General features: G+C 63.5%; 54 protein-coding genes, 1 other RNA gene and 2 pseudogenes (1 of these 57 running past the window's edge). 23 read left to right on the top strand and 34 right to left on the bottom strand.

Translation table 11 applies throughout. From position 1 onward, the window contains the following. Positions 1–226, bottom strand: the 5' portion of a protein-coding gene (locus tag NX05_RS03475) for a hypothetical protein (RefSeq protein WP_010373249.1). The gene continues 2 nt to the left of window position 1, outside the view; only the first 226 of its 228 coding nucleotides appear in the window; the start codon lies at positions 224–226; only part of the stop codon is in view: it crosses the left edge, with 1 base visible at position 1. Positions 227–416: 190 nt separating this feature from the next. Between NX05_RS03475 and NX05_RS03470 the strand changes: the two genes are divergently transcribed. Beyond that, positions 417–1628: an NAD(P)/FAD-dependent oxidoreductase gene (locus NX05_RS03470; protein ID WP_039434874.1), complete on the top strand. Its 1212-nt coding sequence runs from the start codon at positions 417–419 to the stop codon at positions 1626–1628. Here NX05_RS03470 and NX05_RS03465 read toward each other — a convergent pair. The 5 genes from NX05_RS03465 to NX05_RS03445 all read right to left on the bottom strand — a co-directional run bounded on the left by NX05_RS03465 (position 1586) and on the right by NX05_RS03445 (position 5352). Further along, positions 1586–2074, bottom strand: coding sequence for a hypothetical protein (locus tag NX05_RS03465; RefSeq protein WP_039434870.1), 489 nt, complete (start codon positions 2072–2074; stop codon positions 1586–1588). The two genes, NX05_RS03470 and NX05_RS03465, sit on opposite strands and share 43 nt — an antisense overlap. Next, positions 2071–2268 (bottom strand): PspC domain-containing protein, encoded by a 198-nt coding sequence (locus NX05_RS03460; protein WP_039434867.1) that lies wholly within the window; start codon positions 2266–2268, stop codon positions 2071–2073. The genes NX05_RS03465 and NX05_RS03460 overlap by 4 nt, the downstream gene beginning before the upstream one ends. 114 nt (positions 2269–2382) lie before the next feature. Next, positions 2383–3459 (bottom strand): class III poly(R)-hydroxyalkanoic acid synthase subunit PhaC, encoded by a 1077-nt coding sequence (locus tag NX05_RS03455; protein WP_010373238.1) that lies wholly within the window; start codon positions 3457–3459, stop codon positions 2383–2385. Further along, the gene (phaE, locus tag NX05_RS03450) at positions 3456–4682 is read right to left on the bottom strand and encodes a class III poly(R)-hydroxyalkanoic acid synthase subunit PhaE (protein ID WP_039434864.1); all 1227 of its coding nucleotides are present in this window, start codon (positions 4680–4682) and stop codon (positions 3456–3458) included. The genes NX05_RS03455 and phaE overlap by 4 nt, the downstream gene beginning before the upstream one ends. 55 nt (positions 4683–4737) lie before the next feature. Then, positions 4738–5352, bottom strand: a complete 615-nt coding sequence (locus NX05_RS03445) for a CDP-alcohol phosphatidyltransferase family protein (protein ID WP_010373231.1) — start codon at positions 5350–5352, stop codon at positions 4738–4740. A gap of 132 nt (positions 5353–5484) precedes the next feature. On the opposite strand from NX05_RS03445, the gene NX05_RS03440 reads away from it, so the two are divergent. After that, positions 5485–6243: a 3-hydroxybutyrate dehydrogenase gene (locus tag NX05_RS03440; RefSeq protein WP_039434852.1), complete on the top strand. Its 759-nt coding sequence runs from the start codon at positions 5485–5487 to the stop codon at positions 6241–6243. Positions 6244–6612: 369 nt separating this feature from the next. Here the strand turns inward: NX05_RS03440 and NX05_RS03435 are convergent, their stop codons facing one another. The 3 genes from NX05_RS03435 to ppsR all read right to left on the bottom strand — a co-directional run bounded on the left by NX05_RS03435 (position 6613) and on the right by ppsR (position 8725). Further along, positions 6613–7101, bottom strand: a complete 489-nt coding sequence (locus NX05_RS03435; RefSeq protein WP_017118688.1) for an NUDIX hydrolase — start codon at positions 7099–7101, stop codon at positions 6613–6615. Positions 7102–7187: 86 nt separating this feature from the next. Then, on the bottom strand, positions 7188–7697 hold the full coding sequence (locus tag NX05_RS03430) for a DUF1249 domain-containing protein (RefSeq protein WP_010373224.1): 510 nt from the start codon (positions 7695–7697) through the stop codon (positions 7188–7190). A 206-nt stretch (positions 7698–7903) separates the two neighbouring features. Further along, positions 7904–8725 carry a posphoenolpyruvate synthetase regulatory kinase/phosphorylase PpsR gene (ppsR, locus tag NX05_RS03425; protein ID WP_010373220.1) on the bottom strand — a complete coding sequence of 274 codons (822 nt, stop codon included), beginning with the start codon at positions 8723–8725 and terminating at the stop codon, positions 7904–7906. A 142-nt stretch (positions 8726–8867) separates the two neighbouring features. Here ppsR and ppsA point away from each other — a divergent pair, with 142 nt between their 5' ends. Further along, a complete protein-coding gene (gene ppsA, locus NX05_RS03420) occupies positions 8868–11246 on the top strand; it encodes a phosphoenolpyruvate synthase (protein ID WP_017113190.1) in 2379 nt (792 codons plus the stop codon). Continuing rightward, a complete protein-coding gene (locus NX05_RS03415; protein ID WP_039434845.1) occupies positions 11246–12232 on the top strand; it encodes a mechanosensitive ion channel family protein in 987 nt (328 codons plus the stop codon). The genes ppsA and NX05_RS03415 overlap by 1 nt, the downstream gene beginning before the upstream one ends. 146 nt (positions 12233–12378) lie before the next feature. Here the strand turns inward: NX05_RS03415 and orn are convergent, their stop codons facing one another. The 3 genes from orn to mntR form a co-directional block, all read right to left on the bottom strand. Further along, complete coding sequence (orn, locus tag NX05_RS03410) at positions 12379–12963, bottom strand: oligoribonuclease (protein ID WP_039434842.1); 585 nt, start codon at positions 12961–12963, stop codon at positions 12379–12381. Positions 12964–13035: 72 nt separating this feature from the next. Further along, on the bottom strand, positions 13036–13491 hold the full coding sequence (gene tadA, locus NX05_RS03405; RefSeq protein ID WP_126922885.1) for a tRNA adenosine(34) deaminase TadA: 456 nt from the start codon (positions 13489–13491) through the stop codon (positions 13036–13038). A gap of 65 nt (positions 13492–13556) precedes the next feature. Beyond that, positions 13557–14024 (bottom strand): manganese-binding transcriptional regulator MntR, encoded by a 468-nt coding sequence (gene mntR, locus NX05_RS03400; protein ID WP_010373212.1) that lies wholly within the window; start codon positions 14022–14024, stop codon positions 13557–13559. Positions 14025–14166: 142 nt separating this feature from the next. Between mntR and NX05_RS03395 the strand changes: the two genes are divergently transcribed. The 3 genes from NX05_RS03395 to NX05_RS23525 all read left to right on the top strand — a co-directional run bounded on the left by NX05_RS03395 (position 14167) and on the right by NX05_RS23525 (position 17248). Next, positions 14167–15501, top strand: a complete 1335-nt coding sequence (locus NX05_RS03395) for an Nramp family divalent metal transporter (protein WP_039434837.1) — start codon at positions 14167–14169, stop codon at positions 15499–15501. Positions 15502–16052: 551 nt separating this feature from the next. Continuing rightward, positions 16053–16877, top strand: a complete 825-nt coding sequence (locus NX05_RS03390) for an alpha/beta fold hydrolase (protein ID WP_039434997.1) — start codon at positions 16053–16055, stop codon at positions 16875–16877. A 155-nt stretch (positions 16878–17032) separates the two neighbouring features. Beyond that, positions 17033–17248, top strand: coding sequence for a hypothetical protein (locus NX05_RS23525; protein ID WP_155282146.1), 216 nt, complete (start codon positions 17033–17035; stop codon positions 17246–17248). 81 nt (positions 17249–17329) lie between these two features. Here NX05_RS23525 and NX05_RS24665 read toward each other — a convergent pair. The 6 genes and pseudogenes from NX05_RS24665 to NX05_RS03365 form a co-directional block, all read right to left on the bottom strand. Next, positions 17330–17558, bottom strand: a pseudogene (locus tag NX05_RS24665) (xapx domain-containing protein). Positions 17559–17563: 5 nt separating this feature from the next. Next, positions 17564–19192, bottom strand: a complete 1629-nt coding sequence (locus NX05_RS03385; RefSeq protein WP_039434833.1) for an MFS transporter — start codon at positions 19190–19192, stop codon at positions 17564–17566. Between the two features lie 94 nt (positions 19193–19286). After that, complete coding sequence (locus NX05_RS03380; RefSeq protein ID WP_173568301.1) at positions 19287–21134, bottom strand: amidohydrolase; 1848 nt, start codon at positions 21132–21134, stop codon at positions 19287–19289. A 113-nt stretch (positions 21135–21247) separates the two neighbouring features. Next, positions 21248–21685 (bottom strand): DoxX family protein, encoded by a 438-nt coding sequence (locus NX05_RS03375; protein WP_010373202.1) that lies wholly within the window; start codon positions 21683–21685, stop codon positions 21248–21250. Continuing rightward, positions 21682–22338 (bottom strand): hydrolase, encoded by a 657-nt coding sequence (locus tag NX05_RS03370; protein WP_039434827.1) that lies wholly within the window; start codon positions 22336–22338, stop codon positions 21682–21684. Before NX05_RS03370 ends, NX05_RS03375 begins: the two co-directional genes overlap by 4 nt. Next, a complete protein-coding gene (locus NX05_RS03365; protein ID WP_172645732.1) occupies positions 22335–22775 on the bottom strand; it encodes a helix-turn-helix domain-containing protein in 441 nt (146 codons plus the stop codon). Before NX05_RS03365 ends, NX05_RS03370 begins: the two co-directional genes overlap by 4 nt. Before the next feature lie 649 nt (positions 22776–23424). Between NX05_RS03365 and NX05_RS03360 the strand changes: the two genes are divergently transcribed. From NX05_RS03360 to NX05_RS03345, 4 genes are all read left to right on the top strand, one after another. Beyond that, on the top strand, positions 23425–26298 hold the full coding sequence (locus NX05_RS03360; protein WP_230597759.1) for a sensor histidine kinase: 2874 nt from the start codon (positions 23425–23427) through the stop codon (positions 26296–26298). Beyond that, a complete protein-coding gene (locus tag NX05_RS03355; protein WP_039434823.1) occupies positions 26291–26932 on the top strand; it encodes a response regulator in 642 nt (213 codons plus the stop codon). The genes NX05_RS03360 and NX05_RS03355 overlap by 8 nt, the downstream gene beginning before the upstream one ends. Before the next feature lie 352 nt (positions 26933–27284). Then, positions 27285–28439, top strand: a complete 1155-nt coding sequence (locus tag NX05_RS03350) for a Cache 3/Cache 2 fusion domain-containing protein (protein WP_039434821.1) — start codon at positions 27285–27287, stop codon at positions 28437–28439. A gap of 42 nt (positions 28440–28481) precedes the next feature. After that, positions 28482–29096 carry a DUF8082 domain-containing protein gene (locus NX05_RS03345; RefSeq protein ID WP_010373184.1) on the top strand — a complete coding sequence of 205 codons (615 nt, stop codon included), beginning with the start codon at positions 28482–28484 and terminating at the stop codon, positions 29094–29096. 207 nt (positions 29097–29303) lie between these two features. On the opposite strand, the gene NX05_RS03340 is transcribed toward NX05_RS03345, so the two are convergent. Next, positions 29304–30227, bottom strand: a complete 924-nt coding sequence (locus NX05_RS03340; protein ID WP_039434819.1) for a LysR family transcriptional regulator — start codon at positions 30225–30227, stop codon at positions 29304–29306. 114 nt (positions 30228–30341) lie between these two features. Between NX05_RS03340 and NX05_RS03335 the strand changes: the two genes are divergently transcribed. Next, complete coding sequence (locus NX05_RS03335; protein ID WP_039434816.1) at positions 30342–31460, top strand: YeiH family protein; 1119 nt, start codon at positions 30342–30344, stop codon at positions 31458–31460. Between the two features lie 19 nt (positions 31461–31479). Here NX05_RS03335 and NX05_RS03330 read toward each other — a convergent pair whose 3' ends face one another. Both NX05_RS03330 and NX05_RS03325 read right to left on the bottom strand, forming a co-directional pair. Continuing rightward, positions 31480–32262: an SDR family oxidoreductase gene (locus tag NX05_RS03330; RefSeq protein ID WP_017113196.1), complete on the bottom strand. Its 783-nt coding sequence runs from the start codon at positions 32260–32262 to the stop codon at positions 31480–31482. Further along, on the bottom strand, positions 32259–32585 hold the full coding sequence (locus tag NX05_RS03325) for a nuclear transport factor 2 family protein (RefSeq protein WP_017118678.1): 327 nt from the start codon (positions 32583–32585) through the stop codon (positions 32259–32261). Before NX05_RS03325 ends, NX05_RS03330 begins: the two co-directional genes overlap by 4 nt. A 101-nt stretch (positions 32586–32686) precedes the next feature. On the opposite strand from NX05_RS03325, the gene NX05_RS03320 reads away from it, so the two are divergent. Beyond that, the gene (locus NX05_RS03320; protein WP_039434813.1) at positions 32687–33598 is read left to right on the top strand and encodes a LysR family transcriptional regulator; all 912 of its coding nucleotides are present in this window, start codon (positions 32687–32689) and stop codon (positions 33596–33598) included. Between the two features lie 37 nt (positions 33599–33635). Here NX05_RS03320 and NX05_RS03315 read toward each other — a convergent pair whose 3' ends face one another. Then, positions 33636–34526 carry a LysR family transcriptional regulator gene (locus tag NX05_RS03315; RefSeq protein ID WP_010373162.1) on the bottom strand — a complete coding sequence of 297 codons (891 nt, stop codon included), beginning with the start codon at positions 34524–34526 and terminating at the stop codon, positions 33636–33638. A gap of 109 nt (positions 34527–34635) precedes the next feature. Here NX05_RS03315 and NX05_RS03310 point away from each other — a divergent pair, with 109 nt between their 5' ends. Then, entirely contained in the window at positions 34636–36207 is a 1572-nt protein-coding gene (locus NX05_RS03310; RefSeq protein WP_039434808.1) for a proton-conducting transporter transmembrane domain-containing protein, read from the top strand. Between the two features lie 23 nt (positions 36208–36230). Further along, on the top strand, positions 36231–38669 hold the full coding sequence (locus NX05_RS03305) for a YbcC family protein (RefSeq protein WP_039434805.1): 2439 nt from the start codon (positions 36231–36233) through the stop codon (positions 38667–38669). 148 nt (positions 38670–38817) lie between these two features. On the opposite strand, the gene guaA is transcribed toward NX05_RS03305, so the two are convergent. From guaA to folD, 3 genes are all read right to left on the bottom strand, one after another. Next, positions 38818–40383, bottom strand: coding sequence for a glutamine-hydrolyzing GMP synthase (gene guaA / locus NX05_RS03300; protein ID WP_017118676.1), 1566 nt, complete (start codon positions 40381–40383; stop codon positions 38818–38820). Positions 40384–40504: 121 nt separating this feature from the next. Beyond that, positions 40505–41962 carry an IMP dehydrogenase gene (gene guaB, locus NX05_RS03295; protein WP_039434802.1) on the bottom strand — a complete coding sequence of 486 codons (1458 nt, stop codon included), beginning with the start codon at positions 41960–41962 and terminating at the stop codon, positions 40505–40507. A 187-nt stretch (positions 41963–42149) separates the two neighbouring features. Further along, positions 42150–43061, bottom strand: a complete 912-nt coding sequence (gene folD, locus NX05_RS03290; protein ID WP_039434798.1) for a bifunctional methylenetetrahydrofolate dehydrogenase/methenyltetrahydrofolate cyclohydrolase FolD — start codon at positions 43059–43061, stop codon at positions 42150–42152. Between the two features lie 49 nt (positions 43062–43110). Between folD and NX05_RS03285 the strand changes: the two genes are divergently transcribed. Then, positions 43111–43431 carry a DUF1244 domain-containing protein gene (locus tag NX05_RS03285; RefSeq protein WP_010373035.1) on the top strand — a complete coding sequence of 107 codons (321 nt, stop codon included), beginning with the start codon at positions 43111–43113 and terminating at the stop codon, positions 43429–43431. Positions 43432–43584: 153 nt separating this feature from the next. Here NX05_RS03285 and NX05_RS03280 read toward each other — a convergent pair. From NX05_RS03280 to cmk, 9 genes and pseudogenes are all read right to left on the bottom strand, one after another. After that, positions 43585–43875 (bottom strand): annotated as a pseudogene (locus NX05_RS03280) (monovalent cation:proton antiporter-2 (CPA2) family protein); the annotation flags it as partial. A 166-nt stretch (positions 43876–44041) separates the two neighbouring features. Next, entirely contained in the window at positions 44042–44935 is an 894-nt protein-coding gene (gene galU / locus NX05_RS03275) for a UTP--glucose-1-phosphate uridylyltransferase GalU (RefSeq protein WP_039434796.1), read from the bottom strand. Beyond that, positions 44935–46842: a polysaccharide biosynthesis protein gene (locus NX05_RS03270; RefSeq protein ID WP_010373025.1), complete on the bottom strand. Its 1908-nt coding sequence runs from the start codon at positions 46840–46842 to the stop codon at positions 44935–44937. Before NX05_RS03270 ends, galU begins: the two co-directional genes overlap by 1 nt. Positions 46843–46855: 13 nt before the next feature. Beyond that, positions 46856–47824: an MraY family glycosyltransferase gene (locus NX05_RS03265; protein WP_010373023.1), complete on the bottom strand. Its 969-nt coding sequence runs from the start codon at positions 47822–47824 to the stop codon at positions 46856–46858. Further along, a complete protein-coding gene (gene lapB, locus NX05_RS03260) occupies positions 47824–49002 on the bottom strand; it encodes a lipopolysaccharide assembly protein LapB (protein ID WP_010373020.1) in 1179 nt (392 codons plus the stop codon). The genes NX05_RS03265 and lapB overlap by 1 nt, the downstream gene beginning before the upstream one ends. Positions 49003–49008: 6 nt before the next feature. Beyond that, a complete protein-coding gene (locus NX05_RS03255) occupies positions 49009–49314 on the bottom strand; it encodes a lipopolysaccharide assembly protein LapA domain-containing protein (RefSeq protein ID WP_010382169.1) in 306 nt (101 codons plus the stop codon). Between the two features lie 67 nt (positions 49315–49381). Then, positions 49382–49693 (bottom strand): integration host factor subunit beta, encoded by a 312-nt coding sequence (locus NX05_RS03250; protein WP_010373014.1) that lies wholly within the window; start codon positions 49691–49693, stop codon positions 49382–49384. A gap of 88 nt (positions 49694–49781) precedes the next feature. Further along, the gene (gene rpsA, locus NX05_RS03245) at positions 49782–51467 is read right to left on the bottom strand and encodes a 30S ribosomal protein S1 (protein ID WP_003489652.1); all 1686 of its coding nucleotides are present in this window, start codon (positions 51465–51467) and stop codon (positions 49782–49784) included. A gap of 183 nt (positions 51468–51650) precedes the next feature. Further along, on the bottom strand, positions 51651–52334 hold the full coding sequence (gene cmk, locus NX05_RS03240; protein ID WP_010373008.1) for a (d)CMP kinase: 684 nt from the start codon (positions 52332–52334) through the stop codon (positions 51651–51653). 172 nt (positions 52335–52506) lie between these two features. Between cmk and ykgO the strand changes: the two genes are divergently transcribed. From ykgO to NX05_RS03215, 7 genes are all read left to right on the top strand, one after another. Further along, positions 52507–52632, top strand: coding sequence for a type B 50S ribosomal protein L36 (gene ykgO / locus NX05_RS21650; protein WP_005913193.1), 126 nt, complete (start codon positions 52507–52509; stop codon positions 52630–52632). A gap of 246 nt (positions 52633–52878) precedes the next feature. After that, complete coding sequence (locus tag NX05_RS03235; protein WP_039434792.1) at positions 52879–53220, top strand: hypothetical protein; 342 nt, start codon at positions 52879–52881, stop codon at positions 53218–53220. A 234-nt stretch (positions 53221–53454) separates the two neighbouring features. Continuing rightward, on the top strand, positions 53455–54489 hold the full coding sequence (locus NX05_RS03230) for an agmatine deiminase family protein (protein WP_039434789.1): 1035 nt from the start codon (positions 53455–53457) through the stop codon (positions 54487–54489). Between the two features lie 63 nt (positions 54490–54552). Further along, positions 54553–54629, top strand: a non-coding RNA gene (locus NX05_RS21640) — sX9 sRNA. Between the two features lie 144 nt (positions 54630–54773). After that, positions 54774–55658 carry a carbon-nitrogen hydrolase gene (locus tag NX05_RS03225; protein WP_039434990.1) on the top strand — a complete coding sequence of 295 codons (885 nt, stop codon included), beginning with the start codon at positions 54774–54776 and terminating at the stop codon, positions 55656–55658. A 4-nt stretch (positions 55659–55662) separates the two neighbouring features. Continuing rightward, positions 55663–56184, top strand: coding sequence for a GNAT family N-acetyltransferase (locus NX05_RS03220; RefSeq protein WP_039434786.1), 522 nt, complete (start codon positions 55663–55665; stop codon positions 56182–56184). Next, complete coding sequence (locus tag NX05_RS03215; protein ID WP_052239595.1) at positions 56184–57416, top strand: TraB/GumN family protein; 1233 nt, start codon at positions 56184–56186, stop codon at positions 57414–57416. The genes NX05_RS03220 and NX05_RS03215 overlap by 1 nt, the downstream gene beginning before the upstream one ends. Positions 57417–57671: the final 255 nt, after the last annotated feature.

Genomic DNA, 57671 nt, shown 5'->3' with positions numbered 1-57671 from the left:
AGCTGACGCGGCGTGCGTAATGGGTGGCGGCACGTTCGACCAGGATGCTTTCCTGCAGCGATTCCAGCGCCATCACGCGAATCTTGCCGACGTCCTTCAGCGGCACCATGCGTTCGACATACACCTCCGGGCCAGCGTCGGTCATTGCACGCGACTTGCTGAAACCGTAAGGCACCACGCCCTTGTCGCCATCTTTGCTGCCACCGACGTACAGGACAATCGACATACCGACACCCTCTTCTGCTGCTGTTGCTGCGTTGTGGCGGAAGGATAACCAGCGCGCCGTGAGGAGCTTTCCACGCACGTTAACGCCGGCTGTTTGCGGTTTGGTGACGGCAGCAAGGCCGGGCTCGCCTCACGGCCGCTTCACCCCGGTTGGCCGTCAATCGCGGTCCGCCCACTGTTTACGACACCGCATGGACCTCAAAAGTGGCTATCCGTTCTGGTCGATCCGCAATGGATTAATGCGCGCTTACCCGCGCCTGGAGCAAGACACCCAATGCGAGGTCGCCATCGTCGGTGGCGGTGTCACCGCCGCGCTGATTGCGCATGAACTCCTGCGCCACGGCCATGAAGTGGCGGTGATCGAACAGCGCGACATCGGCTGGGGCAGCACCTCGGCCAGCACCGCCTTACTGCAGTACGAAATCGATACGCCGATGATCGAACTGGCCAAACAGCACGGCATGGCGGCAGCGGCGCTGGCGTATGGCGCTTGCGCGCAAGCCATCCTCGACCTGCAGGGCCTATGCAACACCCTTGGCGGCACCGATTTCACGCGCCAGGATAGCCTGTACTACGCCAGTCGCGCGCGCGATTTGAAGGACCTGCGTAGCGAGCTGGAGACCCGCAAAGCACACAAGTTGCCGGTGGAATGGATCGAGCGCGCGCCGCTCTGGCACAACTACGGTGTGCATTCGGAAGGCGCGATCCTTAGCCGCCTGGCCGCCAGCGTGGACCCGTACCGGCTGTGCTACCGCCTGTTTGCCGAGTGTGAGCAATACGGTGCACGCATCCACGACCGCACGACCATTGCCGCGATCGATCCGCACGACCAGCACGTCGAACTACGCACAGCAGAGGGCGTCAACGTGCGCGCACGTCATGTGATCCTGGCCGCAGGCTATGGCAACCAGCGTTGGCTGTCGCAGCAAGTGGCGCGCAACCGCAGCAGCTACGCCTTCGTGACGGACCCCTTGCACGATAGCGAGATGGGTGCGCTCAAGCACACGATGATGTGGGAGACCGCGCGCCCGTATTTGTACGTCCGCAGCACCCCGGACGGACGCGTGGTCGCCGGTGGCGAAGACGACACTATCGACATCCCCACGCGCCGCGATGCGCGGGTGGAGAGCAAGCTGAAAACGCTGCTGAAAAAAATTGCCAAGACCATGCCCGATGTGAGCCTGCGCCCCGCGTTCGCATGGGCCGGTACCTTCGCAGAAACTGCCGATGGGTTGCCGTTCTTCGGGCCGCATGCCGAACTGGGGCCACGCGTCTCGTTCGCCATGGCCTATGGCGGCAACGGCATTACCTACAGCGCGATTGGCGCGGGATTATTACGCGCCCAATTGGAGGGCACGCATCACCCCTTGTCCGAGTTGTTCGGCTTCTCGCGTCTGAGTTGAAGGCGCCACGGCCACCAGCCGTGGCCATGCATCGCGTACATATCGGCGGCCCGCTCCAGCGGGTTGCGCACATGGATGCCGCCGCACAAAAAATACACCGGCAAAAACAGCGGCCCCAACAGCATGTACTGATAAACATGCGCGCGCTCGTGGTCGCCCAGGCGCACCGCTGGATGTTTGCAACGGCCTGCGGCATGCGCGTAAGTGCTGCACTGCAGGTCGAGCGAGGCACCTTTGAGCAGAATGACGTTTCCCAACGTCATCGCCCCGCCCGGCCCCCACGGATAAGCGTGGAAGACCACCGCATATTCTCGCGGGGACCAGACTGCGCGTGCGCCAAAGCAACACCCGGCCGCGCCGATCGCCAGCCCGAGCAAGGTATTGGGCAGCGTCCATAACGCGCCCAGCGCCTGCAGTGCAGGCCGCCCGCGCGTTGCCGGATTCAATCGGCCTGGTTGGGAATCAGCAGCCACAGGATCAGGTAGACCAGGATGCCGGGGAATGCGGCCGAGGCAATCGACACGATGACGAACAACACCCGCAGCAACGTGGAGCTCCAGCCAAAACGATGCGCAACGCCGCCAACGACACCGGCGATCATGCGGTCATTGAGGGAGCGGGACAGTGTGGTGGTGGACATGACAGGACTCCTGCAAACGTAGCCAACAGTCTAAAAAGCGCGACAGCAGTACATGGTGATGGCTGCACGACCTGCTCAGCGCAGCGTCACCTGCGCGTGCGGCAGGCCGCGATGTCACCCATTCCCGCCACGTTCCTGCAACCAGCGATGGATCGCCACCGGCACCTCGCGCTGCGCGCGCCCGGAGACGTAGATCCCGATATGTCCACCGCGGAAGCTCAGTTCGCTGTAATCGTCGCTGCCGACCAGCCCACCCAGTGCCCGCGAGGCATCCGGCGGCACCAGGTGATCGTGTTCGGCATAGATATTCAGCACCGGCATGTCGAGCGCCTGCAGGTCGACCGCCTGCCCGCCGATGCTCACCTGCCCGGTGACCAGCCCATTGCGCTGGTAGAACAAGGTGACGAATTCGCGGAAGGCTTCACCGGCGAGGTCCGGCGAATCGAAGATCCATTTTTCCATGCGCAGGAAATCTTCCAGCGCCTGCTTGTCGTCAAGGATGTCGAGCAGGCCCACATATTTCTGCAGATTGAGCCGGAACGGCTTGAGCATCATGTAACTGGCGTTCATCAGATCAGCCGGCACGTTGCCCATCGTTTCCACGAACAGATCCACATCGACCATGCGCGCCCAGTTGGACAGCATGTTGTCGGGGGTGTGGAAATCCACCGGTGTCACCATCGTGATCAGGTTGCGCACCTTGTCGCGTTGCAGCGCGGCGTAGCACAGCGAGAACGTGCCGCCCTGGCAGATGCCGAGCACATCGACCGCCTCCAGCCCGGATTGCGCGCGCAGGTGATCCACTGCGCCATCGATATAGCGCAGCAAATAATCTTCCAGCGTGAGGTAGCGCTCGGAGCGGTCCGGGTAACCCCAGTCCAGCACGTAGACGTCCTGGCCGTGACTCAGCAGCCCCTTCACCAGTGAGCGATCCGCCTGCAGATCGACCATGTACGGGCGATTGACCAGCGCGTAGACGATCAGTAGCGGCGTCTTGGCTACCGGGGCCTGCTCGCCGATGAAGCGATACAGCACCACCTTGCCGTCGCGCCAGATTTCTTCGCGCTCGGTGACGCCGTAATCCACATCGTCCACGCCGGGCAGCAGCTTGAGCCCTTCGCGCAACTTGCGTTGCATCGACAGGGTTTCCTGCATCAGATCTTCGGCGCTGAATCCCAACGGGCCTTTCATGCCTGCGCTCCACGTGGCTTGTGTGCACCGGATTTGCCGGCCGCAGGCTTGGTCGAGTGCTTCGCGCCAGTGCTCTTTTTAGCCGGCGTCTTTTTCGCTGGCTGAGTGATGGCCGAGGTCTTTTTAGGTGAAGCCTTCGGCGCCGCAGACTTTTTGACGGACGCCTTCGTCGATGCGCCCTGCTTCACCGCCTGCGCAGCCTTGGCCGGCCGCGCTGCGCTGCGCTGCTTGGCGGCCGACGCACGCTTGCCGGCCGCTGGTGCGACCGGATCAGCTTCGGGCGCTGCCGTGGGCTTGCTCGGCGGTGACGCTGCGGTGCGCAGCATCCGCCTGACCAGGCGTTCCAGTTCAGCGATGCGGCGATGCGCGGCGTCCATCTCCGAACGCGTCGGCATGCCGACGCGTTCGCTGAGCTGCTCGATCTCTTCCTGTAGCGCAGCGCGCAGGCGCATGTGCGCATTGGCGAAGCCGCCATACACCTGGCGAAACTGGTCCGACAAGGCGACGTCGGCATAGGATTCTTCGGCCGCTTCGATCCACAGGTCGAACAAGGCGCGGGCGCTGGTCAACTGGCTGCCACTGCTCTCGTGTTCGCTGAGCTTTGACGCAAAACGGGCAAACGCCTGTTCGATCGCCGCCTTGAGTTGCTCGCCATAGGCCTCCGATTGGGCCTGAAAATCCTGCTGCGCGCGGGCCAACTTTTGTAGGCGCGACTGGTGATTGCGGTTCAAACCAAACGCCGGCATGTCCAGCCACGGTGCGTTTTCCTCCCGCCACTTTTGCAGCGTCTGCGCCGCTTCCTGCAGCCACGGGTCGAACCCGCCCGGGCTACCACCGCGCAGCGAGCCCAGCGTCCACTGCATCAGCTGTTCGCCCTGCCCTTGCACGGCCTGGCGCCAGGCATCGGCCACTTCATTGGCCGAGGTATCGCGCCCGGCAAACTGCGCGGCCACTTGCTGCATGGTGCCGAACCAATCGCCGGCGTGGGTACGGAAGCGGTTGATCGCCTCCTGCGCCTGCGGTGCGGCCTGCGTGGGCAGCAACTGCGACCACCAATCCACCGCCTTGCGCCAATCCTGCGGGGCGTCGCCACCGGACGCAGGCGGCGGTTGTTGCGCAGCGGGGCCGGCCTGGCCGTGGCGCATGGCATCTCCCCAGGCAGCCCAGTATTGGCGCGCCTTGTCATCGAAGTTGCCGTTGTCCGAACCGCTGCTTGCCATCATTCCATCCCGTGACCGTTCACCAATCCATCCTACCGCGTGCATACCAGCGTGCCGCTCAGGGTTTGGGGATTCGCAGCGTCTTGCTGATCATCAGCGAGCCGGACACCGCAAACAACAATACCAGTGGGTGGAACTGCCACGGCCCCAGCTGCCACTGGCCCCACCACAAGGTCTCGCCGATATGCCCGCTGCTGGCGGCAACCGCGAGCAGGATCACCAGCAGCAGGCTGGTGGGAATGGGCGTGCCTTCGAAATACGGCACCTTGTCGGCCTCGCCGGCGATCTCCTCGGCGGTGACGTTGTAGCGCGCCAGCCGGCTCACGCCGCAGCAGACGAAATAGCTCAGCACCAACCAATCCCAACCGCCACGCATGCCGCAGGCATACCCCAGCGCTGCCGGCGCCACGCCGAAGGAAATCACGTCCGCCAGCGAATCCAGCTCACGGCCCAGGGTGGAAGACGCCTTGCGCCAGCGCGCCACGTGCCCGTCCAGCGCATCGAACACGAATGCCAGCGGAATCAGCGCCATCCCCAGCAACAAATCGCCACGATGCCCTTCTTGCAGGAACCGCATTGCCGCAAACACCGCGCCGGTGCCGCAGAACGCGTTGGCAAGCGTGAACCAGTCCGCCAGTTGGAAATCGCGCAGCATCGAAAAATGGCGTTTCATGCGGAGCCTGAGGTGAGCAAGACACGAAGGGTAACGCGCGCGCGCGATGCAGGCGACCGTTTCGCCACACTCGGCTAGGCTGGCGATCCGCGTGACCGCTCCAGGCCGCGCATGACTTCGTGAGGACACCCGATGCGCAGCATCCTGATTACCGGCGCGGGCAGCGGCATTGGCGCCGGTATCGCCACCCAGCTGGCGGCCGACGGCCATCACCTGATCGTCAGCGATATGCAGCTGGCGGCCGCCGAGCGCACGGCGCATGCGTTACGCCAGGCCGGCCGCTCGGCCGAAGCGCTGGCGCTGGACGTCACCGACGCAGACAGCATCGCGCAGGCACTGGCCGGCGTATCCCGCTCGCCGCAAGTGCTGGTGAACAATGCCGGCCTGCAGCACGTGGCCGCGCTGGAAGAATTCCCGATGCAGCAGTGGGCACTGCTGCTGGATGTGATGCTCACCGGCGCCGCACGCCTGAGTCGCGCCGTGCTGCCTGGCATGCGCGCGGGCGGCTATGGCCGCATCGTCAACATCGGCAGTATCCACTCGCTGGTGGCCAGCCCGTACAAGAGCGCATATGTCGCCGCCAAGCATGGGCTGGTGGGCCTGGCCAAGGTCATCGCCCTGGAAACCGCCGATGACGACATCACCGTGAACACGCTGTGCCCCAGCTATGTGCGCACGCCGCTGGTGGAGCGGCAAATCGCCGATCAGGCGCGTATTCGCGGCATCGCCGAAGACGCGGTGATCCGCGAGGTGATGCTCAAGCCAATGCCCAAGGGCGCCTTTATCGACTACGACGAGCTGGCCGGCACCGTGGCGTTTCTGATGTCGCATGCTGCACGCAACATCACTGGGCAATCCATCGCCATCGACGGCGGCTGGACGGCGCAATAAACGCGCTGGCGAAATTTTGACCAGCCGTTGCGCCCGCCAGCTGGCGCAACGGCTGCGCGCGCTTGTCCCCAGACTTGCGCAGCGTCCATCCGCAGGGGTTGTGGAGAACTGAGGGACGTTCGCCGTTCCATGGAGAGCCGAGATGCTCCCGATGATTGAGGTTCAAATGGAACGGTTGAGCTTGGCTGGTGACAGATGCTGCGCTGATAGCCGGCACTGCACGCCGATCTGGCGCCGAGTGCTAGATCGCTGCCCCACATCGCTGGCAGAAGGTCGAAACGCTGCAGTCGCGTTCGGCTAACGTCCTACTGGCGCGGTATCAGCAACGCGTATCTCACGTACTGCGCAAGCCGCTGGCACGCAAACCGATCAGATGCGCGAATACGTCCACGACTGCATGCGCCCGTCGCGATACGGCATGACACCGTGGAATGGGCGCGGGTCGCCATCGAACACCAGCGGCAGGAAATGGCGGTCGCCTTCCCACATCGGCACCTCGTCCATGCGGTCGATCGCGATCCATTCCAGCGTGCCCTCCGGATTGGAAGTGTGCGGCGTGCCTTCGAAGCTGCCGATCAGGAACACGAAGCCCAGCCAGTCTTCGCCCTGCTTGCCGAAGCCCGGCCAGCTGATGGTGCCGCGCAGTTGCATCTCGCCGCAGTCGACCCCGGCTTCTTCACGAATTTCGCGGCGCATGCAGGCCAGCACGTCTTCTTCCGGTTCCAGCTTGCCGCCCAGGCCGTTGTATTTGCCCAGATGCTGGTCGCCGGGACGGGCATTGCGGTGAATCATCAGCACCTGGGTGCCGTCCGGCGACAACAGGTAGCCAAGCGTGGCGACAATCGGGGTATAGGGCATGGCACGCGATCTGAAACGAAGCGCATCAGTATGACTGAAGCGGTTGACCGAAGCGGCCTGGCGCACGCCCGCCGGAGAACAACAGCTCAGCTGACGGCGGCCTGCGGGTTCGGCCGCGGCGGTGCCACATAATCGGTATCCAGGCGCAGCGTCGCAACGCCGTGGCCACGCTCGGCCAGGTACTCCAGCCACTTGCCCAGGAACGTATTCATCCGCATGCGGTGGCTGATCAGCTCGGCCGGCGGCGGGAACATGCCCATCACGTCTTGCCAGCGACGACCGACATAGCAATGCGTGGTCTCTGCCTGACGCGCGTCGCGGTACAGGCGCACGTACGCAGACGGGTCCGGCTCGCCGGTGACCGGGTCACACAGGTCGTAGGTCAGCCGCAGCTCCACCGTGTAGCGATGGCATTCGATCACGTCCAGCCGCAGGTTCAAACCGTCGCCGATCGACGACACGTAGGAGCCGGGGGCCAGATCGGCCGGAGCGAATAGCCGAGTCAGATGCTGGAAGTTTTCTGCGTACAAGCCCATCAGCCAGCCAAAGCGGCTCAGTTTGGGAATGCGTTCGAGTTTGCTCAGTGCTTGGGCCATGGACCGATCCTACACGCTGCGCCGCCGCACGGGCAGCATTGACGAGGGCCCAACCGCAGGCCTACCTTGGCGGAGCACTGCCCCGCCCGCTTCGTTTCCCCCAGCCGCCGACGGAACCGCGTTGGCAGCTCTTTCGAGCCGATGTGCATTGCGGCCGAACGCAAGTGACGGCCACTAATCCCGACTGTCCAATCCCCACTGCCCGCTCAAAACATTTCGCGCTGCAGTCCCAACGTAGACAACACCTTGCTGGAAATTTCTTCGATCGACGTATTGGTGGTGCTGAGCGAGGGAATGCGCTCCATCTGGAACATGCGCTCGGCAATCGCCACTTCGCGACGGCAGGTTTCTGCTGCGCTGTAGCGCGAATTCGCACGCCGCTCCTGCCGAATCTGCTGCAGCCGCTCCGGATCGATGGTCAGACCAAACAATTTGCTGCGGTAATTGCGCAACCGCGGCGGCAGCTGTTCGTTTTCCAGATCTTCGTCGGTGAGCGGATAGTTGGCGGCGCGAATGCCGTAATGCAAGGCCAGATAGATGCAGGTCGGCGTTTTGCCCGCGCGCGACACCGCCACCAGGATCACGTCGGCCTCATCGTAATTCAGTGCAATGCCATCGTCGTGACTCAGCGCGAAGTTCATCGCGTTGATACGGCGGTGGTAAGTCTCGAAATCCACCATGCCGTGCGCGCGACCCACACGCGAATGACGCGGCGCGTTGAGCTCGCGCTCCAACGGCTCGATGAAGGGTGCGAACACATCCAGCATCAGCGCGCCGCTTTCGGCCAGGATCATGCTCAATTGTGGGTCCACGCACGAATTGACCACCACCGGGCGCACTTGGTACCGCTCGCCTGCAGCGCGCACACGCATCGCGGCATCGCGTGCTTTTTCTGCATCATCAATGAACGACATGCGGTCGGTGACAAAATTGAATCCGCTGAACTGCGTGAGCAGGCTATGCCCAATCGTTTCAGCGGTGATACCGGTTCCATCGGAGACGTAAAACACCGGCCGAATTGTTGACATCAAGACCACCTCTTTGAACTAGTGTCCAAAATTTACAGGTTCATGCTTGTGCATATTCCGCTGTGCACTGCATCATAGCGGCTTCTTCCTACGGTCGCGGCCATTCAGCCCGCTCGGGCGATGGCCTTACGGAGCATCGCGCTTGAACGAGAATATCCTGTGGTTGCATGAGCTACGCTTGGCCGACCTGGCCCGCGTAGGCGGTAAGAATTCCTCACTTGGCGAGATGATCGGCAACCTGGCTGGGTTGGGCGTCTCGGTTCCCGGTGGATATGCAACCACCGCGGAAGCTTTCAAGGACTTCATCGCGCACAACGATTTGTCCAAGCGCATCTTCGACAAGTTGGCGACGCTGGATGTCGAAGACGTCAACGCACTCACCCTCGCCGGCAAGGAAATCCGTGGCTGGGTGATCGACGCACCGCTGCAGCCGGAACTGGACCGCGACATTCGCAGCGCTTACGAGCAGCTATGCGCCGAAAACGGCGGCGGCGATGTTGCGGTGGCCGTGCGCTCCTCGGCCACCGCCGAAGATCTACCGGACGCCTCGTTTGCAGGCCAGCAGGAAACCTTTCTCAATGTGACCGGCGCCGACGATGTGGTGCACAAGGTCAAGGAAGTGTTCGCCAGCCTCTACAACGATCGCGCGATTGCCTATCGCGTGCATCATGGCTTCAAGCACGAAGACGTCTTCCTGTCGGCCGGCGTGCAGTTGATGGTGCGCTCGGGCGTCGGTGCGGCCGGCGTGTTGTTCACGCTGGACACCGAATCCGGTTTCCGCGATGTGGTGTTCGTCACCTCGAGCTTCGGCTTGGGCGAAATGGTCGTGCAAGGCGCGGTCAACCCGGACGAGTTCTACGTCTACAAGCCCACGCTCACCGCGGGCAAGCCGGCGATTCTGCGCCGTTCGCTCGGTAGCAAGGCCATTCGCATGGTGTACTCAGATGTGCCGGGCGAACGCGTGCGCACCGAAGAAACCCCGGTGGAATTGCGCAGCACCTTCTCCATCAGCGACGAAGACGTGCAGGAGCTTTCCAAGCAAGCGCTGGTGATCGAAAAGCATTACGGCCGCCCGATGGACATCGAGTGGGCAAAAGACGGCGTCAGCGGCAAGCTGTTTATCGTGCAGGCGCGCCCGGAAACGGTGAAGTCGCGCAGCCATGCCACCCAGATCGAACGTTTCTCGCTGGAAGCCAAGGACGCCAAGATACTGGTCGAAGGCCGCGCCGTCGGTGCCAAGATCGGCAGCGGTGTGGCGCGCGTGGTGCGCTCGCTGGACGACATGAATCGCGTGCAGGCGGGCGATGTGTTGATCGCTGACATGACCGACCCCGATTGGGAGCCGGTGATGAAGCGCGCTTCGGCGATCGTCACCAATCGTGGCGGCCGTACCTGCCACGCGGCGATCATCGCGCGTGAACTCGGTGTGCCGGCCGTGGTGGGCTCGGGCAACGCCACCGACGTGCTCAGCGACGGCCAGGAAGTGACTGTGAGCTGCGCCGAAGGCGACACCGGCTTCATCTACGAAGGCCTGCTGCCGTTCGAGCGCACCACCACCGATCTGGGCAACATGCCGCCTGCCCCGCTCAAGATCATGATGAACGTGGCCAACCCGGAACGTGCATTCGACTTCGGCCAGCTGCCGAACGCCGGTATCGGTCTGGCGCGTCTTGAAATGATCATCGCCGCGCACATCGGTATTCACCCGAACGCGCTGCTGGAATACGACAAGCAGGACGCCGACGTCCGCAAGAAGATCGACGCCAAGATTGCCGGTTACGGCGATCCGGTGAGCTTCTACGTCAACCGCCTGGCCGAAGGCATCGCGACGCTGACCGCGTCGGTAGCGCCGAATACGGTGATCGTGCGTCTGTCGGACTTCAAGTCCAACGAATACGCCAACCTGATCGGCGGTTCGCGTTACGAGCCGCATGAAGAAAACCCGATGATCGGCTTCCGCGGCGCCAGCCGTTACGTCGATCCGTCCTTCACCAAGGCGTTCGCGCTGGAGTGCAAGGCGGTGCTGAAGGTGCGCAACGAGATGGGCCTGGACAACCTCTGGGTGATGATCCCGTTCGTTCGCACGCTGGAAGAAGGCCGCAAGGTGATCGAAGTGCTGGAGCAGAACGGGCTCAAGCAAGGCGAGAACGGGCTGAAGATCATCATGATGTGCGAGCTGCCATCCAACGCGCTGCTGGCCGATGAGTTCCTGGAGATCTTCGACGGCTTCTCGATCGGCTCCAACGACCTGACCCAGCTCACCCTGGGCCTGGACCGCGATTCGTCGATCGTGGCGCACCTGTTCGACGAGCGAAACCCGGCGGTGAAGAAGCTGCTGTCGATGGCAATCAAGTCGGCGCGCGCCAAGGGCAAGTACGTGGGCATCTGCGGCCAGGGGCCGTCGGATCACCCCGAACTGGCCGAGTGGCTGATGCAGGAAGGCATCGAGTCGGTGTCGTTGAACCCTGACACCGTGGTCGATACCTGGCTGCGCTTGGCCAAGCTCAAGAGCGAGAGCTGATGGGACTGTTCGGTGCAGTGTGGGCGGCAGCTGCGGGAGCAGCTGCTGCAACGCCGGCAGCGGGAGCCGCGGTTGCGAAACCGGCGACGGCCACCGAGCCGGCGTTCAATTGGGCCACCATCCCTTGGGCGCAGTACGCAGTCAATTGGGGCGTGGCACTGCTGATCGTCGTGGTCGGCATGTGGCTGGCCAGGCAACTCAGCCAATGGTTGCACCGTGCGCTCACCCGCGCACGCGTGGAGATCACACTGACCAACTTCCTGCGCAACGTGATGTATGCGTTGTTGCTGGTGTTGGTGTTCGTCAGTGCGTTGAGCCAGATCGGCGTGCCACCGACCTCGCTGATCGCAGTGCTCGGTGCGGCAGGCCTGGCAGTCGGCCTGGCGTTGAAGGATTCGTTGTCCAACATCGCCGCAGGCGTGATGCTGATCGTGCTGCGACCAATGCGCGATGGCGACCACGTGTTGATCGCGGGCCAGGAAGGCGTCGTCGACGAGATCCGGATCTTCCAGACCCGCATCCGTTCGTTCGACGAACGCATGATCACCCTGCCCAACAGCACCATTACCACTGCACCGATCGTCAACTACAGCACCCTGCCCAACCGCCGCCTGGAAGTCACCGTGGGCGTGGGCTACCAGGACGATTTGAAGAAGGCGCAGCAGTTGTTGCTGCAGATTGCCAAGGACAACCCGAACATCCTGGAATCGCCGGCTCCGTTTGTGCAGGTCACCAACCTGGGCGAAAGTACGGTCGATCTGATGTTGTTCGCGTATGCCACCAACGGTAACTTCGGTGCAGCCAAGAGCACCACGCTGGAACAGATCCGCAATCAGCTGCTGGAAAATGGACTCAACATCCCCTACCCGCAGCGCGATCTGCACGTGTATCACCACGATGCCGATGGCAAACCGATCGCCGATCTATTGCTCAACGGCGTCACCGACGATGGCGATCTGAACAAGGGACCTTCGTTGGCGCGTTGACGCGATCAGACAGGCAATACCGGAGTGGAAAACAAAAAGGCCGCATCGGATGATGCGGCCTTTTTTCCGGTGTGGATGGCTACGGGTCGTGTTGACGAGGGATGCGAAAAACTAAAGCTGAAATCGCTTCACACGCCTGCAGGTTCTCAGCCTTCCACGCCCGCAGCGGTATCGCCACCAAGCGCGCCCATGAACTGACGATAGTGACGCAGCTCGTCGATCGAATCGCGCACATCACTCAGGGCGGTGTGGGCTGAGCTCTTGGCGAACCCATTGGCCACCGTCGGCGCCCAACGCCGCGCAAGTTCCTTGATGGTGGACACATCCAGATTGCGGTAATGGAAATAGCGCTCCAGGCGCGGCATCTGCCGGTGCAGGAAGCGACGGTCCTGGCAGATCGAGTTGCCGCACATCGGCGAGGCGCCAGCGCGGATCCACTCGCTCAAAAATGCCACCGTCTGCGCTTCGGCCTGCGCATGTGTCACCTGGCTATCGAGCACACGCTGCCACAGGCCCGAACGGCGGTGCTGGTTGCGGTTCCACTCGTCCATCGCTTCCAGGGTTTCCAGCGGATGCGCGATGGCCAGTTCCGGCCCCTCGGCAAGCACATTCAACTGCGCATCGGTCACGATGGTGGCGATCTCGATGATCGAATCGCGATCGGTATCCAGGCCGGTCATTTCCAGATCGATCCAGATCAGTCGGTCGTTGCCTGCAAGGTTCTCTGCCATATCGCCGTCCTGTGGAAGGCCGTCGCCGGCCGGGTGCTGAAAAAGGCGCGCATCATACCGCGACCACGTCGCTCAGGGCGCAAGTGGCGGCTTGCCGCGCTTGGCCCTGAAATAATTGGTCAGCCGCAAGCTCGCCTCGGCCGCAAGCACGCCACCGCTGACCCGCACATGGTGATTGTGGCGCGGGTCGGCCAGCAGGTCGAACACGCTGCCGCAAGCGCCAGTTTTGGGGTCGCTGGCGGCGTAGACCACGCGCGCGATCCGCGCATGGATCATCGCCATCGCGCACATCGCGCACGGCTCCAGGGTGACGTACAGCGTGCAGCCGATCAGGCGATGATTGGCCAGCCGGCGCCCGGCTTCGCGCATCGCCACGATTTCGGCATGCGCGCTGGGATCGTGGCTGGCGATATTGAAGTTCCAACCTTCGCCCAGCACGTTGCCTTCGGCATCGACGACCAGCGCACCAACCGGAATCTCGTCATAGTCGCGCTCGGCACGCTCGGCCAAGTGCAGGGCGTGCTGCATCCAGTGGAGGTCGATCGCCGAATGTGGCGTATCGATCGGCGCATCGGTGGGCTCTGCAGGCAAGCTCACGTGGCTGAACCGCCTTGACGTTCCAGAAACGCGGCAAACGCAGCAACCGTCGCCTCGCTCACATGGTGCTCGATGCCTTCCGCGTCGCGGCGCGCCGTGGCTTCATCGATACCAAGCGCAAGCAGGAAGCGCTCCACGATCTGGTGCCGCTGCCGGCTGGATGCCGCCAACGCTTCGCCGGCCGGGGTCAGGAACACGCCACGGTAGGGCCGCTGTATCACCCAACCATCGCGCACCAGCCGCTTGAGCATCTTGGCCACGGTGGGTTGCGCCACGCCCAGGCGCGCAGCGATGTCGACCTGACGCGCTTCACCGCCATCGACCAGCAGATCGGAGATCAGCTCCACATAGTCTTCGACCAGCTCGGCGCGGCGCGCTTCGCGCACCTGACGGAAGCTTTCCACGTGCACCTGCGCATCGATCAGGACCGGCGCGGCCGCTTCCCCCTTTTCGCTCTTGCCCACCCTTGTCCTCGCTATCGTCGCCGGCGTCGTGCCGGGATGCGTAGTTTGAAGCACGCGGCCGATCAATACGATTGAGTTTGCCAATGCTCAACAGCATAGCATTTGCTATATCATTCTCGTCGACCCGTCCTGGCCTCCCCGCATGTCCGCCGACACCACCGCCTCAGCGCCATCGTCAGCTACCGCCACCGGTGGGCTAGGCGACCACCACGCCAGCGTCTCCGTGCCCAAGGACGGCCATTGGTGGTTCCGGCTGCTGGCGTTTCTGGGGCCGGGCTACATGGTTTCGGTGGGCTACATGGATCCGGGCAACTGGGCCACCGATCTGGCGGGCGGTTCGCAGTTCGGCTATCTGTTGTTGTCGGTGATCCTGCTGTCGAACCTGATGGCGATCGTGCTGCAGGGCCTGTCGGCGCGGCTGGGTATCGCAACCGGACTGGACCTGGCGCAGGCCTGCCGCGTGCGGTATCCGCGCGGCGTCAATCTGGCGCTATGGGGCATTTGCGAACTGGCGATCATCGCCTGCGATCTGGCCGAGGTGATCGGTACCGCGATTGCATTGAAGCTGCTGTTCGGCATCCCGCTCACCGTGGGCGCGATCATCACTGCGGTGGATGTGGTGCTGGTGTTGTTGCTGATGAACCGCGGTTTCCGCGCGCTTGAAGCGTTCGTAATCGCACTGCTGCTGCTCATCTTCGTGTGCTTCGGCATCCAGATTGCGTTGGCCGCGCCGCCGATCGCGGCGGTGCTGGGCGGTTTCGTTCCGCGTGCGCAGGTGGTCACCGACCCGCAGGCGCTGTACCTGGCAATCGGCATCATCGGTGCAACGGTGATGCCGCATAACCTGTATCTGCATTCGTCGATCGTGCAGACGCGCGCGTATCCGCGGACCGATGTCGGCCGGAGATCGGCGCTGCGCTGGGCGGTCACCGACAGCACCATCGCTTTGATGTTCGCGCTGTTTATCAATGCCTCGATCCTGATCCTGGCGGCGGCGGTGTTCCATGCGCATGGCCGCACCGACGTGCAGGAAATCGAGCAGGCGCATGCGCTGCTGGCGCCGATGCTGGGTGTTGGCCTGGCATCGACCCTATTCGCGGTAGCGCTGCTTGCTTCCGGCATCAACTCCACCGTGACTGCCACGCTGGCCGGGCAGATCGTGATGGAAGGCTTTCTGCAGTTGCGCCTGCCGCCATGGGTGCGGCGCCTGCTCACCCGCGGCATCGCCATCGTGCCGGTGGTGATCGTGACCTGGCTATACGGCGAAGCCGGCACCGCGCGGTTGTTGGTGCTGAGCCAGGTGGTGTTGTCGATGCAATTGCCGTTTGCGGTAATTCCGCTGGTGCGCTTTGTCTCCGACCGGCAATTGATGGGCGCATTGGTGGCGCCGGCCTGGCTGGTGCGCATCGCCTGGGTGATCGCGGCGGTGATCCTGTGCCTGAATCTGAAGCTGCTGTGGGATACCGCGCTGCACTGAGCGACGGCCTCTTCCTTAGGCGCTGCGCTTGGGTTCGATTAGCTGCGCTGTGCGGATCGGAAGCTGAAAGAAGACCTCGCGCACGGCTCGCTTCAATACGCACCGTGACTGATGGCCGTGATTTGCCGCGCCGTAAGCGGCCGTGTGCGTTGACGCATCTTCCAGTTCGGCCTGCGCATCGCGCGAACCCATCACAGTCCACGCGCTAGCAGGTGCACTGCGCACGCGTATGCAATCTGCGTGCATGCCACTCGCGCTTTACTTGGCGCATGCACCGGTCTGTCTGTTGCCTGCGATGGCCTGCGCCGCGTGGGCACGCCGGCATGACGCGTTTGCGCGCATGCGACCGCCGGGCTGCATGCCCTCGCCCTGCAGGAGTTTTTATGGATCAGCTCGAGACGCATCCGGCCGATGCCGGACGCCGCAGCTTTCTCATTTCCGGCACGGCAGCTGTGGCAGCGTTATCGCTACCCACTCGCGCCAGTGCTGCCGTGGCCAAGCGTGCGCAATCCACCTTGTCTCCCCACTCGTCCACTCATGGAGTCCACCCGATGTCCAATTTCGTCAAACGTCCCGACGGCGCCAACATTTTTTACAAGGACTGGGGCAAGGGCCAGCCGGTCGTGTTTTCGCATGGCTGGCCGCTCAGTGCCGATGCCTGGGATGCGCAGATGCTGTTCATGGGTCAGCACGGCTATCGCGTAATTGCGCATGACCGCCGCAGCCACGGCCGTTCATCGCAGACCTGGGACGGCAACGACATGGATACCTACGCAGACGATCTGGCTGCGGTGATCGAGGCGCTGGATTTGAAGGACGCGATCCTGGTCGGTCATTCCACCGGTGGCGGCGAAGTAGCGCACTACGTCGGCCGCCATGGCAGCAAGCGCGTCGCCAAGGTGGTGCTGGTCGGCGCGGTGCCGCCGCAGATGGTGAAGAGCCCGACCAACCCGGGCGGCTTGCCGATGAGTGTGTTCGACGGCATTCGCGACAGTGTGGCCAAGGATCGTTCGCAGTTTTATCAGGACCTGACCACGCCGTTCTTCGGCGCCAACCGCGCCGGCAGCAAGGTCACCCAGGGTATGCGCGATTCGTTCTGGCTGCAGGGCATGTTGGGTGGACACAAGGGCCAGTACGACTGCATCAAGGAATTTTCCGAAGTCGATTACACGCCCGACCTGAAGAAGATCGACGTGCCGGCGCTGGTAGTACACGGTGATGATGATCAGATCGTACCGATCGATGCATCCGGCAAGGCTTCGGCCAAGATCATCAAGAATTCAGACTTAAAGATCTATGCCGGTGCACCGCACGGCCTGACCTTCACCCATACCGATCAGTTCAACAAGGATCTGCTGGCGTTTGCAAAAGCCTGATCCGCTCAAACGGATCCGCAAAGGTCTGGCTCGTGAGAGTCGGCTTTTTTGATTCTGGCGTTACTGATGGTGTATTCATGAGCAGCTGGCGAAACAAGCAGACAGTCGTCAGTCGCCTAAACCCCGCGCCCATACCGGCAGCGGAAGAGTGGCGCATGTTGCTTTCCAACGCCAGCCAGGCCCGCCTGGTGACAAGCGTCGGAGTGGTTCGCCGCTCTTCCTGGAATCAGTCAAAAGCTCAGTTGATCGAGGTCGCGGTGCCCTCGCCGCTCGCGGGACACGCCGCAGTACGTCCATGTAGGTTCGTTGGCGGCATCCATGCCGCCAACGGTCCCGCGAGCGGCGAGCGCGGCGTCTCGGTTGGGCACTGAAGGCTTGGCGTTCCTTGTTACGTAGCAAGTGAACCGAGCAAGCGGCAGCCGATGCGAGCAATACACGGAGTAATGCCAGCCTCATGCGTCGCCCCCACCCGCCGTGTGGCCGCTGGGTCCGCCGCGATGCACCAGATTACGTGCAGCACGACGCCCCAAAAAGCGGTCGTCCAATGCCTAGCCGCACGCCATTGCCAGCACTGGTAGCGCGCAGGCAAGGGCTATTGGTCCAGGCGATGGAATGCCTGCCGCACAGCAACCCAAGCCGCTTGCTACGCAGCACAACACCGCCGATAAACTTCCAATGCATGGGCATCAGATATCCGAATGCGCATGCGGCGGCAGCGCCACAACGCCGCCACCGACGAAGTGGCGCACTAGCGGTGCGCGTTCGCCTTGATGCAGGGCACGGATCTGCTCCTGCAAGTGGCGGTCGTCGCCGGTGATGCGTTCGTGTTGGCGCAGATGTTCCAACCACGAAGCGACGATGAAGTACTCCAGTTGCACGCCAGGTGTTGCAACGTCTTCGGCAATGCCCCAGACCACAGCGCCATCGCGCCGACGCGCATTGCCCAGTTGCGTCATCAACTGTAAGAACGGGCTGCGTGCGTCGGCAGCGATACGGTATTCCACCGTCACCAGCACCGGCCCGCGGTCATGCTCAACGCTGTCCGATTGCGCAGGTGCAGGCCAATGCCCGCCGGGCGCGAGATCCAGCTGTTCGGTTCCGGCAATGCGTGCGCGTTTGACCAGCAACGCTGCGATTACTGCACCCACGGCGGCGATCTGCAGGGCTGTCGCAATCGACGTGCGTTGCGCCAACGCACCCCATAACAGCGAGCCGCTGGCCATGCCGGCAGAAAACACCACGATGTACAGCGACAGCGCACGTGCACGCACCCATGCAGGCACGGAGGTTTGTGCGGGGATCTGCAACGACGACAGCACGGTGATCCAGGCCAGACCGTTCACCACCATCACCACGCACAACACGCCGATCTGCCGCGATAGCGCCAACCCCAATAGCGATGCAGCGCAGACCAGGGTGGCGACAAACACCAACAGGTCGCGGTCGTAGCGCGCACGCAGGCGCGGCAACAGCAAGGCACCGCTGATTGCGCCGATACCGATGCAGCCCAGCAGAATGCCGTAGCTGCCGGCGCCCAGCTGCATATCGCGGCGCACTACCAGCGGCAACAACGCGGTCAATGCACTGGCAAACAGGAAGAACCCGGCGGCCTTGATCAGCACTGCCTGCAGGCGGCCGGCCCGCGCGGCGTAACGCAAGCCGGCATGCAGGCCTGCGCCGAAGCTCTCCGGCGGCAAGGCCGAGGCATGCACATCGCGGTGCCATCGCCACAACACGCACAGCATCAGGCCGAACGTCAGCCCGTTGAGCAGGAATGCCCATGGCGGGCCGAATTGCGCCACGACCATCCCGCCCACGGCCGGCCCGATCGAGCGGGCGATATTCATGCCGATGGAATTGAGCGCCACCGCGGAGGCCAGCATCGGTCGCGGCACGAGTTCCGAGACAATCGCCGCCTGCGCCGGCATCGCCATCGCTGCGCCCATGCCCATCGCGAAGGTCAGCGCAACGAGCAACCACGGCGTCAGCAACTGCAGATGCGCCAGCATGGCGAGCGTGCCCGCCACCAGCAGCATCCAGCCCTGGGTGAACATCAGATAGCGGCGTCGGTTGACGATGTCGGCCAGCGTGCCGGCGACCAGCGCGAACAGCACCACCGGCAAGGTGGTGGCCGATTGCACCGCCGCCACCATCAACGGTGAGCCGGTCTGTTCGGCCATCACCCAGGAGGCGGCAACATCATTGATCCAGGTGCCGATATTGCTACCCAGAATCGCCAGCCACAACGCACGAAACACTGGCTCACGCAGCGGCGCCCAGGCACCACCTTCGGCAGGTGCGGCAGAAACAGTCATCGCGGCAAGGTTCCAGGCAATGGGATGAAACAGACGATGCAAAGGTGTGCGGCGTTCAACGCGCGTGCACGCATGTGTGGTGGCGATAGCGCCATCAAAACGCGAAACATGCGCAGCCCAATGCGCCCCAGAAACCGCGCAGGTCGTCGGTAGGTGCAGCATGCTGCGCTGCGTGTCCATGCGCGCCGTGGGCGCTACAGCCGTGGCCGTGGCCGTGCACGTGCGTTGCAGCGGACAGCCCGCTGCCTACGCCACCGACGTGATAGCCGCCAAAGCGATTCACCGGCGACCAGTCCGGCATGGCCGGTGGCAGCGTGGGTGCCAGCGCGGCAAAGTCGCCGTCACCGTGCACAACACGCCCGCCCAACACGGTCAGCACACTGGTGATGTCGGCGATGGCCGCATCGTCAACACGAAAATAATCGTCGGACAATACGATGAAATCGGCCAACTGCCCCACCGCCAGCGTGCCCTTGTTGGCCTCGTCGCCGGAAAACCAGGCGCTGCCCTGCGTCCAGAGCCGTAACGCCTGTTCGCGATCGAGCAGATTCTCTTCGCCGTATAACGCCAGGCCACCCACGGTGCGGCCGGTGACCAGCCACGACAGCGCCACCCACGGGTTGTAGCTGGCCACGCGCGTGGCATCGGTGCCTGCGCCGACCGCAATTCCCGCAGCCAGCATGCGCCGCACTGGCGGTGTTTGTTTTGCAGCTTGCACGCCATAGCGCTGCACGAACGCTTCGCCCTGATAGGCCATGCGATGTTGCACGGCGATACCGCCATTCAATGCGCGGATGCGATCGATGTTGCGCGGGGTAATCGTTTCGGCATGGTCGATAAACCAGTGCAAGCCGTCGAACGGGATGTCTGCGTTGACCTTTTCGTACACGTCGAGAATGCGCGCGATGCTTTCGTCGTAGGTTGCATGGATGCGGAACGGCCAGCGCTTTTCCACCAGCAGTCGCACCACCTGCTCCAGCTCGGGTTCCAGTTCCGGCGGCAGCTCAGGACGCGGCTCGCTGAACTGCTCGAAGTCAGCAGCGGAAAACACCAGCATCTCGCCAGCGCCATTGTGGCGTAGCAGATCATCGCCCTTGCGCACCGGCAGTAACTCGGTCCAGCCACGGAAGTCTTCGACCTCCTTGCCCTTGTTCTGGGTGAACAAGTTGTAGGCGATGCGCACGCTTAGTTGATCGGCCGCATGCAGCTGTTCGATGACCTGGTAGTCCTCCGGATAATTCTGGAAACCACCGCCGGCATCGATCACCGAGGTGATCCCCAACCGGTTGAGTTCGCGCATGAAATGGCGGGTGGAATTGGCTTGATATTCCAGTGGCAGGCGTGGGCCTTTGGCCAGGCTTGCGTAGAGGATCAACGCGTTGGGCTTGGCCAGCAGCAGGCCGGTGGGATTGCCTAACTTGTCGCGCTCGATGCGCCCGCCCGGCGGATCTGGCGTGGCCTTGTCGTAGCCGCAGGCACGCAGCGCCGCGCGGTTGAGCAAGGCGCGGTCGTACAGATGCAACAGAAACACCGGCGTGTCTGGTGCGATGGCGTTGATTTCGTCCAACGTGGGCATTCGCTTTTCAGCGAATTGATAGGCGGTGAAGCCGCCGACTACGCGCACCCACTGCGGCGCCGGCGTGCGGTCGACCTGCGCCTTCAACATCGCCATCGCGTCGGCCAGCGAGCGCACGCCGTCCCAGCGCAGCTCCAGGTTGTAATTCAAACCGCCACGAATCAGATGGGTGTGGCTGTCGTTAAGGCCGGGCAGCAGGCGCCGCGCCTGCGCATCGATGCTGCGTGCACCTTTCGCCAGGGCCATGATTTGCGCGTCGTCGCCGACTGCCACGATGCGTCCGTCGGCAACCGCAATGGCAGTGGCGCTGGGCTGACGCGGATCGAGTGTGGTGATGCGCGCATTGCGAACGACAAGATCGATCATTGGAGATGTCCTTGAAGCAGACGAAGCAGCGGGCAAGGCGCCCAATGCAAGACCGGCTGCGGCGCCCTGCATCCACAGGCGCCGCCCGGCATCGTGATCGCCCGGCGTGCGGCTCATGCCGCGCTGCGCCGACGCAGGTGGTCCAGCGACCACGCTCCACCGCCGGCCGCAGCGACTGCCAACAACACCAGCAACCACATCAGCGGGTATTCCATACCGCCCTGCATCCAGAACCAGCCTTTTGGCATGGCAACCAGCACGGTGGTCGCGATAAACAGCGCTGCCAGTGCCGCACTGGCACGGGTCCATAGCCCCAGCAAGACGGCCAGCCCGGAAAGGGTCTGCACCAACGCCAGCAGCAGAGGCAACGGTGCGACGGAAGGAAAGCCGAACTGCTGCAATTCAGCAGCAAACCCGGGCAAGCCCGGTCCACCGAACCAGCCCAGCAACTTGCCCAACCCGTGTGGCAGCAGGAAGCCGCCGCCAGCGATGCGCAGCATCAGCAACGCGAGCGAAAGCCCGGCGGTGTTGCGTGGTGCCGATGCGTTCAATGCCCGCCTTCCTGCGCACCGAACATGCTCCTGGCGTACTGGATGCCGATGCCATAGCCACCAGCATGTGCGCGTGCAATACCGGTGGTCAGCTCGTAGGTCTGGCTACGCGCCCAATCGCGCTGCAACTCCAGCAGGTACTGCACGCTGGTGATGGGTGCGGCGCCGGCCTGCACCATGCGCGTCACGGCACGTTCGTGTGCTTCATCGCTCACATCGCCGCAGGCATCGGTGATGACGTACACCTCGAAGCCTTGTTCGATCGCCGACAGCGTCGGGCCCACGATGCACACGCTGGTCCACAGACCGGCGATCACCAGGCGCCGCTTACCGATGGCGTTGACGCGATCGATCACGCCCGTGTCTTCCCAGGCGTTCATGCTGGTGCGATCGAACACCGGCTCGCCCGGAAAGATCTCCGGCAACTCCGCAAACAACGGGCCGGAGAACGACTTTTCTGCAACGGTGGTCAGAATCACCGGCACCTTGAAGCCTTTGGCGCCCTTGGCGATCAACGCCACGTTGCTGCGTAGCGCCGAGATATCGATGCTATGCGTGGCGAACGCCATCTGCGATTGATGGTCGATCAAAATCAGGGTGTGATCGCCGGGCGATAGCAAGGAGGCGCCAGGTACGGCAGTTGCAGTGGTCATGCGTGTTGCTCCAGGGATAGTGAAACGGAATGACCACCGCGCCGCTGCGCAGGTGACATGTGTGGATTGCTGCATGGCTCCATCGCCGTCTGCGCGGCGAAGCGTGCAGGGGTACAACCGGTCGCATTGCGAAAGCTGCGAACGAAGTGGCTTTGGTCGAAGAAGCACAGATCGGTGGCGATCTGGCTGATGGTGTGGCGGCCTTCGCGCAGCAGCGCCTGTGCACGTTCGAGCCGACGACGGCGCAGGTATTCCATCGGGCTGGCACCGATCGCATCACGAAACACGCGCGCGAAATGGAAGCGGCTCATGCAGGCGGCTTCCGCCAGATGCGCCACGCTGACAGGCTCATACAGATGCGTGTCGATGTACTGCATTGCACGCGCAACAGCGCGCACACGCGGCCCCTGTGTTTGCATGAGTGCTGCAGCACGCACGTCGGGACCACCAACAGCAATCAGAGGTGCCATGTGGCGTCTCCGCGGGGAATGGCCCTATGGTGCGGGGGACATCCTCACTGCCCTACCCCTGATGGTGAGGCGAATCGCTCCCCCTTTTGGGGTAGCGATGTCTGTGTCCGCCATGGCGGCAGCGTGGGTGGGATGCACGTTCGGTGCAGCGTTGCGTTGTCCACCGATACAACGTGCGTCGAATCGAAATGACGCAACGCATTGCAGAACATCCGCATCGCACCAGGCAGCTAGTGCATCCCCCCTCGACAGCGCGATCAAAATACACAACAAGCCAGCGCGGCCACCAAGCGAACGCCACTGCGAGTCGTTGCAGCAGAGTTGCGCAATACCGATGCGTCGCGTCCTACCCACAGCTCACGCAACACGCACCCGCGTCACAGGTGCAGCACCCACTAACCGATTTCGCCGCGCACGTCCCTCCCCCGAAAGAGGTGGTGGTGCTTCCCCCGATCCCGCCCGACAATGATGCGATGCCGCATGAGCCTGCCATCCGTTCGCCGTTCTTGTCGCGGCGACGCGCGACGGGCTACTGCAGTTTCACCACACCGCCTGGAGCATCGAGCGCGGTGCACCGGCCGATATCTGGGACATCCAGCAAGCCGACGGCGGTGCGTTGTGGCTGGCGACCGGCTTCGGTCTGTTCAAGTTCGACGGCGAACACTTCACCCGGCAGGCAGCACCGGAGGGTGAAGCCTACGCATCGCACAACATGACGGCGCTGTCGCTGACTGCGGACGATGGCGCGTGGATCGGCTATTTCAATGCCGGCATTGATCGCCTGGCCGACGGCCGCCTCACCCACTTTATGCCCGGCAAGGATGTGCCGGACGGGATGGTGTTCCGCATCGAACGCGATGGCAGCGGCCGCCTGTGGGCAGCCATCGATGGCGGGCTGTGCTGGTTCGACGGACAGCGCTGGCACCGCGCCGGTGCCGACTGGAGCTACCCGGCAGCAAGCGCGCAATGGCTGCTGCGCGATCGCCGCGGCATTCTGTGGGTGAGCGACGGCAGCCGCATCCTGTTGCTGCGACCCGGTGGACAACGCTTCGAACCCACCGGCCAGCAGGTCGGGCACTTCACCACCATGGCAGAGCATCCGGACGGCACGATCTGGGTTGCCGATCCGCATCGCGGCGTGTTTGCGCTGACCGATGCGCATGGTGCGGTGTTATCTGCCACCGCACGCGACCAGCTGCAGTTTCCCGGTCTGTCTGCGGGGCGCATCCGGTTCATGCGCGACGGCGCGCTGTGGGGCAGCGACTACAGCGCAGGCGGCGTGTTCCGTGTCGCCCAACCGACATCAAAGGCGCCGGTGCTCGAGCGCTTCGGCCCGGTGCAGGGCCTGACCTCGTCCACCGCCGGCCCGCTGCTGGAAGACCACGAAGGCAATCTGTGGGCCGGCACCAATCTGGGGCTCAACCGCTTCCGTCATCGCGCCCTGCTCCCGCTTTCGGCGTTGCTACCCGGCCAGCCCACGGCGGCCGCAATCTTCGCAACCGCCGCCACCCCGAGCACCCCGTTGTTACTGACGGTCCTGCGCGATGAGCGCAAGCTGGCATTGACGCGGACCGGGATCGAACGCCTGCAAGCCGGCGCACCCGCGAGCGTGCTGAAAGTGCCCTCCACCGCCGGCGGTTGGCTACTCGGCGACAACCATCTGCTCCACCTGCAGCAAGGACGCACCCACTCCTTGCCCTTACCGCAGAACGTGCCGACCGGCTCGATCCGCGGGTTCGCCGTCGATGCCCAGGACGCTCCCTGGGTGTGCCCCGACGCCAGTGGGCCGCAGCGTTGGGATGGCAATCGCTGGCAGGCGATCACCGGCCTGCAGGACGAACCCTGTTCGGTGCTCGTCGCCACGCCCGATGCCGCGCTGTGGGTAGGCAGCGTCAAGGGCGAGCTCAGCGTGCTGCGTGGCGGGCAGGTGCGGCACTACACCGCCAACGACGGCCTGGCGGTCGGCCCGATCACCGCGATCTGGCACAGCGCAGCCCTCACCCTGGTGGCTGGCGAAAGTGGGCTTGCCGCGCTCCGCAGCGGTGACCGCTTCCAGCAGGTGGCCGATCAAGCCAATCCGCTACTGCAGGGCATTACCGGCATCGTGCGCGATCGCCACGACACTTTCTGGTTGAACGGCAACCGCGGGGTGGTGCAAATCGGCCGGCTGGCGTTGTTGCGCAGCTTGCGCACCGGGGTGGCCAGCCCAACGCTGCGCGTGTACGACATCATGGATGGCCTGCCCGGCGTCGCCCAACAGGCCACTCCGGTATCTACCGCGGTTGCTGCCACCGATGGTCTGCTCTGGTTCACCACCAACCAGGGCCTGGCCTGGCTCGATCCCGAACAGACCTACCGCAACCCCACCGCGCCGGAGGTGTTCGTCACCGACGTGGTCGCCAACGACCGGCACTACCCGCGTCAGGATGGCCTGCACCTTCCTAAGGGGACAGACCGCCTGCGCATCGGCTACGACGCCATCAGCCTCACCCGCCCGGAACGCGTGCGGTTCCGTTACCGGCTGGAAGGCGTCGATGCGCACTGGCAGGACGCCGGCAACCGCGGCGAGGCGTTCTATACCAATCTGGCGCCCGGGCGTTACCGCTTCCGCATTGCCGCGGCCAACAACGACGGCCTCTGGAATGAGCGCGGCGACACCCTGGACTTCGTCATTGAGGCCGCCTTCGTGCAGACCTGGCTGTTCAAGGTGTGCTGCGCGGTGGGCCTGCTGCTGGCGCTCGGCATCGCCTGGCGCATGCGCACCCGGCACGTGGCCGGGCGCCTGCGCGCGCGCCTGGAAGAGCGTTACCGCGAACGCGAACGCATTGCCCGCGAATTGCACGACACCTTGCTGCAAGGCACCCAGGGACTGATCCTGCGGTTGCATGCTGCCAGCCGCTCGCTGCCCTGGAACGACCCGCGTCGGCTGGAGCTGGTACAGGCGGTCGACCTGGCCGAAAACGCATTGGCCGAAGGCCGCGATCGCGTCAACGGGTTACGTGACAGCCAATCGTTACATCAAGATCTGGCCGCTGCCCTGCAACGGGCGCGCAACGCCACCATGCCGCCGCCGAGTGCCGAACTGCAGGTCTCTGTCGACGGCCGGCCCCTGCGCTTGCACCCCCTGGTGGCAGACGAGCTATTCCAACTCGGCCGCGAAGCACTGGCCAATGCCGACCGGCACGCCGATGCCACCGGCATCGCGCTGGAACTGCGTTACGGTTCACGTTACTTCACGCTGCGCATCCGCGACGATGGCCGCGGCCTCGACCCGGACGTGCTGCACGGCCACGCCCGTACCGGGCACTGGGGCCTGACCGGCATGCAGGAACGCGCGCAGCGCATCGGCGCCAAGATGCAGCTGTGGTCGCGCCCCGGCAGCGGCACCGAAATCCAGATCACCCTGCCCGCCCATGCCGCTTACGTGCGCGCCAAGCGATGGTGGTGGCCATTTCACACAGCACGATCCACGGAGAGCTCCAATGGTTGAAATGGTCCGCCCAACCGAGGTGCTGGTGGTCGACGACCATCCACTGCTACGCGATGGGCTCAGCGCCATGCTCGCCGCCGAACACGACATGCGGGTGGTCGGCGAAGCCGAAGATGGCGAACAGGCGGTGGCCTGCTACACCCGCCTGCGCCCGGACGTGGTGCTGATGGATCTGCAGATGCCGCGCGTGGACGGAGTCGAAGCGATCCAGCGTATTCGCCGTGTCGATTCCGCTGCCAAGGTCATCGTGTTGACCACCTACACCGGCGACGTCCGCGCGGTGCGTGTCCTGCAGGCCGGCGCCTGCGGTTACCTGCTCAAGAGCGCGCTGCGCCGCGAGTTGGTCGACACCATCCGCGATGTACGCCGCGGCCAGCGCCGGCATGTTCCAGCCGCGGTGGCTGAAAACATCGCCGCCCATGTGCTCGACGATGCCCTGTCCGCACGCGAGACCGAGGTGCTGAACTTGGTCGCCACCGGCTGTTCCAACAAACAGATCGGCAGCGCCTTGAGCATCTCCAAAGAAACGGTCAAGGCGCATATGAAGAACATCCTGGCCAAGCTAGGCGTGCGCGATCGCACCCATGCGGTCATTGTCGCGCTGCGGCGGGGGATCCTGTCGTTAGACACCTGAGCGCACGAAGGGTCGCCAAGCGCCCGCACCCAGACCAAACCAAACCAAAAAGCTGATTGGGCCGCCCCATGCGGAAGCGAATGTTGAATCAACGCCCATACAAAAGCCGGAAGCGTATCCCAACATGGATCTGCTTACGTTACCTTATACCTCAGTTGCGGCTGGGGAGCCGCTTCAGTATGGCCTTCATCAGCCGCTAACTGCACATCAACCATCGCACTGCGCCGCGAGCGCATTGCGGCTGGGGAGCCACTTCAGTATGGCCTTCATCAGCCGCTAACTACACATCAACCATCGCACTGCGCCGCGAGCGCAGTGTCGTACATTTTCTTAATGCGTTCAGGGGAATGCAATGCTTCGTCACTCTTTGCGGGTACGCCTGCTGCTGCCGGTATTGGCCTTGGGGCTGATCGTGATGTCGGGACTAACGGTGATCCTGGCTGTCACCGAAGCAAGACGTATCGAGTCTGAAACCGCAGCGGTCATCCGACGTACCTCGGTTCTGACCCAGACCATGTTCTCGCTTACCCGCGAGATGCTGCTCGATCGCGTCGGGGCATCTATGCACAATCTGCGCAGGCAAGTCGATGAGCTAGGCCCAGCCAGTCAAGGGAACCAAGTCCGCGTCGGGCGCCGCACTGCCAACGACATACTGCTGGGTCAGAAGTCGCAGGCCAACGTGTTTGGCTTGGTCGACGCCGCCACTTCCAGCTTGGTCGACGACGGCGCTTCCATCAGTAAGCAGGGCAACGCAACGATTTTTTCTCGTGTCGGCGACGACTTCGTTCGTATCTCCACCAACATCACCAATGCCGACGGCAGTCGCGCCGTCGGCACCGTGCTCGATCCGAACAGCAAGGCCGCTGGCAAGCTGCGCAATGGAGAGAGCTTCTCTGGTGTGCTCGATGTTCTCGGCAACCCATATGTTGCTCGCTACGAACCGATCTTTGCCGGCAACGACAAACGCGTCATCGGTGCTTTGGCTATCGCCTACAAGGCCGATACGGTTGAGCTGGCGACCGTGATCGGCAGCCGTAGCATGCTCTCGTCTGGCTTCGTCGCGGTGTTGGACAGCAAGAATAAATTGCGCTTCCAGTCGACCACCGGTCCCACCACCGATAGCGCCACCATCGAGCGGATCGTCAAGGAGAGCCCGGAAGACTGGGTGGTGGTTAAAGAAGAGATACGCAATTGGGGCTTCACCTTGGCATCGGCCTATCCCAAGAGCGACATCAACGCCTTGATCTTGCACCAATCGTTGTGGATTGCCGGCATCGGCTTGCTCGTCTGTGCACTCATGGTCGGCGTGCAGTCCTTGCTGATCTGGAACCGCGTGTTGCGCCCTGTCCAGAACCTTACCGCCGTAGCGGAAGAACTCAGCATGGGCAAGTGGAACCACACCATCGCCGAGGTCAACCTCAAGGACGAGATCGGTACCCTGGCACGGGCGATTTCGCGGCTCTCCAATAGCGTGCGACTGGCGATGGAGCGGCTCAGCAAACGATGAGCCGCCCCTCCCCATCCGAACGAATGAGGCAAGAAAGACGCCATGTCCACTGAATTCCGTCCGCTGATCGAGATCCTGCGCGAGCTCAGAGCGCTGGCATTGAAGAAGGCATCCGGCTTCCTGTTCATCGTCACCGAGGAGAACCACTCCTGCATCGTCCGCATCAACAGCGGACTGATCGAAGAAGTGGTCTTCCGCATGCTGCGCAATGATGAGGCGGTAACCCGCCTCACCATGGTCAACGCGGCGAAGGCGCGCTTCCAGATCGACCCCGGTGCCGCCCTGGGCAAACCCTCGCTGTTGAGCGACGACTCGCGGCAATGGTTGATGGGTGGCTTCGAACAGGATCTGGGCGGCGCACCCGCACCGGTTGCGCCGGCACCGACACCGGCACCTGCGGCACCCGTTGCAAGCGCGAGTGCAGCGCCGGTGTCCAGGGGCGGTAACGCCAGGCCCGACGATCGCGTCCGCGATGCACTGGAAAAAGTCGCGCTGAACTATCTCGGCCCGATCGCAGGCATGCTCTGCGATGAAGCCTGGGACGCCTCCAGCGACATCGAGCAGGTGCTCAGCCAGCTCAGCACCCAACTGGCAACACCGCAGGAAGCACAGAAGTTCATGGACGACGCCCGCGTGGCATTGGCCGAGGTCCGCTGAAGACACGCTTCAGTCCGGGTCATGCATCAAGCCGCGCACTGCGCGGCTTTTTTATTGGTGCGTCAGTGGCGCTGACCGAGCAGTGCAACGCCAGGAGGTGCTGGCGCTGGCAAGACGTCGCTAGTGCACTAATCGTCGGCACACCATACGCGGATAGGTGCGTGGGAAGAGGTCATATAGTCCAGCGCCCGCTCAGCACCCCAGCCATCAGGAAGATTCCACGTCACGCCGATCGCAATGCGCGACAAAGCGCTGCAGGTTGCCCGACAGCCGTTTTTGCCGGTGCTGGATGCGGTAGAAGCGCCGCGTCAGCCGCGGCAATGTGGTGGGTAGAATCACCAGGCGACCCAGTGTCACCAGGTCCTGCACCGCACACAACGACAGGCATGCCAGCCCCAGCCCTTCGGCCGCTGCCTGCTTGATCGCTTCGGTGCTCCCGGGCTGCATCTCGCTATCGAGGTGATGCAAGTGCGGCAGCAGGACGTGCTCCACCGCCTCACGCGTGCCCGAGCCCGGCTCGCGAAGCAGCCAGCGCGCCTGTCGCAAGGTCTTCAACGGCACGCGTGCATGCGCGGCGGCCTGCGCCAATGCATGCGTCGGTGCTGCAACTATCACCAACGCGTCTTGTCGCCAAGGCACGACCTCAAGATCCGACTCATGGCACGGGCCTTCGATCAAACCGATATCCACCTCCAGCCGGCTCACGGCGGCGGCCACCTCACGCGTATTGCCGATGACCACGTCCACCGCAGCGCCCGGCCATGCTGTTCGATAGCCGGCGATCAGCGATGGCAACACGTAGTTGCCGATGGTGGTGCTGGCCCCCACGCGTAGCCGCGTGAGCAACGGCGCTGTGGCCACACCGGCGGCCCCGAGCCCGAACTGGCTTTCGATCTCCTGCACGCCGTCGAGCAAGGCCCTGGCCTGCGGCAGCAATGCGCGGCCGTTGTCGTTGAGCAGCAAACGCTTGCCGATGCGGTCGAACAGCTGTGCGCCGAGCAGGCTTTCCAGTTCATTGAGGGCGCCGCTGGTCGCCGATTGCGACAGCGCCACGCGCTCCCCCGCCGCAGTCGTGCTGCCGGTATCGGCTACGGCCGTGAAGATCAGCAACTGCCGCAGTGTCAGACGCATGCAAAGACTCATTACCTGTTTTTGTGATTGGTTATAGCGGAATAATCCGTTTGTTGGATAGATCGCCGCGGTCCACAGTGCGCGCATGCCTTCCGCAAGACGCGATCAACCGCCATGCACACCACCACTGTTCCGGCCCACCTAGCGCAGCCGCCTGCTACCAACGCATTTCACCGCATGCGCCAGTGGGTGCCGGGTCTTGCATTAACGGGCGTACTGGCCGGTGTATCGATGCAGCTGAGCAAGATCGGCTGGCTGCAGGCTAACGGCGTCAGCGCGCTGACCCTGGCCATCGTGCTCGGCATGCTGGTCGGCAACACTGTCTATCCACGCCTGAGCGCGAAAGCTGGCGCAGGTGTGCGTTTTTCCAAGGCTAACCTGCTGCGTCTGGGCATCATCCTGTACGGCCTGCGCCTGACCTTTCAGGACATCGGCAATGTCGGCTGGACCGGCGTGGCGATCGACGCGACGGTGCTGTGCAGCACCTTCGGCTTGGCCTGCTTCCTCGGCGTACGCGTGTTCGGCCTGGACCGCAACACCGCGATGCTGATCGGCGCAGGCAGTTCGATCTGCGGTGCTGCCGCCGTGATGGCTACCGAACCTGTCGTGCGCGGCCGCGCCGAACAGGTGATGGTCGCGGTGGCCACGGTGGTGGTGTTCGGCACGTTGGCGATGTTCCTGTATCCGGCGCTGTATCACCTGATCGCCCACTACCGCTGGTTCGATCTGTCGCCGACGGAGTACGGCATGTTCGCCGGCTCCACCATTCACGAAGTGGCACAGGTGGTCGCTGCCGGTCGCGCCAGCAGCGAGCAGGCCGCCAATACCGCAGTGATCGCCAAGATGGTGCGGGTGATGATGCTGGCGCCGTTTCTTGTGGGCCTGTCGGCCTATCTTTCTCGCGCCGATGGCACGCACGCAGAGGCGTTAGATAGCGATCGTGGCAATGCCACTCAACGCAGCGGCATTTTGATTCCCTGGTTCGCGCTCGGGTTCGTGGCGGTCGCCGGACTCAACTCGCTGGCACTGCTGCCCCATGCGCTGGTGCAACAGGTGATCGACATCGACACCGTCCTGCTGGCGATGGCCATGGCCGGCCTTGGCTTGACGACCCACGTCTCGGCCATCCGCAAGGCAGGCATGAAGCCGCTGGCACTGGCGGCCATCGTGTTTGCCTGGCTGATGTGCGGCGGCTTTGCCATCAACGCAGGCATCACCGCACTGCTCAACTGACGCAGCACCGGATTCGAGCCTACAACGTAGGAACCGTGCCGCCGTCGATCCGATATTCAGCCCCCGCAATCGAGGCAGCGCGCGGAGACGCCAAGAAGGCGATCAAATCGGCCACCTCCTGCGGTTTGGCGGGACGGCCCACAGGAATGCCTCCCAACCACTCCATCACGATTTTCTTGCCGCCTTCGTAGTCTGTTCCGGCGTCTTCCCCCATCCGCTGCGCAAATGCCACGGACGCCTCGGTCTCGATCCAGCCTGGCGCAACGCTCAACACGCGCACGCCTTGCGGCGTCACTTCGCGTGCCAGCGACTTGCTGTAGGTGGTGAGCGCGCCCTTGGCCGCCGCATAGGCGGTGGTGGACTCTGACAACGGCAGCACCCGCTGGATGGAACTGACGTGGATGACGACACCGGAGCCTTGCACCAGCATCGTTGGCAGCAGTGCGCGATCCAAGCGCACCGCGGGCATCAAATTCAGGTTCAACTCGGCAAACCAGTGCGCATCGCTGATCGCGGCAAAACCGCCACCGGGCGTATTTGAACCGCCGAGCACATTGATCAGGATGTCGACGCCGCCCCACTCCTGCAGGACAGTTTGGGCAAGCTGCTGCGTGCCCTCGGCCGTCGATAGATCGGCCGCCACGTACATCACTCCCGCCACCGGCTGGGCTGGCAGCGTGCGCGCGGAAGTCGCCACGCGCGCGTCGGCCTCCACCAGGGAGTTCACAACCGCAGCGCCCAGACCCAGCGTTCCGCCGGTAACCACGGCCCGCAGGCCGGTCAGTTGCAGGTCGAAGCTCATACCGTGACCTGCAGCGATGCGATCAGGCCGCGTTCGAGGCGAAAGCGATACGACAACACGACCGGGCTGCCGGGAAAATTGCCGCTGACCTTGGCACGCACGCAGTGGATGCCGTCCTCGCGCTCAATGGCAAACGGCACGCTCAGTGCGTTGTACTTGGCCGATGCCTCGGCCATGAAAGTCTTGATCGCGTCGATACCCGTATAGCTGTGACCGTCGTCGGTCATGACAGCGTGCGCAGTGAAGCACTGCGCCAATGCGTCAGGGTTGTGCTCGGCCGCAAAGTAAGCGGCAATCGGCTCGGGAAGGGTCGGGATGTCCATGTGGCTGGCTCCGTAGGTGAGTGGAGACCTCAGCATGCGCACCAGAGCGAATTCAGTGAATACTCTAGAATCCGGACGGGCTATGCAGAAAGGAATGCATAATGCGCGGATCCGATTTTGCTGAGTTGAAAGCCTTCGTGGCTGTGGTGGAGCGCCAGAGCTTTGCGCGGGCCGCAGAGCACCTGGGCCTGTCACCGTCGGCACTGAGCCAGACCATTCGTCAGTTGGAAGGCCGCATCGGCGCGCGGCTGTTGAACCGCACGACGCGCAGCGTGGCACCGTCGGCAAGTGGCGAACTGCTCTACAACCGCATCGCGCCGTTGTTTCGCGAGATGGCGGCTGCCGTCGCCGAAGCCAGTGAAGCCACCGGCCAGATGCGCGGCACTTTGCGCATCAACACGCTGGGGATTGCCGCGCGAACTATCATTGCGCCCCGGCTCGCGCGCTTCCATCACGCACATCCCGACGTTGTGCTCGACATCGTGGTCGACGACGCACTGGCCGATATCGTCGCTGGCCGTTTTGATGCCGGCATCCGTGTCGGTGGCCAGCTTGAGAAAGACATGGTGGCGGTGCGCCTGACACCGGATTTAAAGATGGTGGTCGTCGCGTCGCCGGACTACCTGGCACGCAGAGGAACGCCCAAATCACCTACCGAACTGCATGACCACGCATGCATCAACTGGCGGCTGCAGATGGACGGCAGGCACTATCGCTGGGAGTTCGAAAAGCGCGGGCAACGCATCGAGGTGACGGTGGATGGCCCGGTGGTCACCAATCACGCAGATATCGGCATTGCTGCTGCGGTGAATGGGCTCGGCATCGCCTATCACTTCGAGCGGGACGGCGTGGGCGCGTTATTGGCCCAGGGGCGCTTGGTCCAACTCCTGACGGACTGGTCGATTTCGCGCCCGGGGCTGTTCCTCTATTACCCGAACAGACAGCATCGGCCAGCGCTTCTGGGTGCCTTCATCGACTGTCTGTTGGACCGAGCACCGTTCGATCCGCTTTAGCTTCGGGTCTATACGCCATCGCGAAATCGACGTGGAGCTACAGGTTTGCAGACGTAGCCGCGGGCTGAAGCAGAAGCCTTACCAGCGGATTCGGAAAGCGCCGCGACATGGTGACCGCATGGAACGTCTCCACGATGTCCGGCAATTGATCGCCTTCCATCAACGCGCCCGCGGCAATCTCGTCCTTCACCACGATCGGCGGGAGAACGGCCAGGCCAATGTCCTCGCGGGCAAGCAGTCGCATCATCGCCATGTCCTCCACTTCCGCCACGATCTGCGGCTGCACGCCCAGGCGATCGGCCAAGGCGTCGAAGCCGATGCGCACGCTGCTCTCCGCCGTGGGCAAGATGATCGGGTGGTTGCGAAGCCGGTCGGCGAAGCTGGCGGCATGGCTCAACCGATCCGGCGTCCCGACCAGGCTGACCGGGTACTCGGCAAGCCGTTGGGTGACGAATGGCGACAGCGCATCACCGGCCGGTGCCCGATTGAGCAGCACCACATCGAGGTTGAGCGCCTCCAGCGCCCGCAGCAGCTCGCCCGCGCTGCCCGAACGCAGAATCAGATCGATATCGGTGCGGCCGAGCAGCGGGCGCAGGAACTCCATCTGGAAGTTGCGCGACAGCGTGGCCAGCGAGCCGACCCGCAGTGCCTGTCGCGCGGCACCTGTCTGGCGCAGCGTGCCAAGCAGCTCATCGCCGGTGGCAAAGATCGCATCGGCATGGTCCAGCACGATCTGCCCCGCCTCGGTCAGATGCAACTGCCGCCCGCGGCGTTCGAACAGCGCATGACCCAGGCGCTCTTCCAGTTTGCGGATCTGCACCGACAACGCCGACTGGGTGAGGTTGAGGCGCTCGGCCGTGCGGGTGAGGTTGCCCTCGTGCGCGACGGCCCAGAAGTAGCGCAGATGGTTGTAGTTCAAGGCTGCCATATCGTTCGATAATAACGAACGATATGAAAAGAACAATGAATTTTTTTTCTAACCCTCCGATATTTAATATAGTCCAGCCCGCCACCGCACTTGTTCTTAGGGGATTGCCTTGTCGCTCTATCTACTGCCACTGTTTGCACCACTCCTGCTGCTTGCCGCCGCCGTCTTCGCCTTGCTTCGCAGCGGCCGCCGCCCACGCGGGATTCCCCTGTTCGCTGAAGGCGCCGCGCTCGGCGCGCTACTGATCGCGATCGCGTCACTTGCACTATTGCTGTTGCGAGGCACCGGCGACAGCGGGCTGATCGGATGGAGCGGTATCGGCCTGTCCGCACGGCTCGACCCGGTCAGCGTGACGATGCTGCTGCTGGTGGCCTTCGTCGGTTGGATCGTGGTGCGATACGCACGCACCTATCTCGACGGCGAAGCGCGCCAGGGCTACTTCACCGGCTGGCTATGCATTGCGCTTGCGGCGGTCCTGCTGCTGGTGCAGGCAGGCAACGTGGTGCAGGTCGTCGTTGCCTGGGTCGCCACCAGCATCGCGATGCATCGCCTGCTGCTGTTCTACCCCGAGCGCGTGGAAGCGCAGCGCGCAGCACGCAAGAAGCGCCTGTTCTCCACCACCGGCGGCATCGCCCTGACCTGCGCCGCCGTGCTGCTCTGGAAAAGCATGGGCACGACCGATATCGCCACGATCAATGCGCTGGCCCGGAACGGTCAGCACTCCTGGGCGCTGGTCGCGGCGGCCGCCCTGCTCGCACTTGCTGCGGTGCTGAAATCGGCGCAGTTCCCGACCCACGGCTGGCTCACCGAGATGATGGAAGCACCCACGCCGGTGTCGGCGCTACTGCACGCCGGTGTGATCAACGGTGGCGGCTTCCTGCTGATCCGTTTTTCCGACCTGATGCTGTCTGCCCCGGGCGTGCTCGCCGTGCTGGCCATGCTGGGCGGGTTTACCGCCTTATTCGGCGCGCTGGTGATGCTGACCCAGCCGGCGGTCAAGACCTCGCTGGCCTGGTCCACGGTCGCGCAGATGGGCTTCATGATGCTCCAGTGCGGCCTAGCACTGTTCCCGCTGGCCTTGCTGCACATCGTCGCGCACTCGCTCTACAAGGCGCACGCCTTCCTCGCATCTGGTGGCGCGGTCGAGCAGGTCGCGGCCATTCGCCGGCCCGGGCCGGTCGCGGTTCCGAATGGGTCGGCGGTCGGCCGCGCGTTTCTGATCGCAGTGGCGATCTATATCGGGATCGGCACGGCCTTCGGGTTCGTCTTCAGCTTCGAGCACAAATCGCCACAGGCCCTGGCACTGGGCGCGATCCTGATCTTCGGTGTCGCCTACCTGCTGGCCCAGGGCCTTGCCGATGCCGCGCCGCGCCCCCTCACCCGCAAGACGGCGATCTACGCCAGCGCCGCGGCGATCGGCTACTTCGCGCTGCAGACCGCCGCCGAATGGCTGACGGCCGGCGTGCTGCCAGCGACACCGGCGCCGGGACGGCTGGAGTGGACGCTGATGACGCTCGCGGTGCTGAGCTTCGGGCTGGTGGCGGTGGCGCAGGCGCTGTTTCCACTCTGGGCCTCGCATCCCGCTGCCGCCGGGCTCCGCGTCCACCTCTCCAATGGCCTGTATGCCAACGCCACGATCGATCGCCTGCTCGGCGGCTGGTCTGTTCGCAAGACCTCGTGACCCTCTCTCCCTGCCAGGCCCCCATGCTGATGACCACGACGACAACCGCCATGTCCCTCTCCCACGCTGTGATCATCGCCGCCGCGCAGCGTGCGGCACGCGCTATCCCCCCGCTGTGGCCGCTCGCCTCGAGCGTTGCGGTCAACCCCTTCCTCGGCCAGGCCGGCGAGCCGCTGGAAATGGCAGCCGCACGACTGCGGCGCGCGTCCGGTATCGCCGTCACCATGCCGCGGTCCTGGTATGCAGAGCGGCTACAGTCCGGCGAGATCACCGAAGGCGATCTGCAGGCGGCCTTGCAGAGCGCGCCGGCCGCGATGCGCCCGCCGACCTTGTCCGCACTCAAACACGCCATCGAAGCCGCACGCCCTGCCCCGCAGGCGATCCCGACGGTCGCCGAGCTGGCCCGCGACGTCGCTGCGATCGACTGGCCCGGCATCGTCAACGAGCGCATCGGTCACTGGGCCGCCGGCTATTTCGATCAGGGCCAGGCGCTCTGGGCTGTCGGCCAATCCGGCGGTGCCTACAGTACATGGCGGATCATCGCGACCCACGATCTGACACCTGAAATCGCCGGCCTTGCAGGTTTTTCCCAGTATGTGGCGGATGCACCCGCCACTGCCGAAGACGCGCGCGTCGACTGCGTCGCCCGCCTCGGTCTTTCCGAGGACGCGCTGGACAGCTATTTCCACCGCTTGCTCACCACACTCGGCGGCTGGGGTCAGGTCGCCCGCTATCGGCTCTGGCAGGCGGAGTTGAACGGCGGCACCGATGCATGCGTCACCGATCTGCTCGCCATCCGCATGCTCTGGGACGCCGCACTGTTGCACAACGGCGGCTCCGCACTGGTGCCTGGCTGGCACGCGGCCATCGCAGCCTACGCCGAGCCGGTCGCTGCATCTTCAGACGATGTTGTCGACAGCATCCTGCAGGAAGCGGCCGAACGCGCCGCGCAGCGCAAGCTCCACACCGTACTTGCCGCACCTTCGTCGGCGCAGCTCTCGCTCGACCGCTTAAAGCTGCAAATGGCCTTCTGCATCGACGTGCGCTCGGAAGTGTTCCGCCGCGCGTTGGAAAGCCTCGATTCCGGTATCACGACGCTCGGCTTCGCAGGGTTCTTCGGCTTTGGCATCGGCCATCGGCGCTTCGCCTCGGACGTGGTCGAAGCGCGCCTGCCCGTCCTGCTGAACCCCGGTGTCATCACTTTCGCAGGAGACGCCACACCGGCTGCGAACGCGGCAGACCTCACCGCGCGGATCACCGCACGTGCCAGGCGCGCCTGGGGCCGCTTCAAGCTGGCGGCCATTTCCTCCTTCGCCTTCGTCGAAGCAACCGGCCCGATCTACATCGCCAAGCTGCTGCGCGATGGGCTCGCACTGGCCCGCCACCACACACCGATGGATCCCGCGCCGCACCCGGCGCATGAGCTGGACCTGGACACGCGGTTGACCATGGCCGCGCGCATCCTCAAGGCAATGTCCTTCACCAGCGACTTCGCCCGGCTGGTCGTCATTGCCGGCCATGGCGCCAAGGTCGTCAACAACCCGCATGCCAGCGCACTGCATTGCGGCGCCTGCGGCGGCTATTCGGGCGAAGTGAACGCGCGGCTGCTGGCGTCGCTGCTCAACGACAAAGAAGTGCGCGCCGGTCTTTCCGAGCACGGCATCGTCATTCCCGCGGACACGTTGTTCCTGGCCGCACTGCACGACACCACGACCGACGCAGTGACGCTCTTCACCGACGACCATCCCTCCCCCGAGCATGCGCAGGATCTTGTCCAGGTGACGCAGTGGCTGGCCGCGGCCGGTGCGCTGGCACGCGGGGAGCGCGCCCTGCGCCTGCCTCGCGCCAATCGCGGCCAGGACATCGCACATCGCGCCCGCGACTGGGCCGAGATTCGCCCCGAATGGGCGCTTGCAGGATGCCAGGCCTTTATCGCCGCGCCGCGCTCGCGCAGCGCCGGCCGCGACCTGGCGGGACGTGCCTTCCTCCACGACTACGACTGGCGGTGCGACGAAGGCTTCGGCGTGCTGGAGTTGATCCTGACAGCACCGGTGGTCGTCGCCAGCTGGATCAGCCTGCAGTACTACGGATCGACCGTCGCACCGGAGAGTTTCGGCGCCGGCAACAAGCTGCTGCATAACGTCACCGGCGGCATCGGTGTGGTCGAAGGCAACGGCGGGATCCTGCGCACTGGGCTGCCCTGGCAGTCGGTGCATGACGGCGAACGGTTGATCCATGAACCACTGCGGCTCTCAGTGCTGATCGAGGCACCACCGGAAGCCATCGCCGTGATTCTCGAACGGCACCCGCAGGTGCGCGCCCTGTTCGACAACCGCTGGTTGCACCTCTTCGCCCTGGACGACGAAGGCCGCATGGCACGTCGTTATATCGGCAACCTGCAGTGGGAGACGTGTTTCGGTGATGCGTCTTCTGAAAGCAAGCGCACGCCCACCGCTGCGTAAAGCGCCTTCTTGCCCAGCCAGCGCCCTCTGCTCTTCAATGGCGAGGGCGAACCTAAGATCTACTACCGAACTCGGAGAAACGCCGCCCGATCAGCTCATCGGTGCGGCGATTTCGATCGCCAAACGCGTGGGTCAGACAGACCGGTTGTCACTCCCATTCAATCGTCGCTGGCGGCTTGCCGGAGATGTCGTACACCACCCGCGAGACGCCGCGCAGTTCGTTGATGATGCGGTTGCTCACGGTGCCGAGGAAGTCATACGGCAGGTGCGCCCAATGCGCGGTCATGAAGTCGATGGTTTCCACCGCACGCAGCGCGATCACCCATTCGTAGGCACGCGCGTCGCCGACCACGCCTACTGACTTCACCGGCAGAAATACCGCGAACGCCTGGCTGGTCTTGTCGTACAGATCAGCCTTGCGCAGCTCATCGATAAAGATCGCATCGGCCTTGGCTAGCAGTTCGGCGTATTCGCGCTTCACTTCGCCCAGAATGCGCACGCCCAGGCCAGGGCCCGGGAACGGGTGACGATAGACCATGGTGCGTGGCAGGCCGAGTTCGACACCGAGGCGACGCACTTCGTCCTTGAACAATTCGCGCAACGGTTCGACCAGACCCAGCTTCATGTGTTCCGGCAAGCCACCGACATTGTGATGGCTCTTGATTACGTGCGCTTTGCCGGTTTTACTGCCGGCCGATTCGATTACGTCCGGATAAATCGTGCCCTGCGCCAGCCATTTGGCATTGGCCAGCTTGTTGGATTCTTCGTCGAAGATATCCACGAATAGGTTGCCGATGATCTTGCGTTTGGCTTCCGGGTCGCTGACGCCTTCGAGCTTGGCGAAGTAGCGATCGGCCGCATTGACGCGGATGACCTTGACGCCCATGTGCTCGGCGAACATCGCCATCACCTGGTCGCCTTCCTGCCAACGTAGCAGGCCGGTATCGACGAACACGCAGGTCAGCTTGTCGCCGATCGCCTTGTGCAGCAGTGCGGCTACCACCGACGAATCGACGCCGCCGGACAGGCCCAGGATCACTTCGTCATCGCCCACCTGCGCACGCACACGTGCAATCTGGTCGTCGATGATATTGGCTGCGGTCCACAGCGTCTGACAGCCGCAGACATCGACCACGAAGCGACGCAGCAAGGTCTGGCCTTGCAAGGTATGCGTCACCTCCGGGTGGAACTGCACGCCGTACCAGCGCTTGTCTTCGTTGGACATCGCCGCGACCGGAATGCGGTCGGTCGTGGCGGTAACGGTGAAGCCCGGCGGCACCTGCGACACGTGGTCGCCATGGCTCATCCACACATTCAAACGCGCAACGCCGGCATGATCGGTGAGGCCGGCGAACAAGGCATCGGCCGCCACCACATCCACTTCGGCATGACCGAATTCGCGCTGATCTGCGGCTTCCGTCGCACCGCCCAACTGCGCGGCGAGTGTCTGCATGCCATAGCAGATGCCGAACACCGGCAGGCCACTATCGAACACTTCCTGCGGCGCCACCGGTGCGCCTGGCAACGTGGTCGATTCCGGGCCACCGGACAGGATGATGCCCTTGGCGCCGAAGCCGGCAATCTCCGACGGATCGTGATCCCACGCCCAGATCTCGCAATAGACCCCGATCTCGCGGATACGCCGCGCAATCAGCTGGGTGTACTGCGCGCCGAAATCGAGGATGAGGATCTTGTCGGTATGGATGTTGGTCATTGAGAGCCGGGAATCGAGAATCGGGATGAGGGAATCGCAACAGCAAACGCGGCGCCGACCGCTATCGGACGAGGGAGCGGCGGGCTCTTACGATTCCCGATTCGCAATTCCCCATTCCCGGTTATCCGGCGCGATAGTTCGGCGGCTCTTTGGTGATCTGCACGTCGTGCACGTGGCTTTCGCGCTGGCCGGCGCCGGTGATCTTGACGAACTTGGGCTTGCTGCGCATGTCTTCGATCGTGGCGCAGCCCACGTAGCCCATGGTTGCGCGCAGGCCGCCGATGAGCTGATGGATGATGCCGCCGACCGGGCCGCGATACGGCACGCGCCCTTCAATGCCTTCTGGAACCAGCTTGTCGGCATCGGAAGCGTCCTGGAAATAGCGGTCCTTGGACCCCTTTTCCATCGCACCCAGGCTACCCATGCCGCGGTAGCTCTTGTAGCTGCGGCCCTGGAACAGTTCCACTTCGCCCGGCGCTTCTTCGGTACCGGCCAACAGGCCCCCGACCATCACCGTCGACGCACCCGCCACCAACGCCTTGCCGATGTCGCCGGAGTAGCGAATACCGCCATCGGCAATCAACGGAATGCGGTCCTGCAGCGCTTCGGCCACCATGTCCACCGCGGTGATCTGCGGCACGCCCACGCCAGCAACCACACGCGTGGTGCAGATCGACCCCGGACCCACGCCAACCTTGACCGCATCGGCGCCGGCATCCATCAACGCCAGCGCGGCATCGCCGGTGACGATGTTGCCGCCGATCACCTGCAACTGCGGATAGGTCTTCTTGACCCACGCCACCCGATCGATCACGCCCTGCGAATGGCCATGCGCGGTATCGACAATCACCACGTCCACGCCGGCTGCGGCAAGCAGCTCGATACGCTGTTCGGTATCGCCGCCCACGCCCACCGCCGCACCCACCAGCAAGCGCTTGGCGCTGTCCTTGGCGGCATTCGGGTTGTCGGTCTTCTTCTGGATGTCCTTGACCGTGATCAGGCCACGCAGCTCGAAACTGTCGTTGACCACCAGGACCTTTTCGATGCGATTGCGATGCAGCAGCTCGAGCACTTCCTCATCGCTGGCGCCTTCGCGCACGGTGATCAGGCGATCCTTCTTGGTCATGATGTGGCGGACCGGATCGTCGAGCTTCTTTTCGAAGCGCATGTCGCGGCTGGTGACAATACCGACCAGTTCGCTGCCATCCACCACCGGAACACCGGAGATGTTGCGCGCGCGGGTCAACGCCAGCACTTCGCCGATGGTGGTGTCCGGACTGACGGTGAACGGCTCGGTGATCACACCGGATTCAAACTTTTTGACCCGCGCCACTTCGCCCGCTTGCTGCTGCGGGGTCAGGTTCTTGTGGATGATGCCGATGCCGCCCAACTGGGCCATGGCCACCGCAAGGCGGTGTTCGGTCACTGTGTCCATTGCCGCCGACAGAATCGGCAGTTTCAAGCGCAGGTCGCGCGTCAGCCGGGTTTCCAGGCTGACGTCCTTGGGCAGGACGATCGAATGAGCGGGGACGAGCGAAACGTCGTCGTAGGTGAGAGCTTCAGCCTGGATGCGTAGCATCGGCGGACCCGAGTTTGGGGAAGCGCGGCATTTTAACGCATTGGGGCCGGGATTGGGGAGTCGGCATTCGGCATGGCAACAGCACCGCCTCGCACCGCCCGCCGTCGCCTGTTTTGTCAGGATGCCGATAGCCGGCCGATCTCGGATGCACTCCGAATCAGCCGATGCACGCGCCTCGCCGTTGCCTTTAACGAATCCCGACTCCCGACTCCTGAATCTCGGCCGCATCAGCGGCCTCGATGGTGTTCTGCATCAGCGTAGCCACCGTCATCGGCCCTACCCCGCCCGGCACCGGGGTGATCCAGGCCGCGCGCTGCGCGGCGGCGTCGAAACCGACGTCGCCCACCAGCCGGCCGTCACCGAGCCGGTTGATGCCGACATCGATCACCACCGCGCCCGGCTTGACCCAGTTGCCCGGAATCAGCCCCGGGCGGCCCACCGCCACCACCAGAATGTCGGCGTTGCGCACGCTGGCTTCAAGCACATCCGGCGGAGTGAATTTGTGGCAGCTGGTCACCGTGCAACCCGCAAGCAGCAGCTCCAGCCCCATCGGCCGGCCGACGTGGTTGCTCACGCCCACGATGGTGGCATTGCGGCCACGCACCGGCTGGTCCGTGTGGCCGAGCAAGGTCACGATGCCGCGCGGCGTGCAGGGGCGCAGCCCGAATTCGCGCAAGGCCAGATGCCCGACATTCTGCGGATGGAACCCGTCCACGTCCTTGCGCGGATCAATGCGCTGAATCAGCCGATTGGCATCGGGAATGCCAGGCAGCGGCAGCTGGATCAGAATGCCGTGGATCTTGGGGTCGGCGTTGAGCTGATCGATCAGCGCCGCCAGCTCGGCTTCGCTAGCTCCGTGCGGCAGGTCGTAATCGAAGGATTCGATGCCGACCTTCTCCGCCGCGCGCCGCTTGTTGCGCACATACACCGATGATGCCGGATCGCCGCCGACCAGCACCACCGCCAACCCGGGGCGCGCCTTGCCGGCCGCCAGCCGCGCATCCACCCGCAGCTTCAAACCGTCGAGCAATTCCTCGGCAATGCGGCGACCATCGAGAAGGCGGGCCGAAGCGGAGGCAGCTGGCGCGGAAGCGGTCATGGGGCGTCAGGTGTAGAGTCGAAGGCCGTCTATTGTCCCCGATTCCGTCATGACCGACACCACATCACGCACTGATTCGAGCATCACTTCCATCGAAGCGGCAGCATTTCGCCGCCTGCTACAGCATCTCAACCAGGAACGCACCGATGTGCAGAATATCGACCTGATGATTCTGGCCGGCTTCTGCCGCAACTGCCTGGGCGACTGGTACCGCGAAGCGGCCGAAGCGCAAGGCCAGACCATGAGCAAGGAACAAGCGCGCGAGGCGGTCTACGGGATGCCATTTGCCGAGTGGAAACGACAGCATCAAAAAGACGCCACGCCCGAGCAGTTGGAAGCCTTCGCAGCCGCCCAGCGTAAGCATGGCTAAGGCAAGCATCACTTCGCGCTGCTGCCAAAAGTAGCGAGCAGTCATCAGGCGGGTCAGGGCGGCGCACAGAAGCCGAGCCGGATGAGTGGTACATGCCGCATCGACAACGGCCGCGCCTGCCTGGTGCGTGCGCAGTGGCTCTGTGCGCCACTCTTAGTCGCGGCCTGACGGCTCCGCCTCTTCGGCCTGCGGCACCGCATCGGGATTGAGCGTGCGGCTGCCGCGACGCGGCCGTGTGAACGGTGTGGGCCGCGGCGTGGCTGGCAAAGTGTTGCCATACATCAGCCTGGCTCCGGCGCGTGCGTCCCCGGCAGCGATCTCCAATTCGAAACGCTCGGCATCGCGTCGGCGGATCTGGCGCGAAATCATGCCGGCCTCGCCCTCGTCCATCCCCAGCCCCTCCAGCGCGACCCTGCCGAAGATAACCGCCGACTCGAAAGTCTGGATTCTAGCGGTACGCACGCGGCATCGGCCTGCACCTAGGTGCGCATCTGCGCGTCGCGTGGCCTGCTATTCCGAGCTCTGCCAGCGCAGCGGTCCGTATGGCGAGCCCCTAAACGACGAACGACGCCAGTTGGCGTCGTTCGTGGAAACAGCAATTAAGCAGCAATCAACCGCGCGCGTCAGCCTGAGCCAATGCGCTGCGCAGGATTTCCTTCGCTGGGCCGCCATGCTTTTCGTGCTCGAGCGCGAAATGCACGGTGGCTTCGATCAGGCCGATATGCGCGCCGCAATCGAAACGGCGACCTTCGAAACGGAAGGCATCGACCTGCTCTTTCTTCAGCAGCTCGGCGATCGCGTCGGTCAGCTGGATCTCGCCGCCCGCGCCTGCACCGGTAGCCTCAAGAAATTCGAAGATCTTCGGACTCAGCACGTAACGACCGACCACGGCCAGATTGCTCGGCGCCACTTCCGGCTTGGGCTTCTCGACGATCGCATTGATGCGGCCCTTGCGGCCATCGAATGCATCGGTAGACACGATGCCGTAGCTGGCGGTTTTTTCGTGCGGCACATCTTCCACAGCAATGACGCTGCCGCCGGAGGCTTCTGCAACATCGGCCATCTGGGTCAGCGCAGCATCGCCGCGGTTCCACATCAGATCGTCCGGCAGCAGCACCGCGAACGGCTCGTCACCGACCACGGCCTTGGCACACAACACCGCATGGCCCAGGCCGAGCGCTTCTGCCTGCGTCACAAAAATGGCACGGACACCCTCCGGCAATGCGTTGCGCACCAGCTCTAGCTGTTCAAGCTTGCCTGCACGCTCCAGCTTTTGCTCCAGCTCGTAAGCCTTGTCGAAGTAATCGGCGATAGAGTGCTTGTAGCGGTTGGTCACGAAGATCAACGTATCGCAACCAGCCTGGATGGCTTCGTCGACGGCGTACTGAATCAATGGCTTGTCGATGATTGGCAGCATTTCTTTCGGCACCGTCTTGGTTGCCGGAAGAAAGCGGGTTCCAAGACCTGCGACGGGAAATACTGCCTTGCGAATACGCTGGCTCATTACAGTCTTCTGACCTCACGTGCGGGGAATGGAACGACCGTATCAGATCGCGCGTCGACTTTCCGTCGAGCAGCCGCGAAATCCGGCATCAGACTGCCCAGCACAGTCTCCATCGCGTTGATGTCATAGCGGTTAACGGCCTCGCGCAAGCGCGTCACCAGCTGCAACACTTGCTCATGCGAGAACTCGCGCACGCCGGCTTCGAGAATTTTCGGATGCGCGGTGGGACGATAGTCTTCGTCGGAATAGAACAGCGTCTCGTGCAGCTTCTCGCCCGGACGCAAGCCAGTGTAGAGAATCGCTACGTCCTTGCCCGGCTGTTTGCCGGCCAGACGGATCATCTGCTCGGCTAGCAGGCGAATCGGCACAGGCTCGCCCATATCCAGTGTATAGATCGCACCATGCGATGCCGACGCCGCCGCCTGGATCACCAGCTGGCAGGCTTCGGGGATCGTCATGAAGTAACGCGTCACATCCGGATGCGTCACCGTGACCGGGCCGCCCTGACGGATCTGTTCGCGAAACAACGGCACCACGCTGCCGGCCGAATCCAGCACGTTGCCGAAACGCACGGTGATGAAGCGCGTCGGCGCATCGCGCGCGTCCAGGCTCTGGCAGATCATCTCTGCATAGCGCTTGCTTGCACCCAGCACATTGACCGGCTCGACCGCCTTGTCGGTGGAAATGAAGACGAAGGTTTCGATGCGTGCACGCTGGCAGGCGCGCGCCACGTTCTCAGTTGCCAGCACGTTGTTGCGCACCGCCTCGCGCAGTTGCTCTTCCAGCAACGGCACCTGCTTGTAGGCAGCCGCGTGGAACACCGCGTCCGGAGTCGCAGTGTTCAGCGCATGCGCAACCACCGCCGGGTCACCGCAATCGCCCAACACGCGCACCACTTCGATATCCGGGAATAGCCGACGTAGATCCGAATCAATGGTCAGCAGGGCCAGCTCGTCGATTTCTAAAAGCACGATCCGGCGCGCACCGTGACGTGCACACTGGCGGCAGACTTCCGAACCGATCGAACCGCCGGCGCCGGTCACCATCACGGTCTTGTTGGTCAGCCAGTCGCGGATGAGCCGCCAGTCGGGTGTGACCGGCTTGCGGTTGAGCAAGTCCTCAATCGCGACCTCCTTCAACTCGCCCGGCAGCGAGCGCCCTTCCAGCACGTTGATCAGCTTAGGCACCATGCGGAACGGCAGGCCGGTGCTTTCGCAGATCGCCACCACGCGCTGCATGCCGGAAGCATCCAGCGATGGGATCGCGATGACCAACAGCTTGGCGGCGGTCTCCTTGGCAATCGCGGCGGCTTGATCCAGATTGCCCAGCACATTGAGACCCTGAATCTTGGCGCCATGCAGTTTGTTGGCGTCATCCAGATAACCAATCGGCACAAACGCGCCGGTACGGCGCAGATCTCGCACCAAGCCTTCGGCCGCGCGCCCTGCTCCGAGGATCAGCACGCGCTGCCCGGCGTCACCGGAATGTGCGATCTGGTAGTCCTTCCAAGCGCGATACAGCAGACGCGGCGTACCCAGCATGGCCGACAACGCGAACGGATAGACCACTAGCACCGACAACGGCACGCCATCCAGGCGGTCGTATGACAGCGCCAGCACGATCGCGGCCAAGCCGAGAAAGCTCGACTTGAAAATGTTCCATAGGTCCGGCACCGAGGCGAAGCGCCACAGTCCGCGGTACAACCCCATGTTCCAGAACACCAAACCCTGCGCCACCAGGACTACCGCGGTGCGCCAGTCCCACAGCGGCAGATTCGGCGCCTCGCGTAACATGGAATAGCGGCCGGCGTGCAGTAGCTGCCAGCACAACCACACCATCAATAGGTCGTGTACCACGACCGCTATTTGCGGCAGGGCCTTGGTCAAACGGTCACGCCAGGAAATCATAAAAATCCATTACTCAGGAATTGCGCAGTCCATCGCGCAGAAAATGCCAGATTGCAGTGGCGCCAATGCCCCAAACCAGAGCTCCGGACACCTGCTGCCAAAATGCATCATGACGAATTAACGCATACAAGCAGACGGCAGCGACGCTGAAAGCGAAATAAACGCTGGTTACCGTAACGTGCGTCTCAAGCCGACGCGCCAAACGTTGGTAAACGTGCTGAGCATGCGGCTCCCACCAGCGTTGCCCGGCGAGCATGCGAGCAAGCAGCGTGAAGCCGGCGTCTACAAGAAACGCCGTCAACGGCAGCCAGCTGATCCACCAGCTCACCTGACCATTCGCCACGTTCAGGGCAAGCAACGCCGCCAACACATAGCCGAGCGCACCGCTGCCGCCATCGCCCATGAAGATGCGGGCGCGCGGAAAATTGAACGGGACAAATCCCAGGCACGATGCCGCAACTGCCAGCCCTGCCCATGACCATCCCTCTGGCGCCACCAGCGAAAAACCGAAGGCAGCCAACGCCGCCTGGCTGCTAGCCAGCCCATTGATGCCGTCCATAAAATTCCAGACGTTGATCAACACCACCGACGCCGCAGCAGCCAGCACCCCATCCCACACATTGCCGGTGTAATGCCAAACCAAGCCACCCAACGAGGCCGATGCGGCCAGGTGGATCGCAAACCGCAGTCTGGCCGAAAGCGGCCGATGGTCGTCCCACCAGCCCACACCGGCCACTGCAATCAACCCTGCAGCGAACCAGCCCAGCATCAAGCGCGCCGCTGGCCACAGCACACTTGCCGCGACGCAACCCAGCAAGATCGCCGCCACGATCGCCATGCCACCACCCCGCGGCGTCGCCACCAGATGGCTGCGCCGTTCACCGGGATGGTCAAGCAGGCGGCGCTGCAAGGCATACCGCCGCAACAGCCAGGTCCCGAGTGCCGCGACAAGCAGGTGCAGCACGCACCACAGCCACACCATCAGACCACCGCGTAGTTCAACAGCGGTTTGACCGTACCCCATTCCTTGCAGCTCGGGCATTGCCAATGATGCGTCTTGGCCCCGAAGCCGCAACGCGTGCAACGATAGCTCGGATTGCGCACCAGCAGCTGGTCGGTGATGTGCTTGAGGTCCTGCAGCGTCCCGACCGGGTCGCTTCCCTCGGCAAGGGTAAGGTCGATCAGCGCCGACTCCCCGCGCACCGACGGGCGATCCTTGAGCTGGCGGCCGAGATAGGCCAACGCAGGCGCCACGCCATCCTGGGCTTCCATCAACTGGGTCAGCGCCAGCACCGGTGCGATGCCGCGATAGTGCTCGGTCATCTCCGAGAGGAAGTTGCGCGCACCCGCGATATCGCCGACTCGCCGATAGGCGGACATCAATGCGGGAATGATCTCCGGCAGATACTCCGGATCATGCCGGGCAGCACGTTCAAATGCGCGCACTGCTGCTTCGTCGTGACCGCGCTCGGCTTCGATGCGCCCTTCCAGAATGCCGGCGCGCACCGAGGTGCCATCGGCCTGGTAGGCACGCGCAATTGCCTGCAATGCGTCGTCGGTCTTGCCCAGGCCACGATTGCGGTCGGCCAGTTCGCATTCAAATTGCGAGATCAACTTGCCCATCGGCTCGCCGGTCACTTCTTCGTAGCGGGTGGCGTTGTCGATCGCCTTTTCCCAATCGCGTTCGGCCTGGTAGATGCCGATCAGATGGCGCAACGCCTGCGGCGCGCGCTGGTCCAGCTGCGCCAGTTCGGTGAACACCGTTTCGGCACGGTCCAGCAGGCCGGACTTCATATAGTCCTCGCCGAGCGCCAGCAGGGCCTGGACGCGCTGCTGATCGGTCAGGTCACCACGCTGCACCAGGCCCTGGTGCAGGCGGATCGCACGGTCCACTTCACCGCGGCGGCGGAACAAATGCCCCAGCGCGACCTGGGTTTCGAAGGTTTCCTTGTCCAGTTCGGCGATATGCAGGAACAGCTCGATCGCCTTGTCCGGCTGCTCGTTGAGCAGATAGTTCAACCCACGGAAATAGGTGCTGGAAAGACGACTGACCTGAGTGTCGCCATGACGCTGACCGCCTCGACGCCCGACGATCCAGCCGCCCAGCGCAGCCAGCGGCACAAACAGGAAAAACCAGATCCACTCGGTCAGAAAGTCCATACGTACTTACAGTCCATCGATGGGGCGCGGCTCGACGGCGGCAGGCGTGACAGCCCTGGCGTCGGCGCGACTGACCGCAACAGCCTTATTGGCCTGGCGCAGTTTGGAATAGAGGGGAATGACCACACTGACCAGCACCATGCCGGCACCGATCAACACACCGACCAGCAGTGCGACGATGATTGCGACACCTGAGCTGGTGTGCACACTGGAGAACAGGAAATCGAGTGTGATGTCCTGGGAATTGACAGCACCGATGATCAGACCGACCAACAGGAAGGCCAACATCACCAGCAAGCGAAGCACCTTCATGGCGAGACTCCGTCGGGAAGCGGGCTAGCTTAACCGAGACGACATAAATACAGCGCCAGAACGGACTTCAGTCCGTCGCATCGGACATGTCGACGGGCACCACGGAGCTAACGCGCTCACGCAATTCCTTGCCCGGCTTGAAGTGGGGAACATGCTTGCCCGGCAACGCAACCGATTCGCCGGTCTTGGGATTACGCCCCAGACGTGGCGGACGGTAATGCAGCGAAAAACTGCCGAACCCGCGAATTTCGATCCGATCACCGTCGGAGAGCGCCTGCCCCATCATTTCCAGCAGCGACTTGACTGCCAGATCTACGTCGTCCGACTTCAGATGCGCTTGGCGTCGCGCCAGGATTTCAATCAATTCGGACTTGGTCATGGGAAGACTTGCTTTTTTCGACTGACACATCGGAATCGGCCCGGGCAAGCCCGGGCCGATCCATCACGCTCTTGCGAGCGCTACGCGCTTACTCGGACTTGTTGTTGTTCAACTGTGCACGCAGCAGCGCACCCAGCTGAGTCATACCGCCCGACGCGGAGGCGGACTGGTAGTCCTCCAACGTTTCGCGCATTTCAGCATCGTCCTTGGCCTTGATCGACAGCTGCAGGGTGCGGCCCTTACGGTCCATGCCCACGAACTTGGCTTCGATCTTGTCGCCCACCTTGAGGTGCTGGGTTGCATCGTCGACGCGCTCGTTGGCGATGTCGCGTGCAGCGACGTAGCCTTCGATGCCATCGGCCAGGTCGATCGTAGCGCCCTTGGCATCCACTTCACGCACCACGCCTTCGACCTTCGAACCCTTCGGGTTGGACGCCATGTACTGACCGAACGGGTCCTGCTCCAGCTGCTTGACGCCCAGGCTGATGCGCTCACGTTCCGGGTCAACTGCCAGCACAACGGCTTCCAGCGTGTCGCCCTTCTTGTAATTGCGCACGACATCTTCGCCGGTGGTGTTCCAGCTGATGTCGGACAGGTGCACCAGACCGTCGATGCCGCCGTCCAGACCGATGAAGATGCCGAAGTCGGTGATCGACTTGATCTGACCGGACACCTTGTCGTTCTTTTTGTGGGTAGCAGCGAAGGTTTCCCACGGATTGGCAGCAACCTGCTTCATGCCCAGCGAGATGCGGCGACGCTCCTCGTCGACATCCAGCACCATCACTTCGACTTCGTCACCAACCTGCACAACCTTGGACGGGTTGACGTTCTTGTTGGTCCAATCCATCTCGGAGACGTGCACCAGACCTTCGACGCCCGGCTCGATCTCGACGAATGCGCCGTAATCGGTGACGTTGGAGACCTTGCCGAACACGCGGCTGTTGGCCGGGTAACGACGCGCGATGTTGTCCCACGGATCTTCGCCCAGCTGCTTCAGGCCGAGGCTGACGCGGTTACGCTCGCGATCAAACTTCAGCACGCGCACGTCCAGCTCGTCGCCGACGTTGACGACTTCGGACGGATGACGCACGCGCTTCCAGGCCATGTCGGTGATGTGCAGCAGGCCGTCGATACCGCCCAGGTCCACGAATGCGCCGTAATCGGTCAGGTTCTTGACGACACCCTTCAGGATCGCGCCTTCCTGCAGCTTGTCCATCAGCTGCTCGCGCTCTTCCGAGTGCTCGCTCTCGACCACTGCACGACGCGAAACCACCACGTTGTTGCGCTTGCGATCCAGCTTGATCAGCTTGAACTCAAGTTCCTTGCCTTCCAGATAGGCCGGGTCGCGCACCGGGCGCACATCCACCAGCGAACCAGGCAGGAACGCGCGGACATCCTTGATGTCCACGGTGAAACCACCCTTGACCTTGCCACTGATGCGGCCGGTGATGGTTTCGTTTTTTTCCAACGCTTCTTCCAGCTCGTCCCACACCATTGCGCGCTTGGCTTTCTCGCGCGACAGCACGGTTTCACCGAAGCCGTTCTCGATGGAATCGAGGGCAACCTTGACCTGGTCGCCTACGCCGACATCGATCTCGCCAGCGTCGTTACGGAACTGCTCGATCGGCACGATGCCTTCGGACTTCAGGCCAGCGTTGATCACCACCACGTCGCCGCGGACTTCCACGACGGTACCGGTGACGATCGAGCCCGGCTTCAGCTTCGCCAGATTGGCTTGACTGGCTTCGAACAGTTCTGCAAAAGATTCTGTCATTTGAATTTACTCAGTTGAACACACGGGCGCCGATTGTCGGAATGCGATAGATACGAACCGCCCAGCCTGTTGGTCGACTCCGGACAGCGAGTCGGTTTAGAAGTAATAGAACCGCCACGCAGGATGCGCGACGGAGCTTTGGAACGCCTTACGGTCGGCGGGACAGGCCCGCTTGCGGAACGCTTACGACGGCGTGTGGTCTGCGAGCAACCCGACCACACGCTGGACGACATTCTCGATCCCTATTCCGCTGGTATCGATCAGCACGGCGTCTTCGGCCGGCCGTAATGGCGCCACCACCCGCTGCGCATCACGGGCATCACGGGCCATGATCTCGCGCAGCAGGTCGTCAAAGATAACCGAAACACCCTTTTCCATCAACTGTTTATGGCGACGGCCCGCACGTTCTTCGGCACTGGCGGTCAGAAAAACTTTGAAGACGGCATCCGGGAAGATCACCGTCCCCATGTCGCGCCCGTCGGCAACCAGCCCGGGCGCCCGCCTGAATGCGCGCTGGCGCTCTTTCAGGGCGCTGCGCACCTCGGGAATGGCGGCAATTGCCGAAGCCAGTGCGCCAGTGGTTTCAAGGCGCAGCTCGCCGGTGGCATCCACGCCGTTGACCAGCACCCGCAGCCCGGATTCGCCGGCGTCGTCGAACTCCACCCTGGTGTCGAAGGTACAGCGCACCAATGCCGCAGCATCGGACACATCCAGATCGGCCCAGCTCGCTGCAACGCCTACCGCACGGTACAGTGCGCCCGAATCGAGGTAATGCCAGCCCAGCCGGGCGGCCACAATCCGGCTCACAGTGCCCTTGCCGGCACCGGAGGGGCCATCGATGGTGAGGACGGGCGACAGGTCGGTCATTCAGGTTTCCGGAAGGTCATCAGGCGTTAGTGTAGCGCCGCTCGCAGCGATCGCGCTGCAACCACTTGAAAGCACGACGAAAAGCCGGTTAGAATTGCCGGCTTAATTCTGGGTGCACCCTCGACCGTGGGCACTCTTCCATCGAATCCAACCGTTTACGCCGAGGTGTGCCATGAAAGTCCTGTCCTCCCTGAAGTCTGCGAAGACCCGTCACCGCGACTGCAAGGTGGTCCGCCGCCGCGGTAAGGTCTTCGTAATCTGCAAGTCGAACCCGCGTTTCAAGGCGCGTCAGCGCTAAGCTTTGCGGCGCGTGCAAGACCCGAGAAAGCCGCCTCCGGGCGGTTTTTTCTTGGCCGCTGCTTCACACCGGTTGTTGCCACATGCGTCCGCCGCCCGCCGGCCCAGCCACGGCATTAGCCGTCTCTACACCGACGCGCCGCCTGGGCAATCGCGTTGCTGCCAGGCCAGCCGCGTCACGCAGCGTCTATCGTGGTTTTTTGCTGTAATCACCATCTGAAAACTTGTCCACTGGGGAGTAGATGACATGCGCAACCGTTTGTTTGTGATGCCGCCGATCGTGCTGACAATCGCGCTGATGGGGATCAGTGCCGTTGCTTCGGCCGATACGCTGCTGGTCGACCGTGCACAGCAGAAACCTGCTGCTGTCCTGCCCTTGCGTGGCGAGAGCATGAGCCAGGTCGAAGGCCGCTACGGCGCGCCGCAGGAAAAGCTCGACCCACGCGGTGGTCAGAAGCGTCAGTGGCCAACCATCCATCGCTGGGTGTATCCGGCGTTCACCGTGTACTTCGAAAAGAGCAAGGTGATCGACGTGGTGGCCAACAAGGCCGATGCCAACGAGATAGGGCCGAAGCCGCCGATTCGGTAATGCGGCGATGACAACGCCGCCGAGGCGCTGGCGTCCGTTCGCCGCGCCCCCAACCGTCACGGACGCATCGCACTGTGTGCTGCGTCCGTCAGCAGCCGGACATGGGTTGCTGCGATTCTGTAACAAGGCCAGGCGCACCGATGCGCGCCTGGATCGCAAGAGCCCGCATTCGCATGTGGGATATCGATGAACCTGCGGGCGATGGCCTGCACACCAAGATGAGTACTGCCTGGCATGACCGACCGTCTTCGTTTTCCCGCCGAGTGGGAACCTCAATCAGCCGTGTTGCTCGCGTGGCCGCATGCCGGTACTGATTGGGCCGAGCGCCTGGCCGATGTGGAAGAGACCTATATCGCGCTGGTCACGGCGATCTCCCGCTTCGAGCCGGTGGTCATCTGCGTCGCCGACGACGACCTGCAGATTTATGCCGAAGCACGGCTGCGTTCGGCGCGGGTGGATATGGCGCGCGTGCGCTTCGTCATCGCCGCATACAACGACACCTGGCTGCGCGATTCCGGCCCGATCACGCTGCGCCAGGACACCGGCTTCCGCTTGATGGATTTCCGTTTCACCGGCTGGGGCGGCAAGTTCGAAGCCAGCCTGGACGATCAGTTGGTGAGCTCGCTGGATGCCGCACGGGTATTCGTGCCGGCACAGGTAGAGACGGTCGACTTCGCCCTGGAAGGCGGCGCGGTCGAGACCGATGGTGCCGGCACATTGCTGACCACCTGGAAGTGCCTGCATGAGCGTCACCCGCAGCGCACGCGCGAATCGCTCAGCCGCGATCTGGCCACGTGGCTGGCCCAGGAGCGCGTGCTGTGGCTGGATCACGGCTACCTGGAAGGCGACGATACCGACGCACATATCGACACGCTGGCGCGCTTTGCCGGCCCGGATGCGATCGTCTATCAAGGCTGCGATGTGGCCAGCGATTCGCACTACACCGAGCTGCAGGCCATGGGCGCCGAACTGGCTGCGCTGCGCAGGGCCGACGGGCAGCCGTACCGCCTGTTTGTGCTGCCGTGGGCAGAACCCATTCTCGACCAGGGCCGCCGGTTGGCCGCGTCGTATGCCAATTTCCTGATCGTCAACGGGGCAGTGCTGATGCCGGCTTATGGCGATCCGGCCGATGCGACTGCGCAGGCGGTGTTGGCGCAGGCGTTCCCGCACCATGAGATCGTGCCGGTACCGTGTCGTGCGCTGATCTGGCAGAACGGCAGCCTGCATTGCTTGACCATGCAATTGCCAGCCGGCCTGCTCGCCGCTTGAGAGCGGCTAACAAAAGGACTGCGCTCACCGCAAGGTGGGCGCGGCCTATGCTCGGAAGCGGGTATGCACCACTCGTACACTGCGGTTCTGAGCGCGCCGTCCACGCCCACCTGACGACTGCTCGCTATGTTTTGTTAGCAGTTCCATGAGCAACTCCAGGAGCAGCTCTAAATCTTGCCTGCGTGGCGGCCGCACACCCCGCGCGTGGTTTCCTGTTCCGGCCGGCAGGCCGGTGTTACGCCATGGCGCGCTACCTTAATGCGCCACTTACGTTGGATGCTGCCATGACCCGTCATCTCCTTTCCGTCGCGCTGATCCAGGAGCGCAACCACGGCGACGCCGAGGCCAATCTGGCCGTCATCGAATCGCGTGTGGCCGAGGCAGCCGCGCAGGGCGCCAAGTTGGTGCTGCTGCAGGAACTGCACAACTGTGCGTATTTTTGCCAACACGAGTCGGTGGAGGAATTCGATCTGGCCGAGCCGATTCCCGGCCCAAGCACGGAACGTCTGAGCACGCTGGCCAAGCAGCATGGCGTGGTGCTGGTCGCCTCGTTGTTCGAACGTCGCGCGGCCGGGCTATATCACAACACCGCGGTGGTGTTCGAAAAGGACGGCCGCCTGCTCGGCAAGTATCGCAAGATGCACATCCCCGACGACCCGGGTTTCTACGAGAAGTTCTACTTCACTCCTGGCGATCTCGGCTTCACGCCGATCAATACTTCGGTGGGTCGCCTGGGCGTGCTGGTGTGCTGGGATCAGTGGTACCCGGAGGCAGCGCGTTTGATGGCGCTGGCCGGTGCGGAACTGCTGCTCTACCCCACCGCGATCGGCTGGGATCCGGACGACCAGCAGCCCGAGCAGGAGCGTCAGCGCGATGCCTGGATCCTCAGCCATCGCGGCCATGCGGTGGCCAACGGCGTGCCGGTGCTGTCGTGCAACCGTGTCGGCCATGAGCCCTCGCCGCTGGGCGCATCGGGCATCCAGTTCTGGGGCAACAGCCATGTGCTGGGACCGCAGGGCGAGTTCATTGCCGAAGCCGGCCAGGATCCGACCGTGTTGATCTGCGATGTGGACCTGCAACGCAGCGAGCACGTGCGCCGGATCTGGCCGTTCCTGCGCGACCGTCGTATAGATGCGTACGGCGATCTGCTCAAGCGCTACATCGACTGACCGCATGCCCGTCGAGCTGCGCGCAGTCCGCGATGCGGACATCCCGGCGATCACCGCGATCTATGCGGAGCAGATCTGCGGGGTCAACACTTACGAATACAGCGCACCATCGCTCGATGAAATGCGCGCACGGGTGAGCGCGATTGTGGATGCGGGCCACCCGTATCTGGTCGCCGAGCTCGATGGCGTAGTCGCGGGCTACGCTTATGTCAGCGCATTTCGCGCACGCGTGGGATATCGCTGGACGGTGGAGAACTCGATCTATTTAGCCGCCGCGATGCAGGGCCGCGGCATCGGCAAAGCCCTGCTCGGCGAGCTGATCGCGGTGTGCGAGCAGCGTGGGTTTCGGCAGATGATTGCGGTGATTGGCGATGCCGGAAACCTGGCATCGCGACAATTGCATGAACGTTTTGGATTTCGCACGGTCGGAGTACTCACCGGAATCGGCCGCAAACACGGTCGCTGGTTGGACGGCGTGCAGATGCAACGCGCGCTTGGCTCTGGCGACACCGCCCCTCCCTTCTGATGAAAACCCCCATGACTGAGCAGACCACCCACGTTCTGGACGATGCGCTATCCGGCCAGCCGCACCGCATCGTCGAACGCGACGGCGTGCGCTATACCTTGCTCGGCACCGCGCATGTGTCGCTTGCCAGTGTGGCCGCCGTGCAACGCGCGATCAGCAGCGGGCGTTACGACGCGGTGGCAGTGGAACTGGATGCGCAGCGCCTGCAGGCGCTCAGCGACCCGGACGCCCTCGCCCGCCTGGATCTGGTGCAGGTGATCCGCAAGGGGCGCGTGGCTTTGTTTGCGGCCAATTTGGCGCTTGCCGCGTACCAACGCCGGCTGGCCAAACAACTCGGCATCGAGCCGGGTGCGGAATTGAAAGAGGCGGTGAACCTGGCACGCGCGCAGGGCTTGCCGGTGCATCTGATCGATCGCGAGGTCGGCCTGACCTTCAAGCGCGCATCCGGGCGGCTGGGATTCTTCGGCAAGATGAAACTGGCCGGTGGATTGCTCGGCGGCCTGTTCGCTGCCGATGAAGTGGGCGAAGAGGAAATCGAAAAGCTCAAGCAAGGCGACATGCTGGAAGCGAGCTTCGGCGATTTCGCCAGCGAAAGCCCGGAGCTGTACGAGACGGTGATTGCCGAGCGCGATCAGTACATGGCCACACGTCTACGCGAAGAATTCAGCGCAGATCAGCGCGAGATTTTGGCGGTAGTCGGCGCCGGGCATCTGGCCGGTCTTGCGCGCCATCTGGACCAAGACACAGCGGCGCCTGGCCCGCTGCGCGAATCGCTGGAATACGTACAGCAGCGCAAGCGTATTCCGTGGATCACGCTGGGCATTCTGGCAGTGATCATCACCGGCATCGGCATCGGGTTCTGGCGTGGCGGCCTGAGCATGGGCGCTGACCTGTTGCTGCAGTGGGCGATGTATACCGGCGGCATGGCTGCACTCGGCTGTTTGCTTGCCGGCAGCCACCCGTTGAGCATTCTCACTGCCGCCGTCGTGGCGCCGTTCAAGCCGTTCCGGCTGAGCGTGCCAACCGGCGCATTTGCGGCGCTGGTCGAAGTGCATATGCGCAAGCCAGCCTATGGCGATTTCCTGTCGCTGCGCGACGATGCGCAGACGCTGCGCGGCTGGTACCGCAATCGCGTCTCGCGCGTGGTGCTGACATTTCTGTTGACCAACTTCGGCAGCATGGCCGGCGTGTGGCTGGCCGGCGTGCAGATTTTCAACCGTCTCCATGGGTGAGCACAGCGGCGCTGAAGCCGCCAGATCCAGACCGCTCGTAAGAGCGCACCCGGGCGCGATGAGGCCATACCGGTCATCCTATCGCGCCCAGGTGCGCTCCTTGTATCTGGACACCACCGCCGAACAGAGGTATGTCTTCCGACTGATCATCGGAGCAGATGCAAGAAGCCCATGCGCTCCTGAAGCTTCGAGCTTGTATCGTAGATCGGCTCTGCATCTGTACTTGCTGGCCCTGGGTGTCCGCACGGTATCCAG

It is taken from the genome of Xanthomonas vasicola (assembly GCF_000772705.2).
In the GTDB taxonomy this organism is placed as follows: domain Bacteria; phylum Pseudomonadota; class Gammaproteobacteria; order Xanthomonadales; family Xanthomonadaceae; genus Xanthomonas; species Xanthomonas vasicola.
The sequence above is the reverse complement of the archived record's forward strand: the minus strand, read 5'-3'. Positions and strand labels throughout refer to the sequence as shown.

Coding starts and splice junctions, on each gene's coding strand:
- guaB (WP_039434802.1), bottom strand. CDS start 41,962: ATGCTACGCATCCAGGCTGAAGCTCTCACCTACGACGACGTTTCGCTC.
- NX05_RS03385 (WP_039434833.1), bottom strand. CDS start 19,192: ATGACTGTTTCTGCCGCACCTGCCGAAGGTGGTGCCTGGGCGCCGCTG.
- NX05_RS03225 (WP_039434990.1), top strand. CDS start 54,774: ATGACCCGTCATCTCCTTTCCGTCGCGCTGATCCAGGAGCGCAACCAC.
- rpsA (WP_003489652.1), bottom strand. CDS start 51,467: ATGACAGAATCTTTTGCAGAACTGTTCGAAGCCAGTCAAGCCAATCTG.
- cmk (WP_010373008.1), bottom strand. CDS start 52,334: ATGACCGACCTGTCGCCCGTCCTCACCATCGATGGCCCCTCCGGTGCC.
- NX05_RS03235 (WP_039434792.1), top strand. CDS start 52,879: ATGCGCAACCGTTTGTTTGTGATGCCGCCGATCGTGCTGACAATCGCG.
- NX05_RS03460 (WP_039434867.1), bottom strand. CDS start 2,268: ATGTCCACCACCACACTGTCCCGCTCCCTCAATGACCGCATGATCGCC.
- NX05_RS03470 (WP_039434874.1), top strand. CDS start 417: ATGGACCTCAAAAGTGGCTATCCGTTCTGGTCGATCCGCAATGGATTA.
- guaA (WP_017118676.1), bottom strand. CDS start 40,383: ATGACCAACATCCATACCGACAAGATCCTCATCCTCGATTTCGGCGCG.
- NX05_RS03355 (WP_039434823.1), top strand. CDS start 26,291: ATGGTTGAAATGGTCCGCCCAACCGAGGTGCTGGTGGTCGACGACCAT.
- NX05_RS03370 (WP_039434827.1), bottom strand. CDS start 22,338: ATGACCACTGCAACTGCCGTACCTGGCGCCTCCTTGCTATCGCCCGGC.
- galU (WP_039434796.1), bottom strand. CDS start 44,935: ATGAGCCAGCGTATTCGCAAGGCAGTATTTCCCGTCGCAGGTCTTGGA.
- NX05_RS03315 (WP_010373162.1), bottom strand. CDS start 34,526: ATGGCAGCCTTGAACTACAACCATCTGCGCTACTTCTGGGCCGTCGCG.
- NX05_RS03415 (WP_039434845.1), top strand. CDS start 11,246: ATGGGACTGTTCGGTGCAGTGTGGGCGGCAGCTGCGGGAGCAGCTGCT.
- NX05_RS03455 (WP_010373238.1), bottom strand. CDS start 3,459: ATGAAAGGCCCGTTGGGATTCAGCGCCGAAGATCTGATGCAGGAAACC.
- NX05_RS03305 (WP_039434805.1), top strand. CDS start 36,231: ATGCTGATGACCACGACGACAACCGCCATGTCCCTCTCCCACGCTGTG.
- NX05_RS03325 (WP_017118678.1), bottom strand. CDS start 32,585: ATGGACATCCCGACCCTTCCCGAGCCGATTGCCGCTTACTTTGCGGCC.
- phaE (WP_039434864.1), bottom strand. CDS start 4,682: ATGATGGCAAGCAGCGGTTCGGACAACGGCAACTTCGATGACAAGGCG.
- NX05_RS03265 (WP_010373023.1), bottom strand. CDS start 47,824: ATGGTGTGGCTGTGGTGCGTGCTGCACCTGCTTGTCGCGGCACTCGGG.
- NX05_RS03380 (WP_173568301.1), bottom strand. CDS start 21,134: ATGATCGATCTTGTCGTTCGCAATGCGCGCATCACCACACTCGATCCG.
- NX05_RS23525 (WP_155282146.1), top strand. CDS start 17,033: ATGTTGCTTTCCAACGCCAGCCAGGCCCGCCTGGTGACAAGCGTCGGA.
- tadA (WP_126922885.1), bottom strand. CDS start 13,491: ATGCAGCACGCCCTGCACTTGGCCGAGCGTGCCGAGCGCGACTATGAC.
- NX05_RS03390 (WP_039434997.1), top strand. CDS start 16,053: ATGTCCAATTTCGTCAAACGTCCCGACGGCGCCAACATTTTTTACAAG.
- NX05_RS03395 (WP_039434837.1), top strand. CDS start 14,167: ATGTCCGCCGACACCACCGCCTCAGCGCCATCGTCAGCTACCGCCACC.
- NX05_RS03285 (WP_010373035.1), top strand. CDS start 43,111: ATGACCGACACCACATCACGCACTGATTCGAGCATCACTTCCATCGAA.
- NX05_RS03335 (WP_039434816.1), top strand. CDS start 30,342: ATGCACACCACCACTGTTCCGGCCCACCTAGCGCAGCCGCCTGCTACC.
- NX05_RS03350 (WP_039434821.1), top strand. CDS start 27,285: ATGCTTCGTCACTCTTTGCGGGTACGCCTGCTGCTGCCGGTATTGGCC.
- lapB (WP_010373020.1), bottom strand. CDS start 49,002: ATGGACTTTCTGACCGAGTGGATCTGGTTTTTCCTGTTTGTGCCGCTG.
- NX05_RS03215 (WP_052239595.1), top strand. CDS start 56,184: ATGAAAACCCCCATGACTGAGCAGACCACCCACGTTCTGGACGATGCG.
- NX05_RS03340 (WP_039434819.1), bottom strand. CDS start 30,227: ATGCGTCTGACACTGCGGCAGTTGCTGATCTTCACGGCCGTAGCCGAT.
- NX05_RS03345 (WP_010373184.1), top strand. CDS start 28,482: ATGTCCACTGAATTCCGTCCGCTGATCGAGATCCTGCGCGAGCTCAGA.
- NX05_RS03445 (WP_010373231.1), bottom strand. CDS start 5,352: ATGAAACGCCATTTTTCGATGCTGCGCGATTTCCAACTGGCGGACTGG.
- NX05_RS03440 (WP_039434852.1), top strand. CDS start 5,485: ATGCGCAGCATCCTGATTACCGGCGCGGGCAGCGGCATTGGCGCCGGT.
- NX05_RS03320 (WP_039434813.1), top strand. CDS start 32,687: ATGCGCGGATCCGATTTTGCTGAGTTGAAAGCCTTCGTGGCTGTGGTG.
- ppsR (WP_010373220.1), bottom strand. CDS start 8,725: ATGTCAACAATTCGGCCGGTGTTTTACGTCTCCGATGGAACCGGTATC.
- NX05_RS03255 (WP_010382169.1), bottom strand. CDS start 49,314: ATGAAGGTGCTTCGCTTGCTGGTGATGTTGGCCTTCCTGTTGGTCGGT.
- ykgO (WP_005913193.1), top strand. CDS start 52,507: ATGAAAGTCCTGTCCTCCCTGAAGTCTGCGAAGACCCGTCACCGCGAC.
- NX05_RS03430 (WP_010373224.1), bottom strand. CDS start 7,697: ATGGCCCAAGCACTGAGCAAACTCGAACGCATTCCCAAACTGAGCCGC.
- NX05_RS03435 (WP_017118688.1), bottom strand. CDS start 7,101: ATGCCCTATACCCCGATTGTCGCCACGCTTGGCTACCTGTTGTCGCCG.
- NX05_RS03250 (WP_010373014.1), bottom strand. CDS start 49,693: ATGACCAAGTCCGAATTGATTGAAATCCTGGCGCGACGCCAAGCGCAT.
- folD (WP_039434798.1), bottom strand. CDS start 43,061: ATGACCGCTTCCGCGCCAGCTGCCTCCGCTTCGGCCCGCCTTCTCGAT.
- NX05_RS03220 (WP_039434786.1), top strand. CDS start 55,663: ATGCCCGTCGAGCTGCGCGCAGTCCGCGATGCGGACATCCCGGCGATC.
- NX05_RS03330 (WP_017113196.1), bottom strand. CDS start 32,262: ATGAGCTTCGACCTGCAACTGACCGGCCTGCGGGCCGTGGTTACCGGC.
- NX05_RS03270 (WP_010373025.1), bottom strand. CDS start 46,842: ATGATTTCCTGGCGTGACCGTTTGACCAAGGCCCTGCCGCAAATAGCG.
- NX05_RS03230 (WP_039434789.1), top strand. CDS start 53,455: ATGACCGACCGTCTTCGTTTTCCCGCCGAGTGGGAACCTCAATCAGCC.
- orn (WP_039434842.1), bottom strand. CDS start 12,963: ATGGCAGAGAACCTTGCAGGCAACGACCGACTGATCTGGATCGATCTG.